Raw genomic sequence first — 55,331 nt, 5'->3', positions numbered from 1 at the left:
TCGATCTATGTCCATGAACTGATCAATGTCTATGGCGCGAAATCCTTGATCCGCGTGGGCACCTGCGGCGGCCTCAATGCGAAGGTGAAGGTGCGCGACGTGATCCTCGCGCAGGGGGCGTCGACAGACTCGTCCATCGTCAAGGGCCGGTTCGGGGCGTTCAATTTTGCGCCCATCGCCGATTTCGGGCTGTTGCGCTCGGCCGCCGACAAGGCCGATGCCAGGGGGCTGAAATATCACGCCGGCAACATGCTCTCGTCCGACATTTTCTATCATGCCAATGGCTTTGCCGGATATGACACGCTGCCCGAGCACGGGGTGATCGGGGTCGAGATGGAGGCGGCGGCGCTTTATACGCTGGCGGCGCGGTTCGGGGTGAAGGCCCTCACCATCTGCACCATGACCGATTGCCTCGTGACCCACGAGGAGATCGACGCGGAAGCGCGGCAGACCTCGCTGCGGGACATGGTCGAACTGGCGCTGGACGTGGCGGTCGACGCCTGAGCCGGCAAACCGAACGGTGACTTCATCGAAGGGAGGCCGGATTGGCCATAGTTGCAATGATCCTGGTGGGCCTGGTGGCCCTCATTCATATCTATATCGTGCTTCTGGAAATGGTGTGGTGGACCACGCCCCGGGCCCACAAGGCGTTCAACCTGACGCCGGACTTTGCCGAGCAGACGAAGGTGCTGGCCGGCAATCAGCGGCTATATAACGGCTTTCTCGCCGCGGGGCTGATCTGGGGCCTCGTGCATCCCGATCCGGCCGTCGCCTGGCAGATCCAGCTCTTCTTCCTGGGCTGCGTGGCGGTGGCGGGGCTTTATGGGGCGGCGACGGCGTCGCGCAAGATCCTGTTCGTGCAGACGGTGCCGGCGGTGCTGGCCATTCTGGCGGTGGTGCTGGCTTAGGGGCACTGACCCCATACTGTTCATCGTCATTGCCCGGCTTGTCCGGGCAATCCAGTTCGCGGAGGCATGGACCACCCGGACAAGCCGGGTGGTGACGATGAACAAAAGGCCGCGGCCTACTTGGCCAGCGCCCCCAAAACCCGCACCCAGCTCCTGATGCCGCGGTGGTAGCTTTCGAGGTCGTATTTCTCGTTGGGCGAGTGAATCTGGTCGTCGATATGGGCGAAGCCAATAAGCAGGGTGTCGAGGCCGAGGATCTTCTTGAATTCGCCGACCACGGGAATGGAGCCGCCGGCGCCGGTTATGACCGCCTGCTTGTTCCACTCGGCGGTGAGGCCTTCGAGCGCGCGGGCGAGGAATTCGCCATCGGCGGGGACAGTGATGGCCGGCGAGGCGCCATGGGGGGTGAATTTCACCGTACAGTCGGGCGGCAAGAGCTTTTCGACATGGGCGCGGAAGGCGGCGCGGATCTTGTGCGGGTCCTGGCCGGAAACGAGGCGGAATGAAATCTTGGCGGATGCCTTGGAGGGAATGACGGTCTTGAAGCCGTCGCCGGTATAGCCGCCGATCATGCCGTTGATTTCGCAGGTCGGGCGGGCCCAGAGCATTTCGAGCACCGAGCGGCCCTGTTCGCCTGCGGGGCTGGAAAGGCCAACGCCGCCGAGGAAGGCCTTGTCGTCAAAGCCCAGACCGGCCCACTGGGCCTTGAGTTCAGGCGAGATTTCGGCGACGTCGTCGTAAAAGCCGGGCAGGGTGACCGAGCCATCGGGGGCGCGGAGGCTGGCAATGATGTCGGCAACCACCTGATTGGGATTGCGCGCCGCATTGCCGAACATGCCCGAATGGAGGTCCTTGTCGGCGGCGGTGACCTCGATTTCGTCGGCCACGAGGCCACGCAGCATGGTGGTGATCGAGGGGGTCTGGCGATCCCACATGTCGGTGTCGCAGACCAGGGCAATGTCTGCTTTGAGCTCCCCGGCATTGTCCTTCATGAAGGGCGGGAGGTTCTTGCCGCCGCTCTCCTCCTCGCCTTCGAGCATCAGCGACACGCGGATGGGGAGCGACCCGGTGGCCGCCTTCCAGGCGCGGCAGGCTTCGATGAAGGTCAGCATCTGACCCTTGTCGTCGGAGGCGCCGCGCGCCACGATGATCTTGCGGCCATCCCTTTCGACGATCTGCGGGTCGAATGGGTCGGTGTGCCAGAGGTTGAGAGGATCGACCGGCTGCACGTCATAATGGGCATAGAACAGCACATGCGGGCCGGCCTGATCCGGGCCATGGGCGACGACCACCGGGTGGCCGGGGGTCGGGCGGGCCGAGGCGTCAAAGCCGAGATCGTTGAGTTCGGCGGCGATCCAGTCGGCCGCCTTCTGGCATTCTGCGGCATAGGCCGGATCGGTCGAGATGGACTTGATGCGCAGGAGGTGGAACAGCCGCTCGAGGCTTTGGTCGAGCCCCGCATCCACCTTGGCGAGAACGGCATCGACGGTGGCGGGGCTGGTCATGGCGGAAGTCCTTGGCTCGAATCCGGATTTTGAAGGACGCACAATGGCGTAGCGGCGAGCGAACTGTCCAGCCCGCGCGCCCGCAGTTATTGTCATACTATTGGGCCTGTGATTAGGTCGGCAAAGACCCAAGCGAAGTGGAGTGGCAATGGACAGGTCCGGTGGACGCGCGCGACATTCGGGCGATCTCATTGCCGCGCTCTCGGGCCGCAATCCGGCGCGCAATCTCCATTCCGACGTGCTCTGGGAGCTGGGGCTCGCCATTGTCTCGGGCACTTATCCTCAGGGCGCCATCCTGCCCTCGGACAGCGAATTGCTGGAGCGCTTCGGCGTGTCGCGCACGGTGCTGCGCGAGGCGCTGAAGACGCTGGCGGCCAAGGGGCTGATCGAGGCGCGGGCCCGCATCGGCACGCGCGTCTTGCCGCGCAATCGCTGGAACCTCTTCGATGCCGACGTCCTCGCCTGGTTCTTCGAACTGGGGCCCGATGTCTCGTTCCTCAGAAGTCTTGCCGAAGTGCGCATCGGCATCGAGATCGAAGCAGCGGCGCTGGCGGCGGAGCGCTGCGGGCCGGACGAGGCGGCGGCGCTTATCGGCTGGGTCGACCGCATGGCCGGATCGGAAACGCCGGCCGATTTTGCCCGCTACGATCTCGAATTCCACAAGGCGGTGGCCGAGGCGTCGGGCAATCCGTTCATGGCCTCGATCAGCGCGCTGGTGGAAATGGCGCTGACCGCGGCCTTCACCATTTCCTCGCCGGTTGCCGATCCCGACGCGCTGGCCGTCACCGTCGGCGTGCACCGCCGCATTGCCGAAGCCATCCGGGATGGCGATCCAGCGGCGGCGCGGCTCGCCATGCGCGATGCGATTTCTCAGGGCTTCGACCGGGCAGCCGGGCGGATGGAGACTGTGCCGGGGTCCTGACCCCCTCAGAGATCTATGACAGGAGTGCTGTCGCAGCATGTGCTGGCTGCATGGCAGTCATGCAACAACTTTTTGGTCTAGGCGACGTTGCGAGTTTGCCCAAGAACGGGTCGAATTTGTAACGGGTACCACTGTGACGCGTCATCACACCAACCAGCCCAATCGCCGTGCGTTCATGGCCGGGCTCGGGTTTTCGCTGTTCCTCGCCTCCACCACATCGCTGACCCGTCCGTTGCTGGCGCAGGATGTCGAGACGTTTGCATTCGACTTCGACAGTTTCAGCGAGCGCATGAAGGCGCTGGCAGCAGCCGAGCATGCTGCTCTAACGGTCGACATGCCGGCCGCGTTCCAGAACCTCGACTACGACGCCTACCGCATGATCCAGTATCGCGGCGATGCCAGCAAATGGGCTGACGATGCGGCCGGATACCGGCTCCAAGCCTTCCATATGGGCTGGCTCTACAACGAGCCGGTCAAGGTCTTCGAGATCGAGAACGGCAGTGCGCGTCCGCTGGATTTCGGCGCCGAGGATTTCACCTATCACGACGCTGCCGTCGGCGACGCCGCTGCTACCGGCCCTTTTCCAGGCGTGGCGGGCCTCAGGGTCAACTACCCGCTCAACAGCGCCGACAATCCGCTCGATGAGCTCGTCACTTTCCTGGGCGCCAGCTATTTCCGGGCGCTGGGCCGCAACAATATCTACGGGGCAAGCGCCCGCGGGCTGGCGCTCAATTCCTGGATCGACGTGGCCGAGGAATTTCCGCGCTTTTCCGAATTCTATGTCGAAAAGCCGGTGCCGGGTGCGCCGCTCGTGGTCTATGCGGCGCTCGAAAGCCCCAGCCTCACCGGCGCCTATCGCTTCGCCATCACTCCGGCCGGCGATGCCAGCCAGCCGAGCGTCATGGATGTCACGGCGCGGCTCTATTTCCGCACCGATGTCAAAGAACTGGGCGTCGCCCCGCTGACCTCGATGTTCCTTTATGCCGAGGCCAATCGCGGTGGCTTCGACGACTATCGGCCGCAGGTGCATGACAGCAATGGCCTCCTGGTCGAGCGCGAAAGCGGCGAAGTCATGTGGCGCGCGCTCAATAACAGCGCCTGGCTCGGCAATTCGTATCTGGCTGAAACCAATCCCAAGGCTTTCGGACTTTACCAGCGCGGCCGCGACTTCGAGGCCTACCAGGACGCCGGCGCCCATTACGAGCGTCGTCCCTCGATCCGGGTCGAGCCGGTGGGCCAGTGGGGTCAGGGCATGGTGCGGCTCATCGAAATTCCCGCCAAGCTCGAAGCCGACGACAATATCGTCGCCTATTGGATCCCCGCCGAGCCAGCTCTGGCCGGGCAAGAGCGTGAATACAATTATCGCCTGGTCTGGGGCGATCTCGACCCCGAAGATCGCCCGGACCTGGCCTATGTCGCCGAAACGCGCGCCGGCGTGGGCGGCGTCTCGGGCGTCGAGAACGAGGCGAGCCTCCGAAAGTTCGTGGTCGACTTCAAGGGCGGGGAGCTCGAAACGCTCCCGGCCGGCACGCCGATCGACGTGCTCGCCACGGTGGGCGGCGGCACCATGCGCAATTCGGTGCTGTCGCGGATCGATGCCAATGGCGCCTGGCGCCTGGTCATGGATGTCGAAGCCGAGCCCGGTGCGACGCTCGAGCTCAAGGCCTATCTCATCGGCCTCGGCAAGAAGCTCACCGAGACCTGGCTCTACCAGTGGAGGCCCGCCGCATGAAGCACGCTGCCGATTTCCCCTTTGAAGCCGGGCTGCCGGACGCGCCTCTCGCCATGCCCAAGCAGCAACTGGAAGCCAGACGCTCGCTGATGCAGGCCATCCGCGCGTTCTGGCCCTTTACTGACCGCTGAGCCGTCTCCTCCCCATGGTGCGGACGGCCCTCCTTCGGTGTGTTGCCCTTGGCGCAGCCGCCAGCCTCAGTCTTGCCGGGGCGTGGCTGTTCCTGCGATTCACCGGTGAAGGCGGGCTCAACCTCCTGGACCTGCTGCGGTTCGCGCTGGTCGCCATTAGCGGCTTCTGGCTGGTCTGGGGCAGTACCGCGGCCGTTTTGGGCGTCTTCGCGCGGCGCCGCTCGCGACCGCGCGCGCATGGACCGCTGAAGTCGCGCACAGCGATTCTCGTGCCGGTCTATAATGAAGATCCGGTTGCCACCTTCTCCCGGATCGCCGCCATGAACAGGAGCCTCGTGCGGCTGGGCGTTGCCGAGCATTTCCATTTCGCGGTGCTGTCGGACACCCAGGCGATGGATATTGCAGCGCAGGAGGCGGTGCAGTTCCAGCGGCTTCTGGATGAACCCGAAAGCCTGGGGCGCATCTTCTATCGGCGCCGCGAGCGCAATGTGGGCCGCAAGGCGGGCAATATCGAAGATTTCGTGTCGCGCTCCGGCGCCGCCTACGACTTCGCGCTGATCCTCGATGCCGATAGTCTCATGGAAGGGGAAACCATTCTCGCCATGGCGCGGCGATTCGAGGCCGATCCCGAACTCGGACTGTTGCAGACCGTGCCCACGATCATCAATGCCAGGACGCTGTTCGGCCGCTCCATCCAGTTTGCCGCCGCCTATCTCTCGCCCACCTTCGCGCGGGGCGCGAGCCTCATGCAGGGCCGGGAAGGCCCCTATTGGGGGCATAATGCCATGGTCCGGATGCAGGCCTTCGCCGCCAGTTGCGGGCTGCCTGAGCTTTCCGGCACGCCGCCCTTTGGCGGGCATATCCTCAGCCACGACTATGTCGAGGCCGCGCTCCTTTCGCGCGCCGGCTGGAAGGTCGAGGTCGATCCTGTTCTGACCGGGTCCTATGAGGAAGCGCCCGACAATCTCATTGAATATGCCAAGCGCGACCGCCGCTGGTGCCAGGGCAACCTGCAACATGGACGGCTGATCACCGCGCCGGGCCTCAAGATCTGGAGCCGGTTCACCTTTCTCCAGGGGATCATGGCCTATCTCGCCTCGCCGCTCTGGCTGCTGTTGCTGGCAGCAAGCCTTGCCGGCGCCATGCTGCCCAACCTGCCGCCGGTGCTGCCGGGTTTTGCCGCCTCCGACATTCCGCTCTGGGTCCTGGGGGTGGCGGTGGCCGTCATCCTGGTCCTTCCCAAGCTGATGATCCTGGTGCGCGGCATGCTCGACGGGCAGAACCGGCGCTTCGGCGGCACGCCCATGGCGCTCGTCTCCGTATTGGGCGAGATCGTGCTGTCGACGCTGCTGGCGCCCACCATGCTGATGATGCAGAGCCGCTCCGTGATGCAAGTTCTGCTCAGGCTCGATGGCGGCTGGCCGGCGACCGAGCGCGGGCAGACCCTGGTGCCGCTCGGCGCCGCGCTGCGCGCAAGCTGGTGGATGGTGGCCATTGCGGCGCTGGCGCTGGGCAGCACGCTTATTCTTGCGCCGGGTGCCGCGCTGTGGCTGGCGCCGGCAACCGTGCCGGCCATGCTGGCGCCGGTCCTGATCTGGGCGACATCGCGCCCGACGCGCCGGGCACTGCCCTGGCTGTTCCGCACCGAGATGGAGGCCGCGCCCTCACCGGTCGTGGTCGAGCAGCACGCCATTCTTGCCGCCTGGAGCGGCCCCGAGACGTCAACCGCAAGCCGGCTCGCTCCGGTCTTGGTGAGGACCGCACCCCATGTCGCTGCATGATGTAGCACCCCCATCGCCCGTCCAGGTTGCCTGGCAGGGCCTCCGCGCGGCCCTGGTGCCGCAACTGTCGCGCGACGTCAGTGGCGTGGTCGCCGGACGCGATCCGCGCCTCGACATGTTCCGTGGCCTGGCGCTGGTGATGATCTTCATCAACCACGTGCCGGGGACCATGTATGAGGGGTTCACCAACCGCAATTACGGCTTTTCCGATGCGGCGGAGGCGTTCGTCTTCATGTCCGGCATGGCGGCGGGGCTGGCCTATTCGGGCGCCTTCCGCAGCGGCAGCCTATGGTCGGCAGTGATGCGCGTCTGGGCGCGGGCGCGGCAGCTCTACTTCGTCCATATCGCCATCACCATGCTCTGCCTCGCCATCTTTGCGGGAGCGGCGCTGTGGTTCGAGATGCCGGTCGTGCTGATGAAGAACAATGTCGAGCCGGTGCTGCGCTATCCGCTGCAGTCGCTGATCGGCATTCCGCTGCTCACCCACCAATTGGGCTATCTCAACATCCTGCCGCTCTATGCCGTGCTGCTCGTGGCGGCGCCGGTCTTCATCCTCGTCGGGCTGCGGCGGCCCTGGCTCATGCTGGCGCTTTCGATCGCGCTCTGGGCGCTGGCCGGGCAGTTCCGCATCAACCTGCCCAATTTCCCCAATTCGGGCGGCTGGTTCTTCAATCCATTTTCCTGGCAGATCCTGTTCGTGATCGGCCTTCTTTCGGGCATGGCGATGAAAAGCGGAGGGGTGTTCATTCCCTTCAACCGCGTGCTCTACGGGCTGGCGGCGGCGTTCCTGGTCTTCGTGCTGCTGTGGGTGAAAATCCCCGAGCTGGGGGCGGCGGGTCACAATGTGCTGGCCAAGATCGCCGATGCCGGGGCGCCGTTCTACATCACTTGGTTCGACAAGTCGTACCTGGCGCTGCCGCGGCTTCTCCATGCGCTGGCGCTGTTCTATGTGCTCGGGCATATGCCGCTGATGATGCGGCTGGCGGCATCGCGCTTTGCCGCGCCGCTAAGGGAGATGGGACGGCAGGGCCTGGCCGTCTTTGCCACGGGCACGGTGATCAGCCTTTTCCTCCAGGTGGTGAAGACGCCGCGCCAGCCCGATCCGCTGTTTGACGGTTTCATCCTTGGGACGGGCCTGCTCGTGCTGCTCGTCCTTGCCATGCTGCTCAATTACACCGCCAGGCTGCGCACGACCAAGGCCACGCGCGCCTGACAGGTTCGGCGGCGCTTGCCGGAGCGCTATCCCATCACATTGTTGCATTTTTCTTGCGATGCGCAGCGCAGAGCGCAGGATTTATTGCCCGGATGGGCAAGGAAGCTCCACAAATCTCCGGTTTGGCCATGCAGAAAGCGGGCAGCCGCAGTGCGAACGCATGAATGGCAATAGCTTCCGGGCCGGAATATAGACACACTTAACCATACTGATGGGACGGAAAGTTGCCCTATAGGTCAACTGCTGTCTTCATAGGTAAGTCTGTGCGCCCTTCTGCCGCCGTTTCGGCCTTTATCAGCCGCTCCGCCTGTTCAAAGGCGGCGGCCCCCTGCTCGAGGGTTCCGGCCATCCCATCGGCGACATCTTCCCGCTTCCAAGTGGCGGCAGAGTAGCGTCCATGCGCGATCTGTTTCGTTTGATCGCCGTGGCGGCGATGAGCTTTGCCGTCGTGGGCCTCGCCATGGTCTATTCGCGTGGCGATGACCTGGTCTCGACGCTGCAGTCCATGTCTGCCGGATTGGCCAGCAGTATCGCGCCCGCGACCCAGTCCGTCGCCCCGGTGCCTCCGGCGGAGAATATAATCGTCGTGGCACGGCCAAATGCGGCCAGCTGGGCCGGCCTTGCCGGTTTTCCCGACCAGACCGAGATCGTTTTTCCCCTGCGCCGCGAGGTGAACGTCACCGCTGGGACGCTGCATCTGGTTCTCGAGAGCCAGTTGACCCAGTCCGGCGATGGGCTGCTGACCGTGTCGGTCAACGGCACGGCGCGCGGCCAGGTCGTGCTCGAAGGCGGTCAGGCCCGGCATGAACTGCGCGTGGTGCTGACGCCGGAAGATTTCGAAGGCGACACCCTGGTGCTGCACCTGGCCGGACGCGGCAATACCGGGGGCGGGCAGGTTTGCCCCACCGATGGCATCAATGCCGGCAGCGCCGTGACGGTGCTGCCCGAAAGCCGTCTCGAACTGGTCTCCGATACCCCGATCGATCCGGCATCCACGCCGCTGCCGCGCGCCTCCGACGCGCTGGCCATCCTGCCGGGCGCCAGTGCCGATGACATGGCCATGGCCATCTGGGCCAACCAGTATCTCGATCGTGCCGGCCTTTCGGTGCATATGGGCGCGGCGCGGCCGGGTGAAACCGCGCTGGTGGCTGACCCCGATGGTGTTGTCGCCTTGCGCGCCGAGGCGCCGGCGCGGCCGCGCGCCACGCAGTGGCCGGTCAGCTTCGACCAGCTCGAAAGCGACCTTGCGATCAAGTCCTTCCGCGGTGCGCGCCAGTGGCTCGTGGATTTTTCGTCGGCCGACCTTCCTGGTGGCAGGATGCCCGAGGCGGCACGCATCGCGCTCACCACCGCGCCGCTGGCGGCCGGTGGTGAATGGGCCGTGCGCGTGTCGCTCAACGGCAATCTCATTCATTCCGAGCGCCTGCCAGGCAGCACGACGTTGATCGACCTCAACGTCGCCTTGCCTGCCGAGCGGCTGGCCCCGCCCAATCGGCTGGGGGTGGAGCTGGTCGATACGACGCCGCGCCAGGGCTCCTGCGGCCAGGCCGAGCAGGTGCAGGCGCAGCTCCTGCCCGAAAGTGCGCTGCTCGATATGACGCGCGCCGAAACCGGCTGGCCGGCGCTGATCGAACGTCTTTCCGGGGTGGCGAGCATTGCGCTCGAGGCCGATGCCGTGCTCGATCCGCAGCAGGCTGCCGAGGCCAGTGCGCTGCTCGGCAAGCTGGTGCCGCCCGACATGGTCCCGAGCGCCGGACCTGCCGAGGTGACGATCATCGTGACCACGCGCGAAGGGCTCGCCCGACGGCTGGCCGAAAATCCCGATGCGGATATCACTGCCGTGCTGCCGGTGCGGGCGCGCGTCGGGGCTGGCCTCACCGCCCTTCCGGTGCCCGATGCGGCGCTGGGCGCGGCGCTCGAGCAACTGGACCGTGGCGATGTCATCCTTCTCGTCACCGGCTCCTGACGGTCTGCTCGACCGGCACTATGTCTCGGTCGACAGTGCCCCCGCAAAACTCACCCGCCCGCTGTCGCCGTGGTCGGCGCCCGCGGTGCTGGTCATATTCGTGCTGGTGGCGGGGCTCATGCTCCTTGCGGTGGACGCCCATCCGGTGCTGGCGGCGGCCTTTCCGCAGGGCGACCTGGTGTTCTCGCCCTATAGCGGCAGTCATTCTATTCCGCTGCGCATTTTCATCCTCTCCTTCTACATCGCCTTTGCCGCGGTGGTGGGGACGCGCAAGCGCGACCGCACGCGGTTCCTGGTCGAGCTGATCGCCAGCTATGTGCTGATCTGCGGCTTGTTCGACCTCATCAACATCCTGGCTTTCCATGCCATCGGCCTCGTTTATTCGCTGCATGTGGTGGAAATCCTTTCCGGGCTGATCGGCTTTTTCGTTTTCTCGCTCAAGCTTCTGGACCATGGCAGCATGCCCGGGCGGGTGACGGTGCCGAGGCCGGTGCATCGCCGGCGCTTCGCCTGGACGCGGCTGGGGCTCGCCGTGGCTGGCGCCATCGCCGTGTCGGTGATGGTCGACCGGCTGGGCCTGCCCCTGGTCGGCGATCTCCGCCAGGTGGCCCTCCTTGGCGGCACCGGGCCGGGCGTCTTTCTGTTCCTGCCGGTGCTGTTCCTGATCCTCTACGTCTGGGGCACGCTGACGGCCGTGCTGCGGCCGCGCCGCGCCTTCGCGCCACCGGTATCCATCATCATTCCGGCCCATAACGAGGCCCATGTCATCCGTCGCACGCTGACCGCCGTGGATGCGGCGGCGCGCGACTATGATGGTCGTGTCAAGGTTCTGGTGCTCAACAACAATTCCACCGACGACACGGCCGAGATCGCCCGGGCGGTGCTGGCGCGTCTGAGCCTCATCCAGGGGCGCGTGGTGAATGTGCCGACGCCCGGCAAGGCGGTGGCGCTCAACCGTGGCGTCGAGGAAGTTGACACCGATTACATGATCCGGATCGACGCGGATACGCAGATCCTGCCGCATACGCTGGCGCGGGCCATGCGGCACTTCGCCGATCCGCAGACGGGTATTGTCGGCGGCGTGCCCATACCCCCCGGAGACGGGCCGTTCGACCGGGCGCGGCTCATCGAAGTGCTGCTCAAGCACGGCTACTATCAGATCGCCTATGGCGCCATTGACGCCATTGTCGGGGTGCCGGGCATGTTCGCCGCCTACCGCACCGATGCGGTGCGGGCCGCCGGCGGCTTCGTCCAGGGCATGAATGGCGAGGATACCGATGTATCGCTGCGCATCGGGGAAATGGGCTATCGCGTCATCGGCGATCCGCAAGTCCACTACGTGTCCGAAGTGCCGGCCAGCTTCCACCACCTGCGCGAGCAGCGGCTGCGCTGGTTCCGCTCGGTCTATCATGTCAGCGCGCGCAACCGGACCTATCTCGACGACTGGCGCCCGTCACTGCGCGGCAAGGCCATTCTGCCCTTCATGCTGCTCAATTCGGCGCGCCGGGCGATGACTGTGCCGCTGTTCCTGTTCAGCCTGCTCTATTACGTCATCGGGCCTTCCGGCGCGGCGCCGCTGACCCTCCAGGCGGTATTGGCGGTGCTGGTCGGGGCGCCGGCGTTGATGGGGGCCTTTGCCGTGCTGGTCAACGGCCGGCCCAGGGCGCTGCTCGGCCTGCCCGAATATGTGCTGTTCCGGGTGCTGCGCAGTTACCTGACGCTGGAATCGGTGCTCAGCATCGCCTTTGCGCCGCGCCGCAACCGCTAAAACTTTAGGAATTCTGCCAATCGGCCCCTAAGGGCCGGGGAACTAGGGTAGATGCATGGAGTTCTAGGGCCATGCGCTACCCGATCTGGGCGTTTTTCTTTGTTCTGGTGATGCCGCCTTTCGCAGTTCATGCGCTTTTGGCCGGCAAGGCCCGGATCGCGCCGGATTCGGCCATCATGGCGAGCTACGAAGCGCCGCAGGACGTTTACTTTTCCCGCGTGACCACCAGCCGCTGACGCTCAGACCGCCGACCAGTCGACGAAACAGGCATCGGCGCGGAAGTCGTAAAGCCATTCCATCGGCAGCACAGACTGGAAGCGTGACTGTACCGTCACCCGCACCGCCCCGGTCATGTCCTGACAGGTGACGTTGCGTTCAAGCGTGGTCTCGCCTTCGGTCAGCGCCACGCCGCGCCCCAGCGCCAGGCCCGTGGCAAAATCGAGGGCCCGCTCCGGCGAATAGGCGCCGTCCAGCGTGCATTGCAACTGTCCGACGCCGATGCACCGCGCCGTGGCGCTGGCCACGTCCTGGATCGCCTGCCGCGTCCACCAGGCGCGGCTGACCTCGATGGTGCCGACAACCATAAGGAGGAAGGGCAAGACGAGCAGGGCAAATTCGATGGCCGAAGTGCCGTCCGTGGCGCGGAGGAAGCGGCGCAACGTCACCTTCATTGCAGCCTCGCCAGGGCGGAAAGGGAAATGACGCCATTTTCGGTGAGGCCATAATCGACAAAGAGCGGCCGGTATCCCACCGTGACGGAGAGGGCGACGAACTTGCCGGCAAATCCGCCATTGGAGCAGGGCGTGCTGCAGCTGACGGGGCTGCCCCAACGGACCGCCGCGCCGTCGCGGCTGGGGCAATAGCACTGCGCGGCCGGCGCCGCTTGGCCAGACTGGCCATAGAGCTTTTCGGTATAGGTGGCACTGGGGCCATTGTTGACGACGATGCTGGCGCCGGCATCGGTACCCGCCTGGCCAATGAGGACCTTTGCCGAATTGAGGGCGAGGCTGGCGGCGTTGTCGACGGTCATCTGCTGGCCGCTGGCCATGGCGAAACTGGTGGCGTTGGACAGTGCTGCTTCCAACTGGCTGCGGGTATGGATCAATGCGCCGAAATCGGTCGCGGCGGCGAGGATCAAGAGGAAGATCGGCGCAAAGAGTGCAAACTCGATGGCCGACACGCCATCTTCCCTGCGGGTGAAACGGGCGAGAAAGCGCCGCATCATTGCACCAGCACCACGCGGCGCTCGCCCGAGCCGCCCGCCCCGGTGAGGCAGTCCGATGCGGCCGAGGCGCCGCCCGAGAGCTCGACGCGCGAACCGATGACCTGGAGACAATCGCCGCCGCCTCCGGCCAGGCCCGAGCCGCCGCCCATGACGATAGGACCGGTGGGGAAATAGAAGGCCCCGGAAATCCGGGCATTGCTGGCACCCTGCACGAGGCTGGCGCCGGCCGTATTGCCATTGACCGGGCCGACCACGGCCAGGCCCGCATTGGCACCGGTCTTGGGGGCGCGCAGCACCACATTGCTGTAGCCGGCCGAGACGCAGAAGCTGGTATTGGCGCAGCCGCCGGCGGCATAGCCCGGCATCCTGCCCGAGAGGACGATGGTGACGTCCTCTGCCTTGACCGAGACCGTGCTGCCGCCGCATTGCGCGCCGCCGCCTCCGGCGCTGCCCAGCCAGAAGACGCCGTCCACCGTGTAGACGCCGGCGCCCAGCACCACGGCACCCGAGGCGACGAAACTGCCATTGATGTCGTGTTGAGGCGCGACGCTGACGATGAAGCAGCTTCCCCCGCCCGCCGCATAGACATGGCCATGGGTGCGGAAGGTGGCCGGTTCGTTGCTGGCCCCGCTGGGAACGGCATTGGCGAAGATTGTGGTGGCGCCGCCCTCAATGGTGATGGAATCCCCGGTGCTGGCGGCGCCGAGGTCGAAGACATTGGTCTCGCCGGCACCCAGGGTCATCCGAGCGCCCCCGCCGGTGCGGATGCCGGCGGCCAGCGAAAAGCTGCTCGGCCCGCCGAAGGTCAGGGTGCCTCCGCTCAGCGAGCAGATCGAATGGGCGCAGCCGGACGTATTGGCGCCGACCCGATAGGTGCCGCGGCCGAAACTGACGGTATTGCTGGCGACATAGATGCCGCGGGCCACGGCATAGTTGCCGTCGGGGAAACTGGACTGGCCCTCGACCCGCAGCGAGCCGAAATTGTAGCGCTTGGCACCATTGCCGCCGGCATTGAAGGCGAGGCGCACGCCACCCGAGACTGTGACATTGCCAAAACTGTGCTCGGCGACGTTGGCGGGGCAGGTGACTGTCCAGTTGCCGGACCAGTCGGAGGGCTGGCTGACCGAACAGCCGGCCTGGGCGACGAGCGCTGAAATGGCGGAGGTGGCGGTATAGCCGAAGGTGATATTGGGGCCGTTGGGTACGGAAGGCGCTGATGGAGCCAGCATGGCGTCGACGGCGGCCAGCCGTCCGGTGACGCCGGCAATGGTGGCATTGCCGGCCAGCGGGTCGGCGGTGGGGAGCTTGGCCACCTGGCCCGGCCCGCCATCGGGGCCGCGAATGCCGTTGCAGCCGACATTGGGCGCGGCGCCGTCATAGCGCACGATATTGGCGGTAATCGAGGTGCCGCAGGGCACCGCGATGGTGGAGTTGGAATCCACCGAGCATTTGGGCGCCGAAAGGCTGGTACCACCCGAGAGGATGATGCCGCTCAGCGACCGGTCCAGCGCCACGACGCAGGCCGGCGGGCCGCCCGAGCCGATGGCCGCAAAGGAGCGGGTGGCGATGGTCAGTTGCGGCAGCGCGCCCACCAGCGTGCCCAGGACGATGGTCTGCTGGACGCGGATATCGACCTGCACGGTCTCGCCCTCGCCATGCGGGGAGGGCACGAGGGCCACCTCGACGCGGTCGGCGTCTATGCCATTGAGTTCAGCGGCGCGAATGGCGGCCGATGTCATGTCGGCTTCGGACTTGGTGGCGGTGTAGCTGATGGCGCCGGCAAAGGCGGCAATGTCGGCGGTGCGCTGGTTCTGGCCGCGAATGACGAGGCCATGTCCATATTCGACGGCCAGCGCCGCGCTGCCGAGAATGACGGGAAGCAGGAGCCCAGCCAGAATGGCGAAATTGCCGTCCTCGGAGCGTGCGAACCGTGCTGGCAGGGAAGAAGGCCGACCAGGCTCGGGTCTTTGGACCAGCGCCCGGCTGCAGGCGCGGATCAGGGGCACCAACAAGATAGACTTACACCGAGCTAGGAAACAGACTGAGTGATGACACTAATCTTCCTAGATGGAATTTACTAAGCTTCGGTGACCACACGAGAATTTGCCGTTTAATCACGGCTTGGTGATCAAGCCCAAAGCATTCGCTCGTGCGAGCTCTGGCTAAGAGTTTTCTCAAATTGTGTCTTCTGCAAAGCCCGTATCGCAAGGGTTTGCGGTTATTGCTTGGCAGGAGGCGCGGAGAAGGCCGCGCGGAGAAAGTCCGGATGAAGCGACCGGCGGACTTGCCGACCGCGACACCCCGTGTCCAGCGGGTCGGTCCAATGTCAGCATTTAATCAAAAGGAAAAATTAACCTTCAATTAAGGCAGTTCGCACCAGGGTGGGATGCGAACCAGACAGGCAGAAGCCCGACGCCAGCAGCATCTGTAATGCGGGACCTGTTGAATATGCTTTCCATTTCAACCCCTTTGAAATTCCTGAGAGTGGCCAGCGCGATGGCAGCGCTCGGTATGGCCGCAGGTCTTGCGGCCTGTTCCAGCACGGCCGAATTGCCGCCCCAGGAGGCGCGGGTCACGAGCCCCGCCGATGCGCTGATCATGCCGCCGCCGGGCGGACCGGGCATCGTTTCGGTGGTTTCGATCATCTACAGCAATGCCCGGCACCAGGACATCTACCTCGAGACCAATGCCCGCTCGACCGGCGAAAACAAGATTTCGGTGACCCAGTTCATCGGGAAGGGCGGCGACGGCAGCGATTCCCGGCTGCGCGACGTGCCCTTTACCGAGGTCAACCTCACGGAAGCGGCGCTGGCCGCCTGGCCTGGCTCGGGCATGTCGGTCTCGCCCTATTTCGTCCAGAACAATTACGGCCCCTTCGGCTATGCCATCGCCAAGCCGGCCAATGGTGACACGTGCATCTATGCCTGGCAGAGAATCGAGCCGACGCTGAAGCCGTCTGGCGCAGTGGACAGGGGCGCCATCAGCATTCGCCTGCAACTGTGCCGGCGCGATACCAGCGAAGCGCGGCTGCTGGAAATCATGTACCAGCTTCGCCTCAATATCGCGGTTTTCCCGCCGGCGGGCGCACCCGCCATCATCGGCGCCCGCATGGCGCCGGTACGACCCGTGGGGCAGGCCGGCTTTGTGGAAGTCATCCCTCCCGCTCCCGCCGCACCGGCGCGGCCCGCAGCCGTCCGGTCTGCGGCCGTCACCCCGGCTACACCGACCGCATCGACCGTGGTGCCGCCACCCGGCGCGCCCATCGTGCCCCCGCCTGGCGGATCAACCGGTGCGTCGTCCGGAACCGCCGTTCCGCGCCCCCCGTCCACGTCCACACCCCCATCCGGGTCGGACGTGACGGTGCCGTCGCCGCCCTCGGGCGGAAACTGAGAAACAGGAGGCGGCGATCGGCAAGGCGTTTACGGTTCTGCTCTGGCTCATCTGTGCGGGCCTGACCCTCATCCTCATTACCGTGCCGGTGAGCCTGCAGGTTCACCTGGTCATGGCTGCGCTGCTGCTCCTGGCCATGCTTGTCATCAAGCTGCTGCACCTCGATGGCAACTGGCGCCTCCTGCTGCTGACCTTCGGCACGATCATCGTCCTGCGCTACGCCTTCTGGCGCACCACCAGCACGCTGCCACCGGTGCATGAACTCGCCGACTTCGTTCCCGGCCTCATCCTTTATCTGGCCGAGATGTATTGTATCTGCATGCTGTTCCTCAGCCTGTTCGTGGTGCTGCGACCGCTGCCGCCGCGGCCCTCCATCCGCCTCGGCAAGGATGACCCGGTCCCCACGGTCGACATCTTCATTCCCACCTATAACGAGGACTATGACCTCCTGGCCGGAACGCTGGCGGCGGCCAAGGCCATCGACTATCCGGCCGACCGCATGACGGTATGGCTGCTCGACGATGGTGGTACCGAGGCCAAGCGCAACAGCGCCGACGCCGATGCCGCCGCCACGGCGCAGGAGCGCTACCAGCAGCTCCAGCAGCTCTGCGATGAGCTGGGATGCCGCTACCTGACGCGTGCCCTCAACGAGCATGCCAAGGCCGGCAACCTCAACAATGGCCTTGCGCATTCCAGCGGCGAATACGTGGCCGTGTTCGACGCCGATCACGCGCCGGCCCGGGACTTTCTGCAGGAGACGGTGCCCTATTTCGCGCGGGACCAGCGGCTCTTCCTGGTGCAGACGCCGCACTTCTTCCTCAATCCCGATCCGCTGGAGCGCAACCTGCGCACCTTTGAAGTGATGCCGTCGGAAAACGAGATGTTCTACGGGATCATCCAGCGCGGCCTCGACCGCTGGAACGCGGCTTTCTTCTGCGGTTCGGCGGCCCTGTTGCGGCGCGAAGCGCTGGCCGTCACCAATGGTTTTGCGGGGCGCAGCATCACCGAGGACTGCGAAACGGCGATCGAGCTGCACAGCAAGGGCTGGAACTCGATCTATGTCGACAAGCCGCTGGTGGCCGGCCTGCAGCCGGCGACCTTTGCCAGCTTTATCGGCCAGCGCACCCGCTGGGCGCAGGGCATGATGCAGATCATGCTGTTCAGCTTTCCGCTGTTCAAACCCGGGCTCAAGCTGGTGCAGCGCCTGGCCTACCTCTCGAGCACCATGTTCTGGCTGTTCCCGCTGCCGCGCATGATCTTCCTCTTCGCCCCGTTCTGCTACCTGTTCTTCGACCTGCAGATCTTCACCGCGTCGGCCGGCGAATTCACCGCCTATACGCTCACCTATTTCATCGTGAACCTGGTGATGCAGAACTCGCTGTTCGGGCGCTGGCGATGGCCGTGGATTTCCGAACTCTACGAATATATCCAGTCCGTCCACCTGCTCGGCGCCCTGCTGTCGGTGCTGCGCAATCCGACCAAGCCGACCTTCAAAGTGACGGCCAAGGACGAGAATGTGGACGTATCGCGGCTCTCGGAGCTGTCACGGCCCTTCTATCTCATTTTCCTCCTGCTGATCGCGGCCCTGGCCATGACCTTCTACAAGTTCACGACCGAGCCCTATCAGGCCGAGGTGACGCTGGTGGTGGGCGGCTGGAACGTCTTCAACCTGATCCTTGCCGGCTGTGCGCTGGGCGTGGTGTCCGAGCGCCGCGAGCAGCGCAGCAGCCGCCGCGTCGCGGTGGAGCGTCGCTGCGAAATCCAGGATGCTCAGGGCGAATGGGTTCGCGGCACGATCATCGACGTTTCGAGCGGCGGTCTTGCGATCCGCGTCCCCAATGCCGCCGGTCTCGGACGCGGTGCGCCCACCCTGGTCCGGTTCACGCCGCTGTCGCAGACCGAGACCACCGAGCTTTCGGTGTTTGTCCGCTCGACGACGCCAGAGGGCAAGGGCACCGTGCTGGGCGCACGCTACATGCCCAAGCGCGGGCAGGACTACCGGCTGATCGCCGACCTGCTCTATGCCAATTCCGCCAACTGGCAGCAGCGGCAGCGGTCGCGCCAGGTCAATATCGGGCTCATCCGCGGCACGGCGCGCTTCCTTGCCCTGGCGGTCTACCAGACAGGACGGGGCCTGGGCTATCTGATGCGGTTCGGGTCAGGCAGGACGTCGTCGCATGAATAGGGTTGTCCTTGCCGGCGCATTGCTGATCGGCCTCGCGCTCCCGGCCATGGCGCAGCCATTGCCCTTCGACATGTCGCCCGAAAGCGACCTGGTCGTTCCCGTGCCGGCGCCGCAGGTGCCGCAGCCGTCAGCGGCGCCGGAAGCGCCGTCCGTCGCCGTTCCCGCTGCTTTCCGGCGCTACCTGTTTCCGGGTGGCGAGGTCCGGCTGGAGGGCGAGCAGAGCCGGCAGGCCGTCGTGGTCTATCTGACCGAGGCCCAGGCCGCCGCAGAGGCCAGCCTCCACTTTGCCTATGTGAACGCCCTGGTCGTGGCGCCGGAATTCTCCCAGCTCGACGTGCGCGTCAACGGCACGAACCTGACGATGACGCCCATTGCCTCCTCGGCGGGTCCGGCCGAACTGGTCGTGGCCGTGCCGCCCGGGGTGCTGCGCAGCGGCGCCAATGTCGTGGATTTCAGAGCGTCCCAGCGCCACCGCACGGATTGCTCCATCCAGTCGACCTATGAATTGTGGACCGAGCTTTCCGGCGCCTGGCTCAGCTTTGCCGGGGAGGGTCTCGGCGCGGTTCGGACCCTGGCCGATCTTGGTGCCGTCGGCACGGGCGAGAACGGCACGACCACGCTCAGGATCAAGCGTAACGGTTTTGCCGATCCGGCGGCACGGAGCACGCTGCTGCGCGCCGTCCAGCAGGTCGCCATCGCCCTGCGCGCTCCAGCCATCAACATCGAACTGGTCGATACGCTTTCGGCAGAAGCGCAGGCAGGCACACTGGACCTGGTGGTCACGCCCGTTTCGGGCCTCGAGGGAGAATTCTCGCCGCTGGCGCCGCAGGCCGCGACCACACCGACCGCAGTGATGATGCCCATGGCGTCGGGGGCCAACACCCTGGTGCTGTCCGGTCCGAACTGGGAGAGTATCGGTCGCGCCGGTGACGCCCTTCTCTCAGCCGCGCCGGCGACAGCCGAGCGTCCGCGGACCGACCTGGCGCTGCCCTATCCGCTGATGCTCGGCGGACAATCGGTGGAGCTGGGCGATCTGGGCGTCGACACGGTGGAATTCAACGGGCGGCGGTTCACCGCCACATCGCAATTCGAGCTGCCCGCAGACTTCTACGCCTATCGCTACGGCACGCTCGACCTGGTGCTCGATGCGGCGTTTTCCGCAGACGTACAGCCGGGCAGCGAGATCGACATCTTCACCAATGGGCAGATCGCCTCGGCCACGCCGCTGCTGCGCACCGATGGCGGCATGCTGCGCGACACGGTGATCCGCATCCCGATGACCAACCTTCGCCCCGGGCGGAACGTCGTCGATATCAGCGTCAGCCTCGTCACTGAAAGCGACGGCGTCTGCAGTGCCGGATGGACGGGACGGGCGCCGGTGCGCTTCGTGTTTTCCGATTCGACCCAGTTGCGCCTGCCCCAATATGCGCGGGCCGCAGCCTTGCCGGATCTGCGCGTGCTGACCGGCAGTGGCTGGCCCTATGCCGATGCCCCCGCCGCGCCGCTGGCGGTTGGCGCGGACGAAGAGTCGCTGCTCAGCGCCATGTTGTTCCTCAGCCGCGTGGCAACGGCTTCGGGTCGCATCCTGCCGGTCAGCGTGATCGACCAGGCCGAACTGTCACCGGAACAAGACGCGCTGTTGATCATGCCGTTCGATGCCGTTTCGGGGCAGTTCGCGGGGCAAACCGGCCTTGTCCTGCCGCAGGCCCGCTCAGCCGATGCCTCCAATCGGGAAGCCCTTGAACAGTTCAGCGAGGGAAGGCCGGGCAATGCGCCATGGACGGCGCCCGCCGAATGGCTGGCGCAGCGCGTGGGCATGGAACTGTCGGACCTGCGCGTGGCGCCGGCCCATGATGCACCTTTCCCCCTGCCGGCCCGCGCGGCCGTTCTGTCCCAAGTGATGCAGCCCGAAGGGGGCCTCTGGACGGTGCTGACCGCCCAGAACGGCGGCGACATGCTGGATGGCACACGGGCGATGATGCAGACCGAGCGCTGGCGACAGATGGCGGGCCGGGTCAGCACCATGGCCCCGGGGGATGCGGAGGTCATCACCGTAGCAACCGACAACCCGGTCATCGTCTCGACCCAGCCATTTTCCTTCGACAATGTCAGGCTGGTGGCGGCGAACTGGTTTTCCGGCAACGCCGTTTATTTCACAGCCGCAATCATCGTGGTGGCCATTCTGCTCATGTTTTCGACATCCGTTCTGCTCAGCCATGTCGGGAGGCGCGAATGACCGCCGCGCCCCGCATTCTGGCCGTCCTCGGCTTTCTCGCGTCCACCACGCTGTCGGCCCTGGGGGCGCCCGTGATCACATCCGAGGAATGGCAGAGCTATCGCGACAATTTCATCGGACCCGAGGGCCGGGTCATCGACAAGGCAAATGGCGACATCAGCCACAGCGAGAGCCAGGGCTACGGACTCTTGCTGGCGGTGCTCGCCGAAGACCGCGCCGCGTTCGACCTCATTCTTGAGTTCACCAACAGCGAATTGCGCATCCGCGAGGACGGGCTGGCGGCCTGGCGCTGGGAGCCTCAGGCGTCGCCACACGTCACCGACAGCAACAATGCCACCGACGGCGACATGCTGATTGCCTATGCCATGATCCGCGCCGGCGAGCAGTGGCAGGACCCGGCCCTGATTTCTGCCGGCACGGAGATGATCCGCACCGTGGGGCGGACCATGCTGGTCGAGGCAGATGGCATGCCGGCAATCCTGCCGGGCGAATTCGGCTTTCTCGAAGAAGAAGCCGACAATGTGCCGGTGCTCAACCCATCCTACTGGATTTTCGAATCCTTCCCGCTCTTTACGCGCGTCGATCCGGTGATCGACTGGATGGCCGTGAGCGAGACCGGGCTGGAGCTTCTCAGCCGGGCGGCGGAAACCGAGGCGGGCATACCGAGCGACTGGGCGCAACTGGTCGACGGCGGCATCCGCCCCTCGCCCAATGTTCCCGCCGAGTTCGGCTATAACGGCATCCGCATTCCGCTCTATCTCATGCGGGCCGGGCAGGATCCGGCCTATCTCGAACCCTTCCGACGGCAATTCGCCGAAAGGGGCCTTGCCACTGTCGACGTGGTCGAGAATGTGCAGCTCGATCCCATCGCCGAGCCTGGATATCAGTTGATCACCGCCGCGATGGAATGCGTCAGCGCCGGTACGCCCATCCCTGCCGAGCTGCAGCGAATGGAGCCCACGAGCTACTACGCCGCGACACTGCAATTGCTGATGCTCGACTATCTGCGGCGCGAGCACACCGCGTGCCTCGATGCGGGGGGCGCCACTTGAGGGTTCTGCTGCCGCTCGTCCTGATCGCGCTTATCGGCACCGTGTCCTATACGGTCATGGCCGAGCAGGCGTCGCATCGCCAGCTTTGGCCCGAAGGCCCGCAGGCGGCGCCAGAGGCGCCTGCCGCAGTGCTGGTGGCGCAGGCCGACCCGGCGGACATGGATGTGATCACCGAAATCGCCCAGGCGCCGGTCGTGACGGAAGCCCCCGCGGCGCCGGCGCCGCCGGTGGTGGACGAAACGGCCCTGCGCTATTTCGCCCAGCAGGGCGACCAGGTGCGCCTGCAGCGCGAAATCGAGCGCCTGCAATCGCTCTATCCCGGCTGGCAGCCGCCGGCGGATCCGCTGAACCAGGAATATGTGCCCGACCAGGACATCATCACCATCTGGGAGCTGTTCAACAGCGGCGATCTTGCCGGCGCACGCGCCGCCATTGCCGCCAAAGAAGCGGCAGACCCGAGTTTCGTGCCGTCGCAGGATCTGCTCGATAGCCTGGCCGCGGGCGAGGCGACGATAGGATTGCGCACCGCGTCCGACGCCCAGGAATGGGACAGGGTGATCTCCATCGCCGCCAACAATCCCGCGCTCCTGACCTGCGCCAACGTGGATACGATGTGGCGTCTCGCAGAGGCCTTCGCCCAAACCGACGCCACTGAGCGTGCGGTCGACGCCTATAGTTATGTGCTGGTCAATTGCACCGATGCCGGCGAGCGCCTCGCGACCGTGCAGAAGGCGGCCGAACTGCTCGATCGCGAGGCCATCGAGCCGCTCTTTGTACTCGAGCAGCAGACCGATGGAGTCGGTGAATTCGCCGCCGTGCGGCTGGACCTCGCCCGGCGCGATATCGCCGCCTCGCTCGATGAGGGCGGCGCGCCGGCCCTGGCCGCGGATGTGGAATTGCTGCAGGCCCATGCCGAGGCGGAAGACGTCGCGGAAGACCTGCGCCTCCTGGGTTATTACCAGCTCGACCGCGGCCGGGCCAACGAAGCGCGGAGGCTTTTCGAGCAGGCCTACGAAGCCGATCCGTCCGCCGCCTCGGCCGAAGGGCTGGGCGTCGCGCTGATCGAGCTGCGCGACTATGGGCCAGCCGAGGATGTGCTCTCCGAATTCAACGAGGACAGCGAGACCCTGTCGGCGCTCTATCTCGATGCAGCCGCGGCGCTGCTCTCGACCGAGCCCCGGCGGGACCTCGACAGTGACGTGCTCGGCCGCATCGTCGATGCCACCGTTGCTGCCCGGGATGCCAATGTGGCGCAGGAGCTGGGCTGGTATGCCTATGCCTTCAGCCAGGCCAAGACCGCCGTGGAATGGTTCACCACGGCCCTGCGCTGGCAGGCCGATCTCGAGCCGGCCGCCTATGGCCTCCTGGTTGCCGCCGATTCCCTGGGCGATACGGTCACGGTGACGACGATCCAGACGCAGTGGAAGGCGCGATCGCAGCGGATTGCCGACTTCGGCAAGACTTCTTCGGTGGATATCGACACGACGGCGCCGCCCTTACCGCAACCCCGACCGGCCCATGTGGCGCAGGAGAAGGCCGTCCGGCCGGCGCCCAGCAGCCAAGCCGCTCCACTGCCCCAGACCTCGTCTGGGGCAGTGTCATGCCAGCAGTTCGTGCCGCCCCAGGCCCTGTCTCCCGGTGCCGCCCTCAGCCATGGGTGGTGCCTGATGAATCTCAACCGACCCGGCGAGGCGGTGGGTCACTTCGCCCGCGCCCTGCACTCGACTTCATCGAGCACCCGTGGCGATGCCGCCTATGGGCAATCCCTGGCCTATCTGCGCATGGGCCTCACTGACAATGCCGCCGTTGCCGCGGCGGCCGGGCCGCAAAGCGACAGCCGCGCCATCGAATTGCAGGTCGCCATCCTCAGCCAGAAGGCCACGGCCGCCTATGCGATCGGCGATTATACGCGGGCGCTCGACGCCTTGGACCAGCGCAGCCAGATGGCGCCGGAACGCAATGACCTGCTGACCTTGCGGGCCTGGAGCTATTATCACCTGCGCCGCTATGCCGAGGCCGAGCGGATCTTTGCGGCTGTCGCTGCCACCGGTTACGGCGACGCGGTCTCCGGACTCGCCGCGGCGCGCTCGCGGCTCATGCAGTAACGCCAACCCCATTCACCAAAGGAATTGACCACCCACGTTTGCCGGAGGCGCGGTGGGTGGCCGTGGTTGGCGGTGGAGGAGGCTTATCGCCCGGTCTATGCCTTGAGATGCAGGCTGACGAGGACGCGGGCCGAATGGCCGTCCTTCATCGACGTGGCAAGCCGGAGCCAGCCACCGAAATGGGCGACCCGCGCGTGGGAGACGTCACCAGGCGATGACGGCAGATCCAGCGTCGTGCCCTCGTCGCACCAGTGAATGCCGTCGGGCGAAATCTGCACGCGGACCTTGGCTGGTTCTGCATGCGGGGCCGGGGCGAGAACCTGCAGGAACAGGATGGCCTCCTTGCCCCAACCCACCTCGTAAGGCTCGCTCGCGGCCTCGCCCTGCCAGGTGACATTTCGGTCGACGACGATGTGTGCGCTCTCTCTCATCATTCAGAACTCTGCGGAAATACAAACGGAATCGACGTACAGAAATGCGCGCTTGTCGCTGTCGGTCTCGACCAGGAAACCGAAGTTGAGCATTCCCCAGAGGTTCTTCATCGCCGGCATGCGGATGCTGCCCACGGCGTCCGGGCTGAACACCTTTTCATTGCACTGGAAATGCAGCGGCACCATGCGCTCGAGATCGAAATCGAGCCGCAGATAGGTCCAGTTGAGTTTGGTCGGCAGCTCGTTGTAGCAGAGGCGATCCTGGCCATCGGCCAGATCCTCCCAGCCTTCGGGAGACAGGTGATAGTGGCTGACCGTGTCGCCGGTATCCCCAATCGGGACGAAGGCTGTTTCGTGCCGCTTGGTCTGCCAGGTCTGGCGCAATTGGCCATTCTCGGCATTGAGATAGCGCAGGTGCGGCATGACCCGCTCGGCCGATGCGCCGGCGGACTCCATGCTCTGGAGGTCCAGGAAGATGCCGAAGGAGCGGACATCGGTCATGGATAACAGCAGCTCGTTGGCCTCCGGCTTGGCCGCAACATAGGCCTCGATGCGAATCGGTCCCGATTTGCGGAAGGTCAGACGCTTGATGGCGCAGTTCTGGGCACCCTTTTCCGGCCGGGTCGCGATCTTGAGCGCATAGGTGCCGTCGACGCCGCCATGGCTGCCGGCATCCCAGTGCCCGATGCTCGAGAGCATGGGCTGGCTATGCTGGGCGTAGCCCGGGAGCATGGCATCGAGCGTGTGCTCGTAATTTCCCACGAGCTGCCCCCAGCCACAGAAGCCGCGATCAAAGTCGTCGAACGAAAGGATGCGGGACATGGGGTCGAAGCGGCTGAGCCTGGGATCGGCATCGAGCATGGCGCGGCGAAATGCCGACGGATCAGGGGTACCCATCGGGGTCATCCTTTCGTTGCGCCGGCAGTCAGGCCGGCTACGAGATATTTCTGGGTGATAATGATGAAGAGCAGGATCGGCACGAGCTGCACGGTGGCAGCCGAGAAGACCACGCCCCATTGCACGCCGTCGAAGGAGTCGTTGAGCTCGGCCAGCGCCAGGGGCGCGGTCTTGGCGAAGGAACTGGTGAAGATGAAGGCGAACAGGAACTCGTTCCAGGCGAAGACGATGATGAAGACGGCCACCGCCACGATGCCCTGGGCGGACAGCGGCAGGATCACCTTGGTGATGACCTGCAGGCGCGTCGCGCCATCGATGATCGCCGCCTCGTCGAGTTCGCGCGGGATCTGATCGATGAAGGTGCGCATGACGAAGGTGCCGAGCGACACGAAGAAGGCCGTGTAGAGAATAATCAGGATGAAATGCGTGTCGTTAAGGCTGAGCGCGTTGACCGCCGGGAACAGCGGAATGGTGATGACAATGGGCGGGATGAGCCGGATCGCAATCAGGAAGAAGGCGCTGACCGAGAGCCAGCGGCTGCGATACCGGGAATAGGCATAGGCCGCCAGAAGACTCACCAGCACGGCCAACGACATGGTGCCGATGGTGACGATGAGGCTGTTGAGGAGGCCCTGGAAGATGTTGCCCGCTTCCGCCCAGAGCCGGGCATAGTTGTCCAGCGTGGGGGTGAAGAACAGCGAGGGCGGCGAGGCGAAGATGTCTCGCGGCAACTTCAGCGACGAAATGAAAATCAGGGCGATCGGCAGGCCTGACCAGAAGCACACGGCCACCATGGCCAGGAGCTTGAACAGGGAGGCGATGCGAAATGGCTTACGCTTGGCCACGGAACATCTCCTTGTAGATGCTGCGCAGGTAGACATAGGCGAGGCCGAAGGATGCCAGGACAAGCAGCCAGCCGGTCGCCGATGCCGTTCCGAATGAGTGGTATCGGAATGCTTCAAGATAGAGGTAGACGGCCGAAACCTCGGTGGTGCGGGCCGGGCCGCCACCGGTGAGCAGCCAGACTTCCGAGAACAGCCGGAAGGCGAAGATGTAGCGGAACAGCATGGCGATCAGCATGGCCGGCAAGAGCAGGGGCAGCGTCAGCCGCCTGAACTGCTGCCATGGCGTCGCGCCGTCGATGGCGCCGGCCTCGTAGAGATCGGTGGGGATAGCGAGGCGCGCGGCATAAAGGATGATGAAGGTGAAGGGCAGGTGCAACCACACCGAGAGCAGCGACACCATGATCAGGCCATGCATGGGCTCGACGGCCCATTCGAGGGTGGGCAGGCCCATGGCGGTCAAAGCCTGGCCGACGACACCCATTTGCGGATCGAACAGAAACCGCCAGATCACCACCGCCGATGCTTCGGTCACGGCATAGGGCGCAAGGATGATGGCGAGGATCGCCGGCCGGCCCCATTTCCAGCTCGCCAGCAGCAGCGCCATGCCGAGGCCGATCAGGATTTCGGCATGCACCACGATGAGAATCACGATGACGGTGTTGGTCAGCGCCCGCCAGAAATAGCCGTCGTTGAGGATGGCGGCGTAGTTCTGCAGACCCACGAAGATCGGCTGCGCGCCGAATGACGACGTGTGGAACGACAGGAACAGCACATAAAGCGCTGGAATGAAGATCAGCGCGATCACGAGTAGCTGCGCCGGGGCGATCAGAACATAGGGCGCAATGGCGATACGTGTGCCTTTCACTGCGAACTCCTTCATAAGGCAGGTGACCCAGGACTATCCCATCCACGACATGGACCCGCTGGAGAGCTGGCACAAGCAGCGGGTGCTGCTTGCCGGCGACGCCGCCCACGCCGTGGCGCCGCATTCAGGGCAGGGCGCATCCCTGGCGCTCGAGGATGGGGTGATGCTGGCCAATTGCCTTGTCGAAGCGAAGGGGATCGACGCCGCCTTTGAGCTGTTCGAGGCCAGGCGGAAGTCGCGTGCCGGAAAGGCCGTGGTGCTGGGACGTCTCAGCGGCTCCCAGAAGGCCGCGAGGGGCTGGCTGAGCCGGAGGATACGCGATCTGATCCTGCCCCTGGTCATGCCCATGGCGGTGCGTAAACAGGCCGAGCTCTTTCCCGGCCCGTAAGCGATCAGCGATCCTGGCGTGCGGTATAAATGGCGGTTGTCATATTGCGGATGACTTCGCCGCCAAATTGGCGCGCGGCTATCGCTTCCAGTTCTGCCAGGACGCGTTCTCGCTCGGGTTCGGGAAGAACAGACACATTGGAGAAGGTAGCGTATAGGCGACGCAGCTTCGCCGGTCTAAGCGCAAGGCTCCATTCGACGAAGTACGGTTTGTCGGCATGGAAGCCCGCCGTCGCGAAATCCTTCAATCGGGCGGCACTATCGAGTGCGTGTTCGCGCCGCGTGGCCCCTGCACTCGAAATGCTGGCTTTCTTGTCCGCGAACAGGTGCTGCGTCGCCTCGTGAAAGGGGTCGGAGCGCGTTTCAGAGCCAAAGACATTCCACATCAGCGCGACCACGCCATCGGATCGCAGCAGGTCCCGGATTTTCAGAAGGGCGGGCACAGCGTCGAGCCAGTGAAACGCAGTCGCGCTGATGGCGAGATCGAATGTCGAACCTGCCAGGTCGACCTGTTCGAACGGCTGCGCCAACACTTCAAGCGGAGCCTGGCCGCTATTCCGTTTGAGGAAATCCGCCAATCTCCTGTCGGGTTCGACGGCAACCACGCGCCTTGGCTGGTGCACAAGCAGTTCGCTCGTGGCGATTCCGGTTCCTGGACCAATCTCGAGAATGTCGACGCCGTGTCGCAGATTGGCGCGCTGACGCAGGACAGTCCATGCCGCCTCCGGATAGCGCGGCCGAGCTGCATGATAATTGGCAGGATCCGCGCCAAAAGCGCTGCGCCCTGCGCTGCGGTCGAGCGTTTCGATAGGTCTCATTGGCTCACCCTCCCCCTATCACGCGTGAACTAAGCCCCGAACCGCCTTGCGCCCGCGACGCAGGCAATAACGGCCACGGTCACGACAAGCATCAGCGGCGTCACCTGTTCCTGCAGGAGCCAGGCGGCCAATGCGAGGCCGAAAAAGGGCTGCAGCAACTGCAACTGGCCGACCGCGGCAATGCCGCCCTCGGCGAGGCCACGATACCAGAACAGGAAGCCGATCAGCATGCTGAACAGGGAAACATAGGCCAGGCTGAGCCAGACCGGCCAGGTGACCGCCTCAAAACTCTGTGGCCAGAAAAGGAGGCTGAGGGGGATCATGACGGGCAGCGACAGGACCAGCGCCCAGGAGATCACCTGCCATCCACCCAGCGTGCGGGAGAGACGTGCGCCCTCGGCATAGGCCAGACCGCAGACCAGGATGGCGGCGAGCATCAGCCCGTCGCCGATGGGCGAGGCGGCGAGCCCTCCCGAGAAAGCGAAGGCGACCACCAGGCCGCTGCCAAGCGCGGAAAACATCCAGAAGGCCCGCTTCGGGCGTTCGCCCGCCCGCAACACGCCGAAGAGTGCCGTGCACAGCGGCAACAGGCCGACAAAGACAATGGAATGCGCTGCCGAGACATGCTGCAGCGCCAGGGCCGTCAGCAGCGGATAGCCGACCACCACGCCCATTGCCACAATGGCCAGCGATGGCAGATCGCCCAGGCTAGGCCGCCTTTCCCGAAAGGCGAGCAGCAGCACGAGGCCGAGAATGCCGGCGATGGTGCCCCGGGCGGCGGTGAGAAACAGCGGGCTCAGCGCCTCGATGGCGACGCGGGTGGCCGGCAGGGAGCCGCTGAAGATGATGACGCCGATCAAGCCATTGATCCAGCCGCTCGCCGATCGCTTCATGGCACCCCTCCTGCTCCGCCGCTTATCCGTTGCGAAGCCGGCAGTCGCCAGATACGGTCCAGTACAGAAGGATCGAACTGTTATGGATACACCGACAGTACAGCCCGGCACGACCCGCATCGACTTCGTCATGTCGACGATCAGGGGGCGTATCGCCGGCCGGAGCCTGACGCCAGGCGCCAGGCTGCCCTCGGTGCGCGCGCTGGCGGCTTCGCTTCGCGTGTCGGTATCGACCGTGGTCGAAGCCTATGCCCGGCTGGTCGCGGAAGGGGCGATCGCTTCGCGCCCGGGATCGGGTTTCTTTGTCGCTGCACAGCTCGCGCCGATGACGCTGTCGCCGACCGGCGCGCCCGCCGACCGCGGCATCGATCCCTTATGGATTTCGCGCCAGGCGCTCGAAGCCGACGATGACGATTGCAAGCCCGGTTGCGGCTGGCTGCCTTCATCCTGGCTGCCACAGGACAGCCTCCGAAAGGCCTTGCGCAGCGTGTCGCGCGCGCCGGTCAACGACATCGCCCAATATGGTCCGCCACTGGGTCTCCTGCCCATGCGGCAACTGATCGGCCGGCGCCTTGGCGAGCGCGGGGTCGAGGCAACGCCCCAGCAGATCATGCTCACCGAAAGCGGCACTCAGGCGATCGATCTCATCTGCCGCCTTCTGCTGGAGCCGGGCGATACGGTGATGCTCGACGATCCCTGCTACTTCAATTTCCAGGCGCTGCTGCGTGCGCACCGGATCCGCGTCGTTAGCGTTCCGATGACGCCGACCGGACCCGACGTCGCGGCCTTCGCCGCCGTTGCGGAGCGGGAGCGCCCCCGGCTCTACATCACCAATTCAGGCGTGCACAATCCGACCGGGGCCATGCTGTCAGCCGCGACGGCGCTGCGCATCCTGCGCATCGTCGACCAGCACGGCATGGTCGTGGTCGAGGACGATATCTTCGCCGATTTCGAACATGTGCCGGCCCCGCGGCTAGCCGGGTTCGATGGCCTCAACCGGGTCCTGCAGATCGGCAGCTTTTCCAAGACGCTGTCCGCTTCGGTACGGTGCGGCTTCATCGCCGCCCGTGCCGACTGGATCGATGGCCTGGTCGACCTCAAGATCGCGACCACTTTCGGCGCCGCCCGCCTCAACGAAGCCGTCGTTCACCTGGCGCTGAGCGACGGCACCTATCGACGCCACGTGCAGTCCGTCCGCGACCGGCTGGAACGCCAACGCCACGACGTCGCCGAAAAGCTGCAAGCCATGGGGATCGAGCCCTGGATGGAAACACGCGCTGGCATGTTTCTCTGGAGCCGATTGCCACAAGGAGCCGATTCATCGGAATGGGCGCGTGCTGCCTTGCGCCGCGGTCTGGTCCTGGCGCCTGGCAACGCCTTCAGCGTCACGCAGACCGCAGGAAACTACATGCGCTTTAACGTGGCGCAGATGGACGGCGGAAGTTTTTCCCTCATCGAGTCCCTGTTGACATAGTCCGCACCCCCCGCTTGCGCATCCCTGGCCAAAGGCCGTCAGCGTCGGCCAGCGACATCGCTCGACTGGACGGTGCAGGCAAACTGTATGGCGCATGCGGACTTGTCGCGAACCCACCAGTCGCGGAGTCTACCGGAAATTTTGCCGGAAACCGGATGGTGGAGCTGAGCGGGATCGAACCGCTGACCTCGTCATTGCGAACGACGCGCTCTCCCAACTGAGCTACAGCCCCTCACCAGTGGTGTATATGGACAAATTCGCGGCCCAGGGCAAGGGGGCGCGCCGGGTATTGCGCGCTCTGGCGGTGTCACACCAACCGGTGCTGGATGAGGCTTTCGGCGGTGGCGAGGATGGCCTGGTCGGCGGGGATCAGCTTGCGGCCGAGGAGGGTTTCGGTGGGGGTGGCGTCGAGGCGCTTGGCATAGCCCAGCTCGCCCAGATTGTCTCGGACGTCGCGGTCGAAAAGGGCATAGAGGCGCACCGCGAGGTCGGGCATTTCAAAGCGTGGCACGCGCTTGTCGGGGTAGCGTTCGCGCAGGATGCGGGCGGCTTCGGCAAAGTAGAGCGGCGCCACGGCCATCGGGTAGCGGTGCCCACTGGCGCCTGGCTTGGTCATGGCAGCGACATGGGCCGCCGCGACGTCGCGCACATCGACCGGGGTGATGGGAATGCGCGGGGCAGCCGGTACCGAGCCATCGAGGAGGCGCTTGACGAGAATGGCGGAGGTGCCCGGATCGTCGTCGAGCAGGGGCCCGAAAATGGCGCCTGGATTGATGGAGGCGAGGTCGTCGTGGCGGCCGGCGGCGTCCACCAGTTCCCAGGCGCGGCGTTCGGCGCGGGTCTTGGATTCGATATAGGCGTTGACCGGCCGGCCATTGAGGTCGGTCCAGTCGCCGGCGCCGAAGGTCGGGGCGCCGGTGTTTTGGTGGCCATAGGCGATTGCGGCCATGGATGACGTCAGAACCATGCGCTCGACCCCGGCCTTCATGGCGGAGCCAATGGCCCGCTCGGTGCCCGCCACGGCCGGTCCGATCAGTTCGTTGCGGTCTTTCGGCATCTTGAGGACGAATGGCGAGGCGGTGTGCTGGAGATAGCGCACCCCTTGCGTCGCCGCGTCCCAGCCCTGGTCGGAACCGAGGTCGAGAGCCACGAAATCGAGCCGGGAGGTATCGGCGCCGGCGCGCTTGAGCGTATCGGTGACCTTGGCGGACTTTTCGAGATTGCGCACGCTGCCGCGAACCCGAAAACCGGCCTTGAGCAAGGCAAGGGCGATATGACCCCCGAGAAAGCCGGAAATGCCGGTGAGAAGTACGGTATCGGTCATGGTCCACTCCTTGATTTGAACGAAATATACGAATATCGTTCAATTAGTTCAAGATGGGAGCGCATTGTGCCGGAAGCGAAAGGTCGGGGATCGGAAAAACGGGACCGTATCCTGCGGGCCGGGCGGACGCTGTTCCTGCGCCAGGGCCTGCGCGCCACCACGATGGAGGCGATCGCCCGCGAGGCGCAGATCGCCAAGCCGACGCTTTATGCGCATTTCCCGGACAAGCATGCGATCTTCTCGGCGCTGCTCGAGCAGTTGATCGCCGACAAGCATGTCGCCTTCGACGCAGCGCTGACTGGGGATGGCGCGCTGGTGGAGCGGATCGGGCGGGCGCTGGGCGCCAAGTTCGGCGTCATCTCCCGCACCCTCGAGGGCTCCGCCCATGTCACAGAACTGTTTGCCGCCCATCACGAAGGCGCCGCGCTGTTCGAGCGCTCCAACGCGCTGATTGCCGACAAGCTCGCCGCGGTGCTGACGGAGGCCGGCGTCGCCGATGCCAAGCGGCTGTCACTGCTGCTGCTGGCCGCGGCCAAGGGGGTGGCCGAGGCGGGGATTACCAGCACCCAGCTTTCAGATGACCTGATGCTGCTCTCGGAGCGGCTGGTCGGGCCGGAGCTCAGGCGCTGACCAGCCCTCGCTCTCCCAACCCCACCACCACCCGGCTTGTCCGGGTGGTCCATACAATAGGGCAAGACAGGTGGATTGCCCGGTCGAGCCGGGCAATGACGATGGTTGCAGCTTGGTGAACCTACCGCGCGACCTTCGACCAGGCGCCGGTCTTTTCACTTTGGAAGATCGCGTCGATGACCTTCATTGAGGCGATGGCGTCCTCGACGCCCCAGGGGAGCGGGGCATTGCCCAGCACGGCCTGGGCGAAGGCCTCGGCCTGTTCGGTATATTGGTCGCAGGCCGGCAGGATTTCGCGGCGGGCCAGCGAGCCATCGAAGGGCGCGCCGATATCCACCGTGATGGCGGTGCGCTCATTGGGCGGGGCGTTGAAGGGAATAGTGATCTCGGCCTTGGCCTTGGTGCCGAAGATCTGCAGGCGCTGATGCGGCGCCGTCTGGGTGGAGCAGGTGAAACTCAACTGCCGGCCGCCGCCGAAATCGGCCATGACGCTGGCGAGGCGATCGGTGCCGAAATTGGGATCACGCTCGACCAGCGAAACGACCCGCTCCGGTTCGCTTTCGAAGAAATAGCGCGCGGCGGTGATCGGATAGCAGCCGATATCCATGATGCCGCCGCCGCCGATATCGGCCTGGTTGCGGACATTGGCGGGATCGGCGTTGAAATAAGTGAAGACGGCGTTGATGGACCGGATCTCGCCCAGTTCGCCCGAGCGGATGATCTCGCGCATCCTCTGCCATTGCGGATGGAAGCGCACCATGAAGGCTTCGAGAAAGACAATGTTGTCAGGAATGTCGCGCAGTTGCTCGGCCTCGGCTGCCGAAAGGGCGATGGGCTTTTCGCAGAGCACATGCTTGCCGGCTTTGGCCGCGGCCAGGGTCATGGGCACGTGGAGATGGTTGGGCAGGGGATTGTAGATGGCGTCGATATCGGGATCGGCAAACAGCTCCTCGTAGGAGCCGTAAGCCTTGGCGATGCCCAGCCTGTCCGCGGCCTCGCGCGCCTTGGCGCCGTCGCGCGAGGCGATGGCCACGACTTCGGAGCTGGGCGAGCGCTGAATGGCCGGCGTCACCTTTTGCATCCCGATATTGGCGGTGGAGAGAATTCCCCAGCGAATCTTCTTGGTCATGGTCGGCTCCTCTGTCCTTTCCGCTGGGGTAGCGCCCCGGCCGCCCAGGGGGCAAGGGCGGGTGGCAAGAAAACCGCTCACTGCAATGTCATGGCTCCGGCATTAACCCTTGCGTGTCCTGCCTCGGTTCCGCCGCGAAGCTCATGCTAGCCTCCACCAACGGGCCTGGTGGCGGGCCCAGAGATCCGGGGACCTACATGCAGCTCAAGCCGAACGCCTTCCGCCTGCACGAGACGGCACGCGGGGTCGAAACCATGAGCCGGTTTGCGCTGGCGGTGCTGGCCCTCGCCTCGGGCGTCTATACCTATCTCGGGGTGCGCGACCTGCTCGATGGCTCGGCGACCTTCGTGTTCTTCGCCGCCATCGTGTATTCGGCCGCCGTGTCGGTGGCCATCTATGCCTTCTGGACCTTCATGCTCCGGTTCGTGCCGCTGGTGGTCAGCGGGGCGCAGCGCGCGGCCATGTTCCTGACCATGCTGATCGGCTGCGGCATGATCATCGCCATGAGTTCCTGGCTCAATGCCGCGGCCCTTGCGGGTTCGGCGGCGCTCGAGCAGCACATGGCGGTGACGCTGCAGGGTTATGCCGAGGATCTCGACAACGCCCATTCGCGGGCGCTGGCCAGCCAGAGCCTCCTGCCCGACGTCGAGCGCGCCGCCGCGCGGTTCTCGACGCTGGCACAGGACGAGCGCGACAGCGGGGCTCTGACCGGCACGACCGGCTCGGGCAGCGTGGTGCAGCTCCTCACCCAGATGTCGACGCAGATGACGCAATTGGCGGGCACGATTTCCGGCTCGCGCGAGGAAGTGGCGGGGCTTTTCGCCCAGGGTTCGGAGCGCCTCGCGACCATGCGCGAACTGGTGTCGACCCCTGGCGAAATCGGCCCGCGCGCCGACAGTTTCCAGGCCGAGGCGGTGCAATTGTCCGCCGTCATCGCGGCATTGCAGCAGACCGATGTCGCCGCTTCGGTCAAGCGTGCGGCCAGCGATCTTTCCGCAGGCTTCATCGCGCCCGTCGCCGACGGGCAGGTGGGCGATCTCGCGACGCGGCAGAACCAGGTCATGGAGACCGTCCGCGTGTCGGTCGATGCGCAATCGGCGGCGCTGACCCTGGCGGCCGATGAAATTCTGGCCTCGCCCGGGGTCGAGCAGCGCCGCTTCGTGCCGCTGTCCTCGGCCGAAGCGGTGCTGCGCTACTGGAGCGACTTCATCCCGTCCTGGGCGGGCGCCATTTCCATCGACCTCCTGCCGGTGGTGCTGGTGCTCACCCTGATGATCGTCAACGATGCCATGCGGCGCGATGCCGAGACGCTCAAGGAAGCCGAGACCATCACCGCAGCGGAGATGCTGCGCGCCATGGCCCTCTATCGGCGCATGGAAGCGGAAGGCGTCTCGGAAGCCGCCGCGGCTCTGGCCGAGGGGGGCAGCGAGACCGAAAAGGCGCAGCCCGATACGCCCGAGCCAGACAAGACCGTCGCCGCCGATGACACGGTGACGCCGATCGACGCAGCGCAGCGCAAGCGCGGCGAGGGACCGCGCCCGGCATGATGGCGTTTCTGCACATTTCCGGGCCCGATCACCCCACCCTCGTTCCCTCCCCCTCAAGGGGAGGGAGGCGCAGGACCGAGCGTCCCATGTTCATGGTCTCCCTCCCCCCCGTGGGGAGGGATCAAGGGTGGGGGGTCTTTCTGGCTCATCCGATGCCCAAGGGCGGATATTCATGAAGAGCGAGGCCAATGCCCGCGCTCGCAGCGATGAGGGGCCGTTCTATAGGCATGTGATCGCCGGTCTCGCCCGCATCGAAGACGGCGCCATCCTGCGCTTTGCCTTTTTCGCGCTGCTGGCAGGCACATTGGGCGTGCTCTATGTCGACTATCGCGAGCTCAGCGCCGCGGCGCCCGCCGACCTGACGTTTACGCCACAGCCCATCCTGCCGCCGGCGACGTCGGACGATGGCGGCGGCCGTCCTCGTCCGGTGCTGACGACGCCGCCGGAACTGCTGGACGAGCCGCTTTCCATCAGCCTTGGCGCCAATGGTGTCCTGGCGCTGACCGGAACTATCGACCCAGGATCGGCGCAGCGCTTTGCGGAGGAAATCGCGGCGCGGGGCGAATATGTGTCAACCGTGCTGCTGGATTCGCCGGGCGGCTCCGTCAACGATGCCCTGGAGATGGGACGCCTGATTCTGGAGCGAGGGCTGGCGACCGAAGTGCAGGATGGCGGGCTTTGCGCCTCGTCCTGCCCGCTGGTCTTTGCATCAGGCAGCGTGCGCGTGGCCGGGCAGGAGGCGGCCATTGGCGTGCACCAGATCTATGCGGCGGCGCTCAGCGACTCGCCGGTCGATGCCTTGCGCGTGGCGGGCGTGGCCATGGCCGATGCGCAGCAGGTGACGGCGCGCATCACCCGGCATCTCTCGGAGGCCGGCGTTGATCCGGCGCTCTGGCTGCATGCGCTGGAGACGCCGCCGGACCGGCTCTATTACCTGACCGCAGAGGAGCTCGAGCGTTACGCGCTTGTCACCGAGTGGTCAGATAGTTGAGGGCGTGAAGGGAACCGGAGGAGGACCGGATCGTTTCACGGGGTAATAATAAAGCGAGGAGGCGACCATGAATGAATCCCACCTTCTGACCCGGCACCGGGACATCCAGGCCTGGGTAAACGATCGCAGCGGGCGGCCAGCGATCGCGCGCGTACGCGACCGGTTCGGGGGCGTGCGGTCACAGTTGAAGCTGCGCTTCGCCCGCACCGCGGAAGGCCAGGAAGACGTGCAGATGAGTCCCTGTTCCTGGACGGCCTGGCTTGCCGAGCTCGACCGGCAGCAACTGGCGCTCCGGGTCGAACCGAGCGGCAATTGCGCTCTCGTCGCGCGTCAGGTGATGAACTGAGCTAGCGGACCGACCGGCGCCGGCGGCCGGCGCCGACAACGGGCGCAGGTTCGGCGGATGCCAGGCGCACGCAGTCGCGCCCGTCGGTCTTGGCCTGATAAAGCGCGGTGTCGGCGCGCCGCAGCAGATCCGGCAGATGATCGAAAGGCATGAGCTGGGCCACCCCGAACGAGGCGGTGGGTGGCGTCTCGAGGCCGGTGAGATCGCTGGGCAGGTTCCGGAACGCATTGCGCACGGTTTCGGCAAAGAGTTTGCCGGTTGCGAGATTTGCGCCCGGCAGGAGCACGGCGAATTCCTCGCCACCGGGCCGGGCCAGCACCGACTGGGGCGGTGCGCAATCGCGCAGGACGCCGGCAAAGGCGGCGATCACGCCATCGCCGGCAGCATGGCCATAGGTATCATTGATAGCCTTGAAATGGTCGAGGTCGGCGACGACCACGACCGTCGGCACGCCGGCGCGCGCCGCCTGAGTCAGTGCCCTGTCGCCCCGATCCTCGAAGCCGCGCCGGTTGAGCAGTTTCGAGAGCGTATCGGTTTCAGAGCGCGCGGTCATTTCGGCCAGCACGTCGCGGACGATCACCAGCAGGAGCAGCAGGCCATTGGTAATCAGCAGCAAGGCGCTCAGCGTCTGCGAATAGGCCGCATAGTTGGAGCCGAGATAGAGTTGCGGCGCGGCGCCCGAGCCGATCGTCAGGGCCATGACCGGCTTGATGAGGAAATGCAGCGCCGAGACCACGAACAGCGCCAGGAGGGCAATATCGAGCGCGCGCCGCTGGCGATGGGACAGCACGATGGCGATACCCACGCCCTGCACCAGGGCATAGGGCAACTGGTAGAGAAGATTGCGCTCGAAGCTGGCACGCGGCCAGTCGAGAATGGCCAGATTGAGCAGCAGCGACAGGGCAATCAGCCCGATCAGCACGCGATAGGGTGGCCGCAGGCGGTAGTGATGCGCGAGACCCACGACGCCGCCGGCCAGCGAGAGCAGGAAGACCGCGAAGATGCCGAAGCTGACGGGGCGATGGTCCTGCTGATAGGGCAGAATGAATTCGAGCACCATGTAGAGCGCGCCAAAACCATAGGCGCAGGCGAGCCAGCGCGCGCCCACGGACGAGCGCTGATAGGCCGCGACGACGCCGAACGCCGTGGCAAAGATGCCGGCGACGAAGAGGTTTATGGCGAGCACGAAGGCTGCGGCGCTCATGGGTGCAGTCCAGGGTCAGAGTGCCCCGATACTAGCCACCGCGCCACAACGAGACGTTAATCGTCCTGTCAGGCAATTGCGCGCGGCGCGACCCCCAGCGCCTCGGCAAGCAGGGCGAAGGAGCGGCGGCGCAGCTCGTAGGAATAGATGGTTGTGGTGATCATGACCTCGTCGGCCCCGGCGGCGGCGGCCTTCTGCGTGATCTCCTCGGCCATGCGCTCGGGACTGCCGACCATCCAGAGCGCCGACTGATGCTCGATGATCTGCTGCTGCTGCGGAGACAGCTTGAACGCCGACGCCTCTTCGGGCGAGGTCAGATGGCGCTGCTCGCCGGTGAGGAAGCGGGCCCAGTTGACCGATTGCGAGGTGGCGAGGAATTTCGCTTCCTCCTCAGACGGCGCGCAGATCACCGAGAGGCAGAGAATGGTCTTGGGTTCGGGGAAATCCTCGGAGGGCTCGAACGCCTGGCGATAGGCAGCAAAGGCCGGCGCCGCCGGGGTGTGGCTGAAATGGGCGGCAAAGGCATAGCCGAAGCCGATCTGTCCGGCGGCCTGGGCGCTGGCGCCGGATGAGCCCAAGAGCCATTTGGGCGGCAGGCGGACGCCGCCGGGCGAGACCGGCACGCGCGAAAACGGATGGTCGGGCGGAAAGCTTTCGTCGTCAAAGGCCAGGAGTTCGGACAGGTAAGCCGAAAACTCCTCGCCGCTGCCCGAGCGCAGCGCCCGCATGGCATAGCCGTCGCCGCCGGGCGCCCGCCCGAGACCGAGATCGATGCGCCCCGGATGCAGCGCCTCGAGAGTGCGATAGGCTTCGGCGACGCGCAGGGGCGGGTGGTTGAGCAGCATGACGCCACCCGAGCCGACGCGGATGCCCTTGGTAGCCGCGGCGGCGCTGCCGATCAGGATTTCCGGGACCGAGGAGGCGATGGAGGGCATGCCGTGATGCTCGGCATACCAGAGCCGCTCATAGCCCAGTCGGTCTGCTTCCTGCGCCAGGAGCACGGTTTCGGCCATGGCCTTCGCAGTGGAACTGTTCTGTGCTATAGGTGCCAGGTCCTGTAGCGAGAGGGCGAATGGTGCGGGCATGTTCGGCTCCAGTGGCTGTCTGTTCGCTCATATCGGTATTTACCGATGAATTACCAGAGCGGAACCATACTCGGCGCCGTGACTTTCGAATTCGGTCTATCAAGTTCAGGGGCGGTTGTGCGGCGTTTTGCACCGGGCATGTTTGGGCTGATCGCGCTGGGGTTTGCGCCCGTGGCCGCGCAGGATTTGCTCGATCCCCATCCGCTTGCGGGGGTCGTCGACGAGCTGCGCATCGGCATTCATGCCTATAATGTGCACTATGCGATGCTGCCCACCTACATCCATGAATGGCAGTTCAACGAGGTGTCCAGCATCAGCTTCGACGTGCTGTTCACCTCGCCGCAGATCGATGCCTTTACCTGGATCGGCTCGCCGCGGCCGGAAATCGGCGCCACGCTCAATCTCGCGGGCAAGGAAAACCTCGTCCATGCGGGCCTGACCTGGCAGTTGCCGATCTTCGATACACCGGTTTTCCTCGAGGGCACGTTCGGCGCCGCGATCCATGACGGTGCCCTCAGCGGCGCGCCGGAGGGTCAGAAGAATTTCGGCTGCCGGGTGAATTTCTACGAGCGCTTCGGCATTGGCGTGAATGCCTCCGACACCATGACAGCGACGCTGGCCTATGAGCACACGTCCAACAACAATTGGTGCGGCGACAATGCGGGCCTCTCGAATTTTGGCCTGCGGGTCGGCTGGAAGTTTTAATACGACACCCCGTGAGTGCGTTCAGGTCTGCGTAAGTCGCAGTTCCCGTCAAAACATGAAGCGCTAGGCGGCTTGACCGGCCGCCCAGCCTGAAGCCCAGGCCCACTGGAAATTATAGCCGCCCAGCCAGCCGGTGACGTCCACCGCCTCGCCCACGAAGAAGAGGCCGGGCACGGTGCGCGCCATCATGGTCTTGGCGTCGAGATCGGTGGTGTCGATGCCCCCGAGGGTGACTTCGGCGGTGCGATAGCCTTCCGACCCCACGGGCTTGAGGCTCCAGCGAGCGACATGCTCGGCCGCGGCGGCCAGCTTCTTGTCGGAAAAATCGCCGATCATGCCGGGCTGGTTGATCATGTCGCCGACCAGTTGCGCCAGGCGCTTGGGCAGGCGTTCGGACAGGGCCGTCTGGATATGCAGTTTCGGCGTCGCCTTGCGGGCATGGCGCAGGAATTCAAGGGCGTCCTCGCCTGGCAGCAGGTCGATGCTGATGGCATCGCCCTCACGCCAATAGGACGAAATCTGCAGGATGGCCGGACCGGAAAGCCCGCGATGGGTGAACAGAAGGGCTTCCTCGAAGCGGGTCTTGCCGTGGCCGACCACGGCATTGGTGGACACACCCGCCAGCGGCTTCAACTGTTCGAGCGCGCCAGGCTCGAAGGTCAGTGGCACAAGGGCAGGCCGTGTGTCGGTGACTTTGAGGCCGAATTGACGGGCCAGGTCATAGGCAAGGCCGGTCGCGCCCATTTTGGGAATGGATTTGCCGCCGGTGGCGACGACGAGGCTCGACGCGGTCACCCGGCCGTCGCCCACCACGACATCAAACCCCTCGCCGGTGCGTTCCACCGTGCCCACCTGCCGGCCGGTCCAGATGGCGGCGCCGGCGGCGCGCAGGTCATTGGTCAGCATGGCGACGATCTGGGTGGCCGGGCCATCGCAAAAGAGCTGGCCCAGGGTCTTTTCGTGGAAGGCGATGCCCTGCTTCTTCACCCGCTCGATGAACATGTCGGGCGTGTAGCGCGAGAGGGCAGAGAGCGCGAAGCGCGGATTGGCGCTGAGAAAGCGCTCGCGGCCCAACGTGTGAGTCGCGTTCACATTGGTGAAATTGCAGCGTCCGCCGCCGGAAATGCGGATCTTTTCGCCCGGATCGCGGGCATGGTCGACGACCAGCACCTTGCGGCCGCGCTTGCCCGCCTCGATACCGGCCATCATGCCGGCGGCTCCGGCACCCAGGATGATTACATCAAAGTCAGGCATTTGAGGTCTCTCACCGCGTCAGTCCGCGACGGCGGAGCGAGAGGCGTGTTTAGTCGAAGTGCCAGACCGTGCCAACCGTCACCTTGCTGGTCGTGGGACCGCTGACCCCGGTCAGGCCGGGCGCACCGTCGATCCGGCCCAGCAAGAGGGCTTCGCCGCGCAGCGTCGCATTGCCCCAGAGCGCATATTCGACGCCGCCGCCAAACGCATAGGCACCCTTGCCTTCCACGAGGCCCAGGCCCGCGGCGGCATAGGCATGGAGCCCATCCATGGGCACGACGCCCAGACGGCCCAGCGCCAGCGCATCGACGCCCGCATCCCCCGAAGTATCGAAATTGACGCCGATCTGCGCCTCGGCACCGACGCGCACCAGGTCGTTGAGGGCGAAATTGTAACCGGCCAGCGTGCCCATTTCGAAACGGCTCAGATGCCAGCCATAGCCGTAATTGTCATAGAAATTGAACTGCGCGTCGGTCAGGCCGCCAATATTGAGGCCGGCATAGGGGCCGGAGAAATCCGTGACGGGCCCGGAATTGAAGGCAGTGCTGGCCGGCGGGCCATCGAGCTGCCAGAGCACTGCGCCGGTGATCCGCATGGCCGAGATGGCCGGGACGTTGTTGCCATTGGGCACCGAGCCGAGCTGGCCGATGCCGGCGGCTTCGAGCCGCAGACCGATAGCGTCGGTGACCATGACTTCGGTGCCAAGGCCCGCTTCGAAGGCCCAGCCTTCGCCCACCCGGCCAAGGCCCCCAAGGACGTAGACGAGGGTATTGTCGCCCGCGGCAAAACCCAGGCGGGCAAGCGCCATGGCACGCAGATAATTCGACCCGGCAAAATCGGTGGCGAGGGTAGCCTGCACTTCACCACCCAGCACCACGCCCGGCGCCACAGGCTGGTTCCAGCCGACGACACCGCCGAATTCGGGGCGGATTTCGGCGCCACCGACATTGAAATTGTTCTTGCGCACGGAGATCGGCCCGAAGACCACGCCGGCATAAAGGCCGTCAAAGGCGCTGGGGGCAGTGAATTCGCTGGTGAGGGTGGGGTTGAAATAGACGGCGCTATCCTGCGCCAGGGCAGTGCCCGCGCCCATGCCCGCCATCACCAGAGCCAAAGCCAGCCGTCGAACACTCATCGATCGAATCCTCCGCGACGCCTGATTTGCATCGCGCCTGCCCTAATGTCGCACCAATTTTGGAGGTTAACAAATTCCTTGGGTGGCGGCTGTTGCCGTTTCGCACCAGTCGGCTCTGGTTTGCCACGCTATCCGGCCCTTCTGCAGCGCGCCCGGCAAATTTATTGACTCTTTCCTATTTGAGAGTATGAGAAGTCCTGCTTTTCAGTAGGAAGCATTGTTCGCCATGCGCAGCCGCAGCTTCATTGCCGCTCTTGCCACCACCCGGCTCACCGCCGGGGGCATGCCTGCCATGGCCAAAACCACCAAAACCGCCTGACGCTTTTCCCCGGGTCACACTCCCGACGGGGAGAGGCTCAAGACAAGACCGCGATGGCGCCAGCCGATCGCGCGGGGGCGGAAATGGTAAGGGACCGGAGTTCCAAAATGGGTTATCGCGTCGCTGTCGTCGGGGCCACGGGCAATGTGGGCCGCGAAGTTCTCAACATCCTGGCCGAGCGCAAGTTTCCGGCCGACGAAGTCATCGCGCTTGCCTCGTCGCGCTCGATCGGCAAGGAACTGTCCTATGGCGACAAGATCCTCAAGGCCAAGGATCTCCAGCACTTCGATTTTTCGACCGTCGATTTCGCCATCATGTCGGCCGGTGGTTCGATCTCCAAGGAATGGGGTCCGCGCATTGCCGCGGCCGGCGCCATCGTCATCGATAACTCGTCCTTCTGGCGCTATCACTCGGATGTGCCGCTGGTCGTGCCCGAGGTGAACGGGCATGTGCTCGATCGCTGGCTCGCCGATCCCAAGCGCACCGGCATCATCGCCAATCCGAACTGCTCGACCGCCCAGCTCGTGGTGGCGTTGAAGCCGCTGCATGACGCGGCGACCATCAAGCGCGTCGTCGTGGCCACCTACCAATCGGTGTCCGGCGCCGGCAAGGAAGGCGTCGACGAGCTCTGGAACCAGACCAAGGGCATTTTCGTCAATGACAGCCCAACGCCGCAAAAGTTCTCCAAGCAGATCGCCTTCAACGTCATCCCGCATATCGATGTGTTCATGGAAGACGGCTACACCAAGGAAGAGTGGAAGGTCCTGGCCGAGACCAAGAAGATCCTCGATCCCAAGATCAAGGTGAGCTGCACGGCGGTGCGCGTCCCCGTGTTTGTCGGCCATTCCGAAGCGGTCAATCTCGAATTCGAAAAGCCGATCTCGGCCGACGAAGCGCGCGACCTCCTGCGCGAGGCGCCGGGCATTTCGGTGCTCGACAAGCGCGAGGCCGGCGGCTACGCGACCCCGGTCGAGACGGTGGGCGAATACGACACCTATGTCAGCCGCATCCGCGAGGATGTGACGGTGGAAAATGGCCTGGCCATGTGGGTGGTCTCGGACAACCTCCGCAAGGGCGCGGCCCTCAACACCATCCAGATCGCCGAAACGCTGATCGAAAAGGGCTACAAGGCCCGCGCACTGGCGGCTTGATAAATAGCGGGTGGGGGAGTAAGGCCCCCTCACCCGGTCCTTCGGACCGACCTCTCCCCCCAAGGGAGAGGTGACGCCTTGCGGCGCCGGAGCCCTCCACACCTCTCCCTCTGGGGGAGAGGTCGCGCGCAGCGCGGGTGAGGGGGCCTTCCTTCAAACGCGGTGTCCCATGTCTCCCCGTGATCTCCTGCTTGCCCTCCTGGTCGTCCTGATCTGGGGGGTCAATTTCGTCTTCATCAAATGGGGCGTCGAGCAGGTGCCGCCGCTGTTTCTGACGGCCCTGCGCTATCTCTGCGCGGCCCTGCCGGCGGTGTTTCTGGTCAGGCGACCGCAGGTCAAGCTCAGTATCCTCGTCGTCTATGGTCTCGCTATCGGCTTTGCCCAGTTCGGGCTGCTGTTCTCCGCCATCAAGCTGGGCATGCCGGCGGGGCTGGCCTCGCTCCTGATGCAACTCCAGGCCTTCTTCACCGTGGCGCTGGCCATGCTGTTCCTCGGCGAAAAGCTGACGCGGTTCCAGGCGATCGGCGGGGCCATCGCCATTGCCGGCGTCGCCGTCATCGCCAGCGAGCGGGTAGAATTCACCGCGCTGGTGCCGCTCCTGATGATCATCCTTGCCGCCTTTTTCTGGGGCGTCGCCAATATCGCCTCCAAGAAGGCCGGGCAGATCGACATGCTGAGTTTCGTGGTCTGGGGGAGCCTTGTTCCCATCCTGCCGCTGCTCCTGCTGTCGCTGGTCGTGGAAGGGCCGGCCGCCATTGCCGATGCGCTCAGCCATTTCAGCGCCCGCAGCGTCGGCGTGGTGCTGTTCAACGGCTATGCGGCGACGATCGCGGGTTTTGGCCTCTGGAGCTACCTGCTCAAGCGCTATCCGGCGAGCCTGATCGCGCCATTCTCGCTGCTGGTGCCGGTAGCCGGTATCGGCTCGGCCATGCTGCTCCTGGGAGAGGCCATCACCCCGGTCGAAATCGCGGGCAGCGTGCTGATCTTTCTCGGCCTCGGCTGCAGCGTTCTCGGCGCCCGGCTGGCCAAGCGGCTGAGGGCGGCCTGATGCCCATCCGCCATATCCTTCTTGCGCTGCTCGTCGTTGCCATCTGGGGATTCAATTTTGTCGTCATCAAACTGAGCGTCGAGGCCATGCCGCCGATTCTGGCGGCTGCTCTGCGCTTCACCGCTGCGGCCATTCCGCTGGTGTTTTTCGTGAGACCGCCCAAAGCGCCGGCCTGGATCGTGGTTGGCTTCGGTCTCAGTTTCGGCTTTGCGCTTTACGGCTTTCTCAATCTGGGGCTGGCCTGGGGCATGCCGGCGGGATTGAGCTCGCTGGTGCTGCAGACCCAGGCCTTTTTTACCATGGTCATGGCCTTCGTGTTGCTCGGCGAGCGGCCGAGCCGGTTCCAGGTGATCGGCGCCGCAATCGCCTTTGGCGGCATTGCCGTCATTGCCAGCGAGCGGCTGGAAATGACCAATCTCCTGCCGCTGCTGCTGGTGATCCTCGCGGCGGTGAGCTGGGGGCTCGCCAATGTGCTGACCAAGAAGGCCGGCAAGGTCAATGCCGTCGCCTTCACCGTCTGGGGCGCGCTGGCCGCGCCGCTGCCGCTGTTCGGCCTGTCGTTTTATCTGGAAGGGTGGGCGGCCATTTCGGCGGCGCTGGCCGGATTTTCCTGGAGCGATGCGGGCCTCATCGCCTTCCTCGCCTATCCGGCGACGCTGCTCGGTGGCGCCATTTGGAGCTGGCTCCTGGGGCGGCATCCAGCCTCGGTCGTCGCGCCTTTTACGCTCCTGGTGCCGATCACCGGGCTTGCTTCAGGCTATCTCGTTCTGGGCGAAACCATCACCGCCATTGAGGTCATGGGCGGCGTGCTGGTGATCTGCGGGCTCATCGTCACCCTGCGCAAGGCGCGGAAGAGCGAACCGCCCATCCGGCTGGATTAGGCGTTCATAGAAAAAGCCGCAGCCACCCCGGGGGATGGGGTGGCTGGCTGGACTGCCCGTAGAGCATCCGGTGCCTAGGGAGCACCGGAAGGGGGGCGCTTTGCGGGCAGATGGCTGCCTTACTGGGCTACAGGGGCGGACGCCGCGACCAGAGCATCATACTCTTCGGCGGACAGTTCGCCGTTGCCGTCAGTGTCGGCCGCGGTGAAGGCCTCTTCGGTCAGATCCGGCCAGGCCACCTGTGCCTCGACCAGCGAAACGCCACCATTGGCATCGGTATCAACCGAGGCGAAATCGGTAGCGGCCTGGGCCAGAGCGGCACCAGTCAGGCCAAGGGCGAACAGCGAGGTCAGAACGATCTTCTTCATGGGGTTTGCTCCATGTTGACTTTGGGAGGTGACGGCAGGGGAGGGTCCCTTGCCGACGGGTCGCTCTCCGGCGGCCCGTGAGACAGACAATCGCGGTCCATTGTGGCTGGTGCTGGCCGGCAGATGGGCGCGCTTGGACAAATGTCGCGACGATTTTCGGGCAGCGCCAACACCCTGCAAAACCAGGGGACGATAAGTCACGATTTCGTGATGATGGGCGGATTGGCAGTTCTGGATCACGCTCTAGTGATCACGATTTCGACGGGCTGGGTGCAGCAATGCGGCAAAAAGCGGCCGCCGATGTTGTGTGGCCGGGTTTATTTGCATGCGGCAAATAAAAATCCCGGCCGGAGCCGGGGTTTTTGAGCGGGGCGCCAGTTTTCGGGGGTGCTGGCTAGAGGATCGGACGGATAAAATCGCCGTCGGCATCCATGATCCACAGTTCGCCGGTCGAAATGTCGAACCAGGCGCCGTGGACCGCCAGCTTCCCCTCTGCCTCCAGGGCCGCCACATAGGGGAAGGTCCTGAGGTTGCGGATGGAGTTGCGGATGGAGATGCGTTCGAGCGCCGTCTGCTGCTCGGTGGCCGTCATCATCGACTTGGTGCCGAGCTGGCTGGGGAGTTCGCCCAGCATGCTCATCCACTTGCCGATGAAGTCGCCCTCGTCGAGCGGGCTGAAATCGGGGTTGAGTGCCGCCTTGATGCCCCCGCAGCGGCCGTGGCCCATGATGACGATATTGGCAATGCCCAATGCCTTGACCGCGAATTCGATCGCCGCGGACGTGCCGTGCTGGCCGCCGTCGGGCTGGTAGGTGGGCACGAGGTTGGCCACGTTGCGCAGCACGAAGGCTTCGCCGGGGCCGCAGTCGAAGATCATTTCCGGGGCCGCGCGGCTGTCGCAGCAGGCAATGATCATGGTCGATGGGGTCTGGCCGGTCTCGGCCAGGTCCCGGATGCGTTCCTTTTCACGGGCATAGCGCCCGGCCATGAAATTGGCGTGGCCGTCGAGGAGATGCTGAGGAAAGTTGTGCATGTTCCTTGGATTAGCGCTAAGAGGGCGCAAGATCAATCTCCGGCGGGCCTGCCGGAGCAGGGGGACATACATGCTGATCTACCGGTTTCTCACGGGCGAGGATGACAGCGCCTTTTGCCACAAGGTGACCAAGGCGCTGTCGGAGGGCTGGCAACTGCATGGCGGTCCCACCTATGCCTATGACGCGGTAACGAAAAAGATGCGCTGCGGCCAGGCCGTCACCCGCGTCGCCCGCGACCAGCCCTATGATCCCGAGAAGAAACTCATCGATTTCTAACTTCGCAGGCGGTCTGCGCAGCAGAGGAAAGGCTCCAGTGGAGCCTTGCAAGCCAAGAGGCCATGAGAGCTATGCTCGAATGGCGGGTCCTTTAACTCTCCACACCACCGTCTGTCATCCCGGCGAAAGCCGGGACCCATCCTGACATCTCGGGATGGGCCCCGGGTCAAGCCCGGGGTGAGACTGCATGGAAATGCGCTGATCCTGGTGCTCGGGGTGCGAAACTCTTGCCATCGCGCCACCCGGTGTTAGGGCAACGCCCTAGCGCCGCCAGAGCGCCACATGCTGGAGCAGGATGATGGTCTTGGCGTCGGTGATGCCGCCATCCCGCACCATGGCCAGCGCCTGGGCGAAAGCGAGTTCGACCAACTCGATCTCCTCGCCTTCGGCTTCGATGCCGCCGCCGGCGTGGCGGAAGGTGGTTTCGTCATAGATGCCGGTAAAAAGGCTCACCTTCTCGGTCAGCGAGCCCGGGCTCATATAGGCATCGCAGACATGGGTGACGTCGCGCGGCGCGTGCCCGGTTTCCTCCAGCGCCTCGCGCGCCGCAGCCGTTGCGGGGTCCTCACCGTCAAGGAGGCCCGCGCAGGCCTCGAGCAGGTCCGGCTGGTCGCCATTGAGCTGCACCGGCAAGCGGAACTGGCGCACCAGCAGCACGGTGTCGCGCGCCGGATCGTGCAGCAGGAGGGCCGCGGCATTGCCATGGTCGTAGACCTCGCGATGGAGCCGCTGCGCCTGGCCATCCCGCCGTCTGTAGTCGATCGTGTAATTGGTGAGGCGCCCCCAGCCCTGGGCGAGAAGCGTTGTCGATACGATTGTCGTGCGGTCGGTCATGCGGCTCTCCTGGTGGCCGCAGATAGCCTGCTGCGCCGCGCGAAGGAAGCGTCCTGGCTGGGCTTGGACCGGCCAGGGCAAAACTGAACGGCAGTTAAATGCGCGGTTCACGCCAGCGTGAACTGGCCTCCTTTAGAAGGGCCTCCATCAGCGACAGCCCAGTGGGCGCCGCACCAACACATGGAGACCATCATGACCAAGACCAAGCTCGTTCTTTCCGCCAGCCTCGTTCTCGCCACCCTGCTCAGCGCAACGTCCGCCCAGGCCGCCACCCGCCAGGTGGTCATCGGCATGGACACCTTCGCCAATCGCTGCGTCGACCAGGGCGGCGTGTTCGAAGCGACCGCACCGGTCCTGACCTGCCACACCGAGACGGTGCGGGTGGACTGTTCCTACGCCACCAGCCACGACGCCTATTGCAGCTGGCCGGGCATCGACAATCGCATCGCCGTCAATCGCCTGATCGGCATGGCCGACGCGGAATCGAGTTCCACCGGCCATGTCGGCGGCGTCCCGAATTCCGATGGCGGCGGCATCCAGGCGCCCGACCTGCCGCTGGACAATGGCGGTGGCGGTGGTGGCGGCATCAAGCTGCCGGACCTGCCGCTCGACAATGGCGGCGGTGGTGGTGGCATCAAGCTCCCCAACCTGCCGATCAAGAACAAGTAAGCCACGAGCCGCCGGGGTCCGCCCGGCGGCTTTTGCTTTTTTGAGCCGGGCGCCGCGATGCGCCCGGCTTTTATGTGACTGCCACCGGATGATTGATCGCTCACAGGCGGTCCGGCGCTCCCCGAACATGGTTGTGCGCTTTGCGAACAAAGTGCGGAATGCGCCGAAAGTTGCAGCGCGGCACCCGGTCGGGGCTTTGATTTTGTAACCTTTGGGCGCTAAACACTCGAACAATTCCAAACTGGACGCGGCATGGCGCCGCATCAGCAAGGCCCCGGATACGCCCCATGTCGGTCAGAGCCCGCCCCATATCGCCGCATCTGCAGATCTATCGCTGGACCATCACCATGGCCATGTCGATCCTTCATCGCGTGACCGGCATTGCCAACTATGCCGGCATGACGCTGCTGGTGATCTGGCTCGTCGCCGCCGCCCTGGGCCAGGAGGCGCTGAGCGCCGTGAACAGCCTTTATGGCAGCTGGTTCGGGCAGCTCGTGCTGTTCGGCTATACCTGGAGCCTCGTGCACCATATGTGCGGCGGCCTGCGGCATTTCGTGTGGGACAGGGCGGCCATGTTGGAGCCCGGGCGGCGCCAGCAACTGGCCTGGGCCACCCCGATCGCCTCGGTGATCATCACCCTTCTCATCTGGATCCTGTTCGTGTGGGCGGTCTGACATGCGTGAAACCGTGATCACCAAGGACACCATTGCCAATCCGCGCAGCCATTACGGCGATGCCCGGGCCTCGACCCGACATTTCCTGACCCAGCGGATCACCGGCGCCATCAACATCCTGTTCCTGGGGCTCCTTCTCTTCATCGTGGTGCGCGTTGCCGGGCAGGACCGGACCGATCTCGTCGCGGTGATCGGCAATGGCTGGATCGGCCTTCCCTTCGCCGTGCTGATCGCCGTGGTCGCCGTGCATATGCGCAACGGCATGCGCGACACGCTCGAGGACTACATGGCCGGGTCGATGTATCGCCTGACCATGTCGCTCAACACCTTCTACTGCCTTGCCGTTGCCGTCCTCGGCATCGGCGCCGTGCTCAAAATCGTCTTCTGGGGTTGATCGCTATGGCCACTTACGAACTGATCGACCACGAATTCGACGTGGTGGTGGTCGGCGCCGGCGGCGCGGGCCTGCGCGCCACGCTCGGCATGGCCGAGCAGGGTTTCAACACCGCCTGCATCACCAAGGTTTTCCCCACGCGCTCGCATACCGTGGCGGCGCAGGGCGGCATTGCCGCCTCGCTCCAGAACATGGGGCCCGATTCGTGGCAGTGGCACATGTACGACACCGTCAAAGGGTCGGACTGGCTGGGCGACAATGACGCCATGGAATATCTGGCGCGCGAGGCGCCGGCCGCCATCTATGAACTCGAGCATTATGGCGTGCCGTTCTCGCGCACCCAGGACGGGCGCATCTACCAGCGGCCTTTCGGCGGCCACATGACCGAATTCGGCGATGGCCCGCCGGTGCAGCGCACCTGCGCCGCCGCGGATCGCACCGGCCACGCCATCCTCCACACGCTCTACGGCCAGTCGGTCAAGAACGACGCGCAGTTCTTCATCGAGTATTTTGCGCTCGACCTCATCATGGGCGACAATGGCGAATGCCAGGGCGTCATCGCCTGGAAGCTCGACGACGGCACATTGCACCGTTTCCGCGCCAAGATGGTGGTGCTGGCCACCGGCGGCTATGGCCGCTCCTATTTCTCGGCCACGTCGGCCCATACCTGCACCGGCGACGGCAATGGCATGGTGGCCCGCGCCGGCCTGCCCCTGCAGGACATGGAATTCGTGCAGTTCCACCCCACCGGCATCTATGGTGCGGGCGTGCTGATCACCGAAGGCGCGCGCGGCGAGGGCGGCTATCTCACCAATTCCGAGGGCGAGCGCTTCATGGAGCGCTATGCCCCCAATGCCAAGGACCTGGCCTCGCGTGACGTGGTTTCGCGCTGCATGACGCTGGAAATCCGCGAAGGCCGCGGCGTCGGTCCCAAGAAGGACCACATCTATCTGCACCTCGACCATCTCGATCCAAAGGTGCTGCACGAGCGCCTGCCGGGCATCACCGAGAGCGCCAAGATCTTTGCCGGCGTCGACCTGACGCGCGAGCCGATCCCGGTGCTGCCGACAGTGCACTACAATATGGGCGGCATTCCCGCGAACTATCATGGCGAAGTGCTCAATCCGACCGCCGAGGATCCCAATCGCATCGTGCCGGGCCTGATGGCCGTGGGCGAAGCGGCCTGCGCCTCGGTGCATGGCGCCAATCGCCTGGGCTCCAATTCGCTCACCGACCTCGTGGTGTTCGGCCGCGCCGCCGCCATCCGCGCCGGCAAGGTGATCGACAAGGCCGCCCCGGTGCCCGGCATCAACGCAGCCGAGGACGCAAAAATCCTCGCCCGCTTCGATCGCCTGCGCAATGCCAACGGCTCCCAGCCGACGGCCAAGCTGCGCGACGAGATGCAGCGCACCATGCAGGCCGACGCGGCCGTGTTCCGCACCGACGCCTCGCTCAAGAACGGTGTCACCGCCATGACCGAGATCTATGCGCGCTTGCCGGACGTCAAGGTGACCGACCGGTCGCTGATCTGGAATTCCGATCTCGTGGAAACGCTCGAGCTCGAAAACCTCATGACCTGCGCCATCGCCACCGTGGTCTCGGCCGAGGCCCGGCACGAGTCGCGCGGCGCCCATGCGCATGAGGATTTCCCCAATCGCGACGACGTCGAATGGCGCAAGCACACGCTGGCCCGTGTCGATATCGGCACCGGCCGGGTCGAGCTGTCCTATCGCCCGGTCATCACCGAGCCGCTGACGCCCTACGACCAGGGCGGCATCGACCTCAAGAAAATCGCACCCAAGGCCCGAGTTTACTGATGCGCTTCATCCTTGCCGCCGCCGCGCTGCTGACGTTTGCCGCTCCTGCTCTGGCCGCCGCGCCCACCGAGGAGCAGAAGGCCGAGTTCTACGAGGTCTGCGTCGGCATCTCGCAGAATACCGAGCTCTGCACCTGCAAGGCCGAGGCCGCCATGACGCTGATCGACGAGCGCTTCATGAGCGTGGTCATCGCCTCGATGAAGGGCGGCTCGCCCGCCGCAGCCGACTATGACGCGTATAACACCTATGTCGCCAAGTCGAACCAGGTCTGCAAGCCGAACTACTGAGCGTGTCGGCAGAGTTATCTGACCCTGGTGACGAGACGATTTTCCTGGGCCGCACCCAACGGCCTTGTTGAGAAGGAAGAAGCGAAAAAATGGCCGAACTGACTTTGCGCAAGGCCGACCAGCCGCAAAAGGGCAAGACCTGGCCCAAGCCGGAAGGGGCCACGCGGCTGCGTGAGTTCCACGTCTATCGCTACGATCCCGATACCGAGGACAATCCGCGCATCGACACCTATTTCGTCGATCTGGGCGATTGCGGCCCGATGATCCTCGACGCCCTGCTCTATATCAAGAATCGGATCGATCCGACCCTGACCCTGCGCCGCTCCTGCCGCGAGGGCATTTGCGGGTCGTGCTCGATGAATATCAACGGGCTCAATACGCTGGCCTGTACCAAGGGCATGGATGACAGTTCGGGCCCCATCAAGATTTACCCGCTGCCGCATATGCCCGTGGTCAAGGACCTCGTCCCCGACTTGACGACCTTCTATGCGCAGCACCGCGCCATCGAGCCCTGGCTCAAGACCACTTCGCCCACGCCGGAAAAGGAATGGACGCAGTCGGTGGAAAGCCGCGCCAAGCTCGACGGGCTCTATGAGTGCATCCTTTGCGCCTGCTGCTCGACTTCGTGCCCGAGCTATTGGTGGAATGGCGAAAAGTATCTGGGGCCGGCGGCCTTGCTGCAGGCCTATCGCTGGCTGATCGACAGCCGCGACGAGACCACGCAGGAGCGCCTCGACAATCTCGAGGACCCGTTCAAGCTCTACCGCTGCCACACGATCATGAACTGCTCCAATGCCTGCCCCAAGGGTCTCAACCCGGCCAAGGCCATTGCCCAGATCAAGAAGATGATGGTCGAGCGCAAGGCGGCGTGATCGCTTCCGTCCCTCGGTCGAGACAAGCCCCCGGTCCCGTTGGCCGGGGGTTTTCGTTTGCGCCAGCCTATCGCGACAGGTCGCGGACCGGGCGAACATGCTGGTCGAAGGCAACATGCCGCCGTTGAAACGCGACCCCTTCGACAGCCTCGGGCCGGGTGATCCGATCCATCCGGAAATATCGGAAATCGCCACGCGCCGGATCCCATGCCACCAGATACCACAGCGGCGGCAGGATCAGCAGCGCGTGCGGTTCGACAAGACGGTGGCTCTCGGCGCCTTTTGCGTCGCGATAGCGGAAGCCCAGGTGCCTGCGCCCCAGAAACGCCGTTTCGAACGCGGGCAAGAGGGTGGGGTCCATTCCCGCCAGGTCCGATATGTCCACCAGCGGCGAAAGCTGCCCGACATAAAGGCAATCGAGGAGACGGCGCAGGTCCCTCACCTTGTCGGGCGGCAGGGCCCGCTCGATCTTGGCAAGTCCTTGATCGGCCAATCCGGCAAAGGGCAGGTTGCCGGCGGCGCGCATCGAGGCGACGCTGATGAGCAGGGCAAAGACCTCGGTCACCGAAAGCCTTGGGGTTGTCTGCATCGATTGCGGATCAAGCTGCAGGCCGCCGCCGCGCCCCGGCTCGGAATGTATGACGAAGCCGTTGTCACGCAGCGCACTGATGTCCCGCAGCACGGTACGACGGGAGGCGCCGACCGCTGCGGCCAGCTCCGCCACGGTGGAGGTGCCGTTGCGGCGCAGGCTGCGCACGATAGCGTCATGTCGAATGCGAACGTTCATGCCCCAACTTCGCGCGCTTCGGTGTCAGGTTCTGGCACCATTGGTTTCTAGGCCATGCCGGCGCAGCGCCGCCGGACCAGGATGTCGGGAGGCTTGCCGCACCGACTCAAGCCAAAAAGGAATACCCCGTGTCGAGCGCAACCGATTTTCCCGAGCCGTCCCTCATTCCGGTCAATGGTGTCGAACTGGAAGTCTTTGAAGCAGGGCGAGAGCACAGGGGAAACCCGATAGTGCTCTGCCATGGATGGCCTGAACACGCCTATTCCTGGCGCCACCAGATGTCAGCACTGGCCCGGGCGGGCTACCATGTCATCGTGCCCAACCAGCGCGGCTATGGCAATTCGTCCCGACCCGCCGCGGTGGAGCAATATGATATCCAGCATCTGGCAGGTGATCTCGTCGCCCTGCTCGATCACTACGGCTATGCCCGTGCCACCTTTGTCGGCCACGATTGGGGCGCGTCGGTCGTCTGGGGGCTGGCCATGCTCTATCCCAGCCGAGTGGACAGGGTGATCAATCTCAGCCTGCCCTATCAGGAGCGCGGCGAGGTGCCGTGGATCGACCTGCTCGAACAGTTTTTGGGCAGCGACTATTACATGGTCCACTTCAACCGGCAGCCCGGCATGGCGGACGCCGTGCTGGACCTGAATGCTGAGCGTTTCCTCCGCAACCTCTATCGGAAAGACGTGCCGCCCACGCCGCCCGAACCGGGCATGGCAATGATCAATCTCGCCCAGGCGGAAACCGCACTCGGCGCGCCGGTGATGAGCGACAGCGATCTGGCCGTCTATGTCTCGGCCTTCGAGAAATCCGGCTTCACCGGTGGCATCAACTGGTACCGCAACCTCGACCGCAACTGGCACCAGCTCGGCAAGGTCGATCCGATCATTCACCAGCCTACGCTGATGATCTATGGCGACCGCGATGTGATCCCGAAATCCGCGACGCTCATAAACTTCGTGCCCCATGTCGAGGTCGCGAGCCTCGATTGCGGCCACTGGATCCAGGAGGAAATGCCGGAAGAAACCAATCGGCTGATTCTCGACTGGCTGGCGCGCAACGGCGCTGCCTGATGGCGCCCCGGGGCCGATCGGGTGGCCTGAAACGGAAACGGCGGGACCGAGGTCCCGCCGTTCATCCATGAGGTCCAGGACTTATGTCCCGGACGATCAGCGCAGGGTGATCTTGCCTTGCTCGAAGAGAGCCTGGCAGTCGGCCGAGTCCTTTTCGAGATCGCTGTCGAGCAGGGTGGAAGCGACGCCCGGGCCTTCGAAGCGGGGGTCGTCGCAGATATTGTCATTGGCGTAGCTCGAGGAATTGTCGCCAAAATTGACGCCCGAGGAGTCATAGGGGGCGCCCAGCACATAGTTGGGGTCGAATACCGGCTTGATCGAAATCTCGCCGCTGTTCACCAGCGCCTGGCAGTCGCTGGCATCGCCCAGCACGTCCATGCTGGAGAGCTTCTTGGCCATGCCTTCGCCGGTGAAGCGCCAGTCGTCGCACTGGCCGTCATTGGCCCATTCGGAGGTGTCCGAGCCGAAGTCGAAGATGCCGCCCAGGTCGCTGCCCGACTTGAGCGCGGCATTGCCGGCAAGGAAGGCGGCACGGCAATCGCTGGCATCCTTCAGGCGTTCGCTGTCGGACGGGTCGGTGACGACGCCGGCGCCGAAGAAGTCCGGATCGTCGCATTCGCCATCGTTCGGCCAGGCGCCGCTGTCGTCGCCGAAGTCGATGCGGGCGGCAAGCGCTTCGAGCACCGAGCCGGAGACCGGGGTCATGGGCTGGTCGGGGGCGTCTTCGGCCAGGGTAATGGTGCCGTCTTCATAGGCAGTGCGGCAATC

Annotated in this window: 55 protein-coding genes and 1 tRNA gene (2 of these 56 cut by a window edge); 34 read left to right on the top strand and 22 right to left on the bottom strand. The window is 65.0% G+C overall.

What is annotated here, in order from left to right; genetic code table 11:
* Positions 1–504, top strand: partial view of a purine-nucleoside phosphorylase gene (gene deoD / locus JEQ47_RS17335; protein ID WP_198877675.1) — the 3' portion only. Its footprint begins 210 nt before the window's first position; the window shows 504 of its 714 coding nt (coding positions 211–714); the start codon falls outside the window, past its left edge; the stop codon is at positions 502–504.
* A gap of 47 nt (positions 505–551) precedes the next feature.
* On the top strand, positions 552–908 hold the full coding sequence (locus JEQ47_RS17330) for a DUF1304 domain-containing protein (protein ID WP_198877870.1): 357 nt from the start codon (positions 552–554) through the stop codon (positions 906–908).
* Positions 909–1,024: 116 nt separating this feature from the next.
* Here the strand turns inward: JEQ47_RS17330 and JEQ47_RS17325 are convergent, their stop codons facing one another.
* A complete protein-coding gene (locus JEQ47_RS17325) occupies positions 1,025–2,413 on the bottom strand; it encodes a M20/M25/M40 family metallo-hydrolase (RefSeq protein ID WP_198877674.1) in 1,389 nt (462 codons plus the stop codon).
* A 148-nt stretch (positions 2,414–2,561) separates the two neighbouring features.
* Between JEQ47_RS17325 and JEQ47_RS17320 the strand changes: the two genes are divergently transcribed.
* From JEQ47_RS17320 to JEQ47_RS17290, 8 genes are all read left to right on the top strand, one after another.
* Positions 2,562–3,335: a FadR/GntR family transcriptional regulator gene (locus JEQ47_RS17320; RefSeq protein ID WP_198877673.1), complete on the top strand. Its 774-nt coding sequence runs from the start codon at positions 2,562–2,564 to the stop codon at positions 3,333–3,335.
* A 133-nt stretch (positions 3,336–3,468) separates the two neighbouring features.
* Entirely contained in the window at positions 3,469–5,067 is a 1,599-nt protein-coding gene (locus tag JEQ47_RS17315) for an OpgD/OpgG family glucan biosynthesis protein (protein WP_328769467.1), read from the top strand.
* Positions 5,064–5,198: a hypothetical protein gene (locus JEQ47_RS20980; protein ID WP_268905794.1), complete on the top strand. Its 135-nt coding sequence runs from the start codon at positions 5,064–5,066 to the stop codon at positions 5,196–5,198. The genes JEQ47_RS17315 and JEQ47_RS20980 overlap by 4 nt, the downstream gene beginning before the upstream one ends.
* 14 nt (positions 5,199–5,212) lie before the next feature.
* A complete protein-coding gene (mdoH, locus tag JEQ47_RS17310) occupies positions 5,213–6,979 on the top strand; it encodes a glucans biosynthesis glucosyltransferase MdoH (protein WP_198877672.1) in 1,767 nt (588 codons plus the stop codon).
* Positions 6,966–8,192, top strand: coding sequence for an OpgC family protein (locus JEQ47_RS17305; RefSeq protein ID WP_198877671.1), 1,227 nt, complete (start codon positions 6,966–6,968; stop codon positions 8,190–8,192). The genes mdoH and JEQ47_RS17305 overlap by 14 nt, the downstream gene beginning before the upstream one ends.
* A gap of 397 nt (positions 8,193–8,589) precedes the next feature.
* Positions 8,590–10,158: a cellulose biosynthesis cyclic di-GMP-binding regulatory protein BcsB gene (locus JEQ47_RS17300; RefSeq protein ID WP_198877670.1), complete on the top strand. Its 1,569-nt coding sequence runs from the start codon at positions 8,590–8,592 to the stop codon at positions 10,156–10,158.
* Positions 10,130–11,926, top strand: a complete 1,797-nt coding sequence (locus JEQ47_RS17295) for a glycosyltransferase family 2 protein (RefSeq protein ID WP_198877669.1) — start codon at positions 10,130–10,132, stop codon at positions 11,924–11,926. Before JEQ47_RS17300 ends, JEQ47_RS17295 begins: the two co-directional genes overlap by 29 nt.
* Before the next feature lie 71 nt (positions 11,927–11,997).
* Positions 11,998–12,162 carry a hypothetical protein gene (locus JEQ47_RS17290; RefSeq protein ID WP_198877668.1) on the top strand — a complete coding sequence of 55 codons (165 nt, stop codon included), beginning with the start codon at positions 11,998–12,000 and terminating at the stop codon, positions 12,160–12,162.
* A gap of 3 nt (positions 12,163–12,165) precedes the next feature.
* On the opposite strand, the gene JEQ47_RS17285 is transcribed toward JEQ47_RS17290, so the two are convergent.
* The 3 genes from JEQ47_RS17285 to JEQ47_RS17275 are packed head-to-tail and all read right to left on the bottom strand — an operon-like array spanning position 12,166 to position 15,163.
* On the bottom strand, positions 12,166–12,597 hold the full coding sequence (locus JEQ47_RS17285; RefSeq protein WP_198877667.1) for a TadE/TadG family type IV pilus assembly protein: 432 nt from the start codon (positions 12,595–12,597) through the stop codon (positions 12,166–12,168).
* Positions 12,594–13,151: a TadE/TadG family type IV pilus assembly protein gene (locus tag JEQ47_RS17280; protein WP_198877666.1), complete on the bottom strand. Its 558-nt coding sequence runs from the start codon at positions 13,149–13,151 to the stop codon at positions 12,594–12,596. The genes JEQ47_RS17285 and JEQ47_RS17280 overlap by 4 nt, the downstream gene beginning before the upstream one ends.
* Complete coding sequence (locus JEQ47_RS17275) at positions 13,148–15,163, bottom strand: TadE/TadG family type IV pilus assembly protein (protein ID WP_198877665.1); 2,016 nt, start codon at positions 15,161–15,163, stop codon at positions 13,148–13,150. The genes JEQ47_RS17280 and JEQ47_RS17275 overlap by 4 nt, the downstream gene beginning before the upstream one ends.
* A gap of 484 nt (positions 15,164–15,647) precedes the next feature.
* Between JEQ47_RS17275 and bcsN the strand changes: the two genes are divergently transcribed.
* From bcsN to JEQ47_RS17250, 5 genes are read left to right on the top strand one after another with little or no spacing between them, the layout of a single operon-like run.
* Positions 15,648–16,541: a cellulose biosynthesis protein BcsN gene (gene bcsN / locus JEQ47_RS17270; protein ID WP_198877664.1), complete on the top strand. Its 894-nt coding sequence runs from the start codon at positions 15,648–15,650 to the stop codon at positions 16,539–16,541.
* A 16-nt stretch (positions 16,542–16,557) separates the two neighbouring features.
* Positions 16,558–18,726 (top strand): UDP-forming cellulose synthase catalytic subunit, encoded by a 2,169-nt coding sequence (gene bcsA / locus JEQ47_RS17265; protein ID WP_198877868.1) that lies wholly within the window; start codon positions 16,558–16,560, stop codon positions 18,724–18,726.
* Positions 18,719–20,962 (top strand): cellulose biosynthesis cyclic di-GMP-binding regulatory protein BcsB, encoded by a 2,244-nt coding sequence (locus tag JEQ47_RS17260; RefSeq protein WP_198877663.1) that lies wholly within the window; start codon positions 18,719–18,721, stop codon positions 20,960–20,962. The genes bcsA and JEQ47_RS17260 overlap by 8 nt, the downstream gene beginning before the upstream one ends.
* Positions 20,959–22,014, top strand: a complete 1,056-nt coding sequence (locus tag JEQ47_RS17255; RefSeq protein ID WP_198877662.1) for a family 8 glycosyl hydrolase — start codon at positions 20,959–20,961, stop codon at positions 22,012–22,014. The genes JEQ47_RS17260 and JEQ47_RS17255 overlap by 4 nt, the downstream gene beginning before the upstream one ends.
* Complete coding sequence (locus tag JEQ47_RS17250) at positions 22,011–24,119, top strand: tetratricopeptide repeat protein (RefSeq protein WP_198877661.1); 2,109 nt, start codon at positions 22,011–22,013, stop codon at positions 24,117–24,119. Before JEQ47_RS17255 ends, JEQ47_RS17250 begins: the two co-directional genes overlap by 4 nt.
* A 95-nt stretch (positions 24,120–24,214) precedes the next feature.
* On the opposite strand, the gene JEQ47_RS17245 is transcribed toward JEQ47_RS17250, so the two are convergent.
* Genes JEQ47_RS17245 through JEQ47_RS17230 form a run of 4 tightly spaced genes read right to left on the bottom strand, consistent with a single transcriptional unit; the run spans position 24,215 to position 27,157 of the window.
* On the bottom strand, positions 24,215–24,553 hold the full coding sequence (locus JEQ47_RS17245) for a hypothetical protein (protein ID WP_198877660.1): 339 nt from the start codon (positions 24,551–24,553) through the stop codon (positions 24,215–24,217).
* Positions 24,554–25,447 (bottom strand): DUF6772 family protein, encoded by an 894-nt coding sequence (locus JEQ47_RS17240; RefSeq protein ID WP_198877659.1) that lies wholly within the window; start codon positions 25,445–25,447, stop codon positions 24,554–24,556.
* Positions 25,448–25,452: 5 nt separating this feature from the next.
* Complete coding sequence (locus JEQ47_RS17235; RefSeq protein ID WP_328769457.1) at positions 25,453–26,292, bottom strand: carbohydrate ABC transporter permease; 840 nt, start codon at positions 26,290–26,292, stop codon at positions 25,453–25,455.
* Complete coding sequence (locus tag JEQ47_RS17230; RefSeq protein ID WP_328769455.1) at positions 26,279–27,157, bottom strand: carbohydrate ABC transporter permease; 879 nt, start codon at positions 27,155–27,157, stop codon at positions 26,279–26,281. Before JEQ47_RS17230 ends, JEQ47_RS17235 begins: the two co-directional genes overlap by 14 nt.
* Here JEQ47_RS17230 and JEQ47_RS17225 point away from each other — a divergent pair.
* Complete coding sequence (locus tag JEQ47_RS17225; protein WP_198877656.1) at positions 27,147–27,545, top strand: FAD-dependent oxidoreductase; 399 nt, start codon at positions 27,147–27,149, stop codon at positions 27,543–27,545. The genes JEQ47_RS17230 and JEQ47_RS17225 overlap by 11 nt on opposite strands.
* Positions 27,546–27,549: 4 nt before the next feature.
* On the opposite strand, the gene JEQ47_RS17220 is transcribed toward JEQ47_RS17225, so the two are convergent.
* The gene (locus JEQ47_RS17220; RefSeq protein ID WP_198877655.1) at positions 27,550–28,362 is read right to left on the bottom strand and encodes a class I SAM-dependent methyltransferase; all 813 of its coding nucleotides are present in this window, start codon (positions 28,360–28,362) and stop codon (positions 27,550–27,552) included.
* A 29-nt stretch (positions 28,363–28,391) separates the two neighbouring features.
* Positions 28,392–29,255 (bottom strand): DMT family transporter, encoded by an 864-nt coding sequence (locus JEQ47_RS17215; protein ID WP_198877654.1) that lies wholly within the window; start codon positions 29,253–29,255, stop codon positions 28,392–28,394.
* Between the two features lie 82 nt (positions 29,256–29,337).
* Between JEQ47_RS17215 and JEQ47_RS17210 the strand changes: the two genes are divergently transcribed.
* Positions 29,338–30,729, top strand: a complete 1,392-nt coding sequence (locus tag JEQ47_RS17210; RefSeq protein WP_198877653.1) for an aminotransferase-like domain-containing protein — start codon at positions 29,338–29,340, stop codon at positions 30,727–30,729.
* Between the two features lie 156 nt (positions 30,730–30,885).
* Here the strand turns inward: JEQ47_RS17210 and JEQ47_RS17205 are convergent.
* Positions 30,886–30,961: transfer RNA gene (locus JEQ47_RS17205), tRNA-Ala, on the bottom strand.
* Between the two features lie 75 nt (positions 30,962–31,036).
* On the bottom strand, positions 31,037–32,053 hold the full coding sequence (locus tag JEQ47_RS17200) for an NAD-dependent epimerase/dehydratase family protein (RefSeq protein WP_198877652.1): 1,017 nt from the start codon (positions 32,051–32,053) through the stop codon (positions 31,037–31,039).
* 66 nt (positions 32,054–32,119) lie between these two features.
* On the opposite strand from JEQ47_RS17200, the gene JEQ47_RS17195 reads away from it, so the two are divergent.
* The gene (locus tag JEQ47_RS17195) at positions 32,120–32,683 is read left to right on the top strand and encodes a TetR/AcrR family transcriptional regulator (RefSeq protein WP_198877651.1); all 564 of its coding nucleotides are present in this window, start codon (positions 32,120–32,122) and stop codon (positions 32,681–32,683) included.
* A gap of 121 nt (positions 32,684–32,804) precedes the next feature.
* Here the strand turns inward: JEQ47_RS17195 and JEQ47_RS17190 are convergent, their stop codons facing one another.
* Complete coding sequence (locus tag JEQ47_RS17190) at positions 32,805–33,812, bottom strand: Gfo/Idh/MocA family protein (RefSeq protein ID WP_198877650.1); 1,008 nt, start codon at positions 33,810–33,812, stop codon at positions 32,805–32,807.
* Positions 33,813–34,009: 197 nt separating this feature from the next.
* On the opposite strand from JEQ47_RS17190, the gene JEQ47_RS17185 reads away from it, so the two are divergent.
* The 3 genes from JEQ47_RS17185 to JEQ47_RS17175 all read left to right on the top strand — a co-directional run bounded on the left by JEQ47_RS17185 (position 34,010) and on the right by JEQ47_RS17175 (position 36,696).
* Positions 34,010–35,359 carry a hypothetical protein gene (locus tag JEQ47_RS17185; protein WP_198877649.1) on the top strand — a complete coding sequence of 450 codons (1,350 nt, stop codon included), beginning with the start codon at positions 34,010–34,012 and terminating at the stop codon, positions 35,357–35,359.
* 172 nt (positions 35,360–35,531) lie between these two features.
* Positions 35,532–36,350, top strand: a complete 819-nt coding sequence (locus JEQ47_RS17180) for a COG3904 family protein (RefSeq protein ID WP_236020930.1) — start codon at positions 35,532–35,534, stop codon at positions 36,348–36,350.
* Between the two features lie 67 nt (positions 36,351–36,417).
* Positions 36,418–36,696: a hypothetical protein gene (locus tag JEQ47_RS17175; RefSeq protein WP_198877648.1), complete on the top strand. Its 279-nt coding sequence runs from the start codon at positions 36,418–36,420 to the stop codon at positions 36,694–36,696.
* Position 36,697: 1 nt separating this feature from the next.
* Here JEQ47_RS17175 and JEQ47_RS17170 read toward each other — a convergent pair whose 3' ends face one another.
* Together JEQ47_RS17170 and JEQ47_RS17165 are read right to left on the bottom strand one after the other, a co-directional pair.
* On the bottom strand, positions 36,698–37,900 hold the full coding sequence (locus JEQ47_RS17170) for a GGDEF domain-containing protein (protein ID WP_198877647.1): 1,203 nt from the start codon (positions 37,898–37,900) through the stop codon (positions 36,698–36,700).
* A 68-nt stretch (positions 37,901–37,968) separates the two neighbouring features.
* Positions 37,969–38,985 carry an LLM class flavin-dependent oxidoreductase gene (locus tag JEQ47_RS17165; RefSeq protein ID WP_198877646.1) on the bottom strand — a complete coding sequence of 339 codons (1,017 nt, stop codon included), beginning with the start codon at positions 38,983–38,985 and terminating at the stop codon, positions 37,969–37,971.
* A 138-nt stretch (positions 38,986–39,123) separates the two neighbouring features.
* Between JEQ47_RS17165 and JEQ47_RS17160 the strand changes: the two genes are divergently transcribed.
* Entirely contained in the window at positions 39,124–39,690 is a 567-nt protein-coding gene (locus JEQ47_RS17160; protein ID WP_198877645.1) for an acyloxyacyl hydrolase, read from the top strand.
* A 63-nt stretch (positions 39,691–39,753) separates the two neighbouring features.
* On the opposite strand, the gene JEQ47_RS17155 is transcribed toward JEQ47_RS17160, so the two are convergent.
* Both JEQ47_RS17155 and JEQ47_RS17150 read right to left on the bottom strand, forming a co-directional pair.
* Complete coding sequence (locus JEQ47_RS17155) at positions 39,754–40,944, bottom strand: BaiN/RdsA family NAD(P)/FAD-dependent oxidoreductase (RefSeq protein WP_198877644.1); 1,191 nt, start codon at positions 40,942–40,944, stop codon at positions 39,754–39,756.
* A gap of 49 nt (positions 40,945–40,993) precedes the next feature.
* Complete coding sequence (locus JEQ47_RS17150; protein ID WP_198877643.1) at positions 40,994–42,079, bottom strand: outer membrane protein; 1,086 nt, start codon at positions 42,077–42,079, stop codon at positions 40,994–40,996.
* 426 nt (positions 42,080–42,505) lie between these two features.
* On the opposite strand from JEQ47_RS17150, the gene JEQ47_RS17145 reads away from it, so the two are divergent.
* From JEQ47_RS17145 to JEQ47_RS17135, 3 genes are all read left to right on the top strand, one after another.
* On the top strand, positions 42,506–43,549 hold the full coding sequence (locus JEQ47_RS17145) for an aspartate-semialdehyde dehydrogenase (RefSeq protein WP_198877642.1): 1,044 nt from the start codon (positions 42,506–42,508) through the stop codon (positions 43,547–43,549).
* A 169-nt stretch (positions 43,550–43,718) separates the two neighbouring features.
* Positions 43,719–44,597: an EamA family transporter gene (locus tag JEQ47_RS17140; RefSeq protein ID WP_198877641.1), complete on the top strand. Its 879-nt coding sequence runs from the start codon at positions 43,719–43,721 to the stop codon at positions 44,595–44,597.
* Positions 44,597–45,478 carry an EamA family transporter gene (locus JEQ47_RS17135; RefSeq protein ID WP_198877640.1) on the top strand — a complete coding sequence of 294 codons (882 nt, stop codon included), beginning with the start codon at positions 44,597–44,599 and terminating at the stop codon, positions 45,476–45,478. Before JEQ47_RS17140 ends, JEQ47_RS17135 begins: the two co-directional genes overlap by 1 nt.
* Positions 45,479–45,597: 119 nt before the next feature.
* On the opposite strand, the gene JEQ47_RS17130 is transcribed toward JEQ47_RS17135, so the two are convergent.
* On the bottom strand, positions 45,598–45,846 hold the full coding sequence (locus JEQ47_RS17130; protein ID WP_198877639.1) for an EF-hand domain-containing protein: 249 nt from the start codon (positions 45,844–45,846) through the stop codon (positions 45,598–45,600).
* Positions 45,847–45,969: 123 nt separating this feature from the next.
* On the opposite strand from JEQ47_RS17130, the gene JEQ47_RS17125 reads away from it, so the two are divergent.
* Positions 45,970–46,212, top strand: coding sequence for a hypothetical protein (locus tag JEQ47_RS17125; RefSeq protein ID WP_198877638.1), 243 nt, complete (start codon positions 45,970–45,972; stop codon positions 46,210–46,212).
* A 28-nt stretch (positions 46,213–46,240) separates the two neighbouring features.
* Here JEQ47_RS17125 and JEQ47_RS17120 read toward each other — a convergent pair whose 3' ends face one another.
* Positions 46,241–46,879 carry a carbonic anhydrase gene (locus JEQ47_RS17120; RefSeq protein WP_198877637.1) on the bottom strand — a complete coding sequence of 213 codons (639 nt, stop codon included), beginning with the start codon at positions 46,877–46,879 and terminating at the stop codon, positions 46,241–46,243.
* Between the two features lie 70 nt (positions 46,880–46,949).
* Between JEQ47_RS17120 and JEQ47_RS17115 the strand changes: the two genes are divergently transcribed.
* Entirely contained in the window at positions 46,950–47,156 is a 207-nt protein-coding gene (locus JEQ47_RS17115; RefSeq protein WP_198877636.1) for a DUF1737 domain-containing protein, read from the top strand.
* Positions 47,157–47,417: 261 nt separating this feature from the next.
* Here the strand turns inward: JEQ47_RS17115 and JEQ47_RS17110 are convergent, their stop codons facing one another.
* Positions 47,418–47,990 carry an NUDIX domain-containing protein gene (locus JEQ47_RS17110; protein WP_198877635.1) on the bottom strand — a complete coding sequence of 191 codons (573 nt, stop codon included), beginning with the start codon at positions 47,988–47,990 and terminating at the stop codon, positions 47,418–47,420.
* A 192-nt stretch (positions 47,991–48,182) separates the two neighbouring features.
* On the opposite strand from JEQ47_RS17110, the gene JEQ47_RS17105 reads away from it, so the two are divergent.
* The 6 genes from JEQ47_RS17105 (at position 48,183) to JEQ47_RS17080 (ending at position 52,703) form a co-directional block, all read left to right on the top strand.
* Positions 48,183–48,659, top strand: coding sequence for a hypothetical protein (locus JEQ47_RS17105; RefSeq protein WP_198877634.1), 477 nt, complete (start codon positions 48,183–48,185; stop codon positions 48,657–48,659).
* A gap of 287 nt (positions 48,660–48,946) precedes the next feature.
* Complete coding sequence (sdhC, locus tag JEQ47_RS17100; RefSeq protein ID WP_198877633.1) at positions 48,947–49,333, top strand: succinate dehydrogenase, cytochrome b556 subunit; 387 nt, start codon at positions 48,947–48,949, stop codon at positions 49,331–49,333.
* 1 nt (position 49,334) lies between these two features.
* A complete protein-coding gene (gene sdhD, locus JEQ47_RS17095) occupies positions 49,335–49,727 on the top strand; it encodes a succinate dehydrogenase, hydrophobic membrane anchor protein (protein WP_198877632.1) in 393 nt (130 codons plus the stop codon).
* Between the two features lie 5 nt (positions 49,728–49,732).
* On the top strand, positions 49,733–51,544 hold the full coding sequence (gene sdhA, locus JEQ47_RS17090) for a succinate dehydrogenase flavoprotein subunit (protein ID WP_198877631.1): 1,812 nt from the start codon (positions 49,733–49,735) through the stop codon (positions 51,542–51,544).
* On the top strand, positions 51,544–51,831 hold the full coding sequence (locus JEQ47_RS17085) for a hypothetical protein (RefSeq protein WP_198877630.1): 288 nt from the start codon (positions 51,544–51,546) through the stop codon (positions 51,829–51,831). The genes sdhA and JEQ47_RS17085 overlap by 1 nt, the downstream gene beginning before the upstream one ends.
* Positions 51,832–51,920: 89 nt before the next feature.
* Positions 51,921–52,703, top strand: coding sequence for a succinate dehydrogenase iron-sulfur subunit (locus tag JEQ47_RS17080; RefSeq protein WP_198877629.1), 783 nt, complete (start codon positions 51,921–51,923; stop codon positions 52,701–52,703).
* Between the two features lie 67 nt (positions 52,704–52,770).
* On the opposite strand, the gene JEQ47_RS17075 is transcribed toward JEQ47_RS17080, so the two are convergent.
* Positions 52,771–53,490, bottom strand: coding sequence for a helix-turn-helix transcriptional regulator (locus JEQ47_RS17075; RefSeq protein WP_198877628.1), 720 nt, complete (start codon positions 53,488–53,490; stop codon positions 52,771–52,773).
* A 128-nt stretch (positions 53,491–53,618) separates the two neighbouring features.
* On the opposite strand from JEQ47_RS17075, the gene JEQ47_RS17070 reads away from it, so the two are divergent.
* Entirely contained in the window at positions 53,619–54,563 is a 945-nt protein-coding gene (locus JEQ47_RS17070) for an alpha/beta fold hydrolase (RefSeq protein ID WP_198877627.1), read from the top strand.
* A gap of 96 nt (positions 54,564–54,659) precedes the next feature.
* Here JEQ47_RS17070 and JEQ47_RS17065 read toward each other — a convergent pair whose 3' ends face one another.
* Positions 54,660–55,331, bottom strand: partial view of a hypothetical protein gene (locus JEQ47_RS17065; protein ID WP_198877626.1) — the end only. It continues 837 nt past the right edge of the window; 672 of the gene's 1,509 nt are visible here — the last part of the coding sequence; its start codon lies beyond the right edge, outside the window; it ends in the stop codon at positions 54,660–54,662.

Source organism: Devosia sediminis, from assembly GCF_016411825.1.
GTDB classification, from domain to species: Bacteria; Pseudomonadota; Alphaproteobacteria; order Rhizobiales; family Devosiaceae; genus Devosia; species Devosia sediminis.
Note: the sequence above shows the minus strand (reverse complement) of the source record. Positions and strands in the feature narration are given on the sequence as shown.

What these genes read in the sequence shown, in the direction of transcription:
- JEQ47_RS17290 (WP_198877668.1), top strand. Translation starts at nt 11,998, where the DNA reads ATGCGCTACCCGATCTGGGCGTTTTTCTTTGTTCTGGTGATGCCGCCT.
- JEQ47_RS17190 (WP_198877650.1), bottom strand. Translation starts at nt 33,812, where the DNA reads ATGACCAAGAAGATTCGCTGGGGAATTCTCTCCACCGCCAATATCGGG.
- JEQ47_RS17155 (WP_198877644.1), bottom strand. Translation starts at nt 40,944, where the DNA reads ATGCCTGACTTTGATGTAATCATCCTGGGTGCCGGAGCCGCCGGCATG.
- JEQ47_RS17135 (WP_198877640.1), top strand. Translation starts at nt 44,597, where the DNA reads ATGCCCATCCGCCATATCCTTCTTGCGCTGCTCGTCGTTGCCATCTGG.
- sdhC (WP_198877633.1), top strand. Translation starts at nt 48,947, where the DNA reads ATGTCGGTCAGAGCCCGCCCCATATCGCCGCATCTGCAGATCTATCGC.
- JEQ47_RS17150 (WP_198877643.1), bottom strand. Translation starts at nt 42,079, where the DNA reads ATGAGTGTTCGACGGCTGGCTTTGGCTCTGGTGATGGCGGGCATGGGC.
- JEQ47_RS17295 (WP_198877669.1), top strand. Translation starts at nt 10,130, where the DNA reads ATGTCATCCTTCTCGTCACCGGCTCCTGACGGTCTGCTCGACCGGCAC.
- JEQ47_RS17305 (WP_198877671.1), top strand. Translation starts at nt 6,966, where the DNA reads ATGTCGCTGCATGATGTAGCACCCCCATCGCCCGTCCAGGTTGCCTGG.
- bcsN (WP_198877664.1), top strand. Translation starts at nt 15,648, where the DNA reads ATGGCAGCGCTCGGTATGGCCGCAGGTCTTGCGGCCTGTTCCAGCACG.
- JEQ47_RS17140 (WP_198877641.1), top strand. Translation starts at nt 43,719, where the DNA reads ATGTCTCCCCGTGATCTCCTGCTTGCCCTCCTGGTCGTCCTGATCTGG.
- JEQ47_RS17255 (WP_198877662.1), top strand. Translation starts at nt 20,959, where the DNA reads ATGACCGCCGCGCCCCGCATTCTGGCCGTCCTCGGCTTTCTCGCGTCC.
- JEQ47_RS17075 (WP_198877628.1), bottom strand. Translation starts at nt 53,490, where the DNA reads ATGAACGTTCGCATTCGACATGACGCTATCGTGCGCAGCCTGCGCCGC.
- JEQ47_RS17215 (WP_198877654.1), bottom strand. Translation starts at nt 29,255, where the DNA reads ATGAAGCGATCGGCGAGCGGCTGGATCAATGGCTTGATCGGCGTCATC.
- JEQ47_RS17300 (WP_198877670.1), top strand. Translation starts at nt 8,590, where the DNA reads ATGCGCGATCTGTTTCGTTTGATCGCCGTGGCGGCGATGAGCTTTGCC.
- JEQ47_RS17130 (WP_198877639.1), bottom strand. Translation starts at nt 45,846, where the DNA reads ATGAAGAAGATCGTTCTGACCTCGCTGTTCGCCCTTGGCCTGACTGGT.
- sdhD (WP_198877632.1), top strand. Translation starts at nt 49,335, where the DNA reads ATGCGTGAAACCGTGATCACCAAGGACACCATTGCCAATCCGCGCAGC.
- JEQ47_RS17240 (WP_198877659.1), bottom strand. Translation starts at nt 25,447, where the DNA reads ATGGGTACCCCTGATCCGTCGGCATTTCGCCGCGCCATGCTCGATGCC.
- JEQ47_RS17145 (WP_198877642.1), top strand. Translation starts at nt 42,506, where the DNA reads ATGGGTTATCGCGTCGCTGTCGTCGGGGCCACGGGCAATGTGGGCCGC.
- JEQ47_RS17085 (WP_198877630.1), top strand. Translation starts at nt 51,544, where the DNA reads ATGCGCTTCATCCTTGCCGCCGCCGCGCTGCTGACGTTTGCCGCTCCT.
- JEQ47_RS17115 (WP_198877636.1), top strand. Translation starts at nt 46,950, where the DNA reads ATGCTGATCTACCGGTTTCTCACGGGCGAGGATGACAGCGCCTTTTGC.
- JEQ47_RS17260 (WP_198877663.1), top strand. Translation starts at nt 18,719, where the DNA reads ATGAATAGGGTTGTCCTTGCCGGCGCATTGCTGATCGGCCTCGCGCTC.
- JEQ47_RS17185 (WP_198877649.1), top strand. Translation starts at nt 34,010, where the DNA reads ATGCAGCTCAAGCCGAACGCCTTCCGCCTGCACGAGACGGCACGCGGG.
- JEQ47_RS20980 (WP_268905794.1), top strand. Translation starts at nt 5,064, where the DNA reads ATGAAGCACGCTGCCGATTTCCCCTTTGAAGCCGGGCTGCCGGACGCG.
- JEQ47_RS17125 (WP_198877638.1), top strand. Translation starts at nt 45,970, where the DNA reads ATGGGCGCGCTTGGACAAATGTCGCGACGATTTTCGGGCAGCGCCAAC.
- JEQ47_RS17200 (WP_198877652.1), bottom strand. Translation starts at nt 32,053, where the DNA reads ATGACCGATACCGTACTTCTCACCGGCATTTCCGGCTTTCTCGGGGGT.
- JEQ47_RS17175 (WP_198877648.1), top strand. Translation starts at nt 36,418, where the DNA reads ATGAATGAATCCCACCTTCTGACCCGGCACCGGGACATCCAGGCCTGG.
- JEQ47_RS17080 (WP_198877629.1), top strand. Translation starts at nt 51,921, where the DNA reads ATGGCCGAACTGACTTTGCGCAAGGCCGACCAGCCGCAAAAGGGCAAG.
- JEQ47_RS17110 (WP_198877635.1), bottom strand. Translation starts at nt 47,990, where the DNA reads ATGACCGACCGCACGACAATCGTATCGACAACGCTTCTCGCCCAGGGC.
- mdoH (WP_198877672.1), top strand. Translation starts at nt 5,213, where the DNA reads ATGGTGCGGACGGCCCTCCTTCGGTGTGTTGCCCTTGGCGCAGCCGCC.
- JEQ47_RS17245 (WP_198877660.1), bottom strand. Translation starts at nt 24,553, where the DNA reads ATGATGAGAGAGAGCGCACACATCGTCGTCGACCGAAATGTCACCTGG.
- JEQ47_RS17120 (WP_198877637.1), bottom strand. Translation starts at nt 46,879, where the DNA reads ATGCACAACTTTCCTCAGCATCTCCTCGACGGCCACGCCAATTTCATG.
- JEQ47_RS17105 (WP_198877634.1), top strand. Translation starts at nt 48,183, where the DNA reads ATGACCAAGACCAAGCTCGTTCTTTCCGCCAGCCTCGTTCTCGCCACC.
- JEQ47_RS17160 (WP_198877645.1), top strand. Translation starts at nt 39,124, where the DNA reads ATGTTTGGGCTGATCGCGCTGGGGTTTGCGCCCGTGGCCGCGCAGGAT.
- JEQ47_RS17285 (WP_198877667.1), bottom strand. Translation starts at nt 12,597, where the DNA reads ATGAAGGTGACGTTGCGCCGCTTCCTCCGCGCCACGGACGGCACTTCG.
- sdhA (WP_198877631.1), top strand. Translation starts at nt 49,733, where the DNA reads ATGGCCACTTACGAACTGATCGACCACGAATTCGACGTGGTGGTGGTC.
- JEQ47_RS17170 (WP_198877647.1), bottom strand. Translation starts at nt 37,900, where the DNA reads ATGAGCGCCGCAGCCTTCGTGCTCGCCATAAACCTCTTCGTCGCCGGC.
- JEQ47_RS17180 (WP_236020930.1), top strand. Translation starts at nt 35,532, where the DNA reads ATGAAGAGCGAGGCCAATGCCCGCGCTCGCAGCGATGAGGGGCCGTTC.
- JEQ47_RS17280 (WP_198877666.1), bottom strand. Translation starts at nt 13,151, where the DNA reads ATGATGCGGCGCTTTCTCGCCCGTTTCACCCGCAGGGAAGATGGCGTG.
- JEQ47_RS17325 (WP_198877674.1), bottom strand. Translation starts at nt 2,413, where the DNA reads ATGACCAGCCCCGCCACCGTCGATGCCGTTCTCGCCAAGGTGGATGCG.
- JEQ47_RS17220 (WP_198877655.1), bottom strand. Translation starts at nt 28,362, where the DNA reads ATGAGACCTATCGAAACGCTCGACCGCAGCGCAGGGCGCAGCGCTTTT.
- JEQ47_RS17165 (WP_198877646.1), bottom strand. Translation starts at nt 38,985, where the DNA reads ATGCCCGCACCATTCGCCCTCTCGCTACAGGACCTGGCACCTATAGCA.
- JEQ47_RS17320 (WP_198877673.1), top strand. Translation starts at nt 2,562, where the DNA reads ATGGACAGGTCCGGTGGACGCGCGCGACATTCGGGCGATCTCATTGCC.
- JEQ47_RS17210 (WP_198877653.1), top strand. Translation starts at nt 29,338, where the DNA reads ATGGATACACCGACAGTACAGCCCGGCACGACCCGCATCGACTTCGTC.